Annotated in this window: 53 protein-coding genes (2 of these 53 running past the window's edge); 26 read left to right on the top strand and 27 right to left on the bottom strand. The window is 67.2% G+C overall.

Features of this window, described 5'->3' with window-relative positions:
- Nucleotides 1–449, bottom strand: the 5' portion of a protein-coding gene (gene ahpC, locus L1Z78_RS07875; RefSeq protein ID WP_234640977.1) for an alkyl hydroperoxide reductase subunit C. It extends 115 nt beyond the left edge of the window; the window shows 449 of its 564 coding nt (coding positions 1–449); the start codon lies at nucleotides 447–449; its stop codon lies beyond the left edge, outside the window.
- Between the two features lie 362 nt (nucleotides 450–811).
- On the opposite strand from ahpC, the gene bfr reads away from it, so the two are divergent.
- On the top strand, nucleotides 812–1,288 hold the full coding sequence (bfr, locus tag L1Z78_RS07870; RefSeq protein WP_234640976.1) for a bacterioferritin: 477 nt from the start codon (nucleotides 812–814) through the stop codon (nucleotides 1,286–1,288).
- Nucleotides 1,289–1,354: 66 nt separating this feature from the next.
- Here bfr and L1Z78_RS07865 read toward each other — a convergent pair whose 3' ends face one another.
- Nucleotides 1,355–2,071 carry a FadR/GntR family transcriptional regulator gene (locus L1Z78_RS07865; protein WP_234640975.1) on the bottom strand — a complete coding sequence of 239 codons (717 nt, stop codon included), beginning with the start codon at nucleotides 2,069–2,071 and terminating at the stop codon, nucleotides 1,355–1,357.
- Nucleotides 2,072–2,146: 75 nt separating this feature from the next.
- Entirely contained in the window at nucleotides 2,147–3,481 is a 1,335-nt protein-coding gene (locus tag L1Z78_RS07860; RefSeq protein WP_234640974.1) for an MFS transporter, read from the bottom strand.
- 207 nt (nucleotides 3,482–3,688) lie between these two features.
- Between L1Z78_RS07860 and L1Z78_RS07855 the strand changes: the two genes are divergently transcribed.
- Nucleotides 3,689–4,213: an ureidoglycolate lyase gene (locus tag L1Z78_RS07855; protein WP_234640973.1), complete on the top strand. Its 525-nt coding sequence runs from the start codon at nucleotides 3,689–3,691 to the stop codon at nucleotides 4,211–4,213.
- Between the two features lie 73 nt (nucleotides 4,214–4,286).
- Here L1Z78_RS07855 and L1Z78_RS07850 read toward each other — a convergent pair whose 3' ends face one another.
- From L1Z78_RS07850 to L1Z78_RS07840, 3 genes are all read right to left on the bottom strand, one after another.
- On the bottom strand, nucleotides 4,287–5,255 hold the full coding sequence (locus L1Z78_RS07850; protein ID WP_234640972.1) for an alpha-E domain-containing protein: 969 nt from the start codon (nucleotides 5,253–5,255) through the stop codon (nucleotides 4,287–4,289).
- Complete coding sequence (locus L1Z78_RS07845) at nucleotides 5,256–6,725, bottom strand: circularly permuted type 2 ATP-grasp protein (RefSeq protein WP_234640971.1); 1,470 nt, start codon at nucleotides 6,723–6,725, stop codon at nucleotides 5,256–5,258.
- 128 nt (nucleotides 6,726–6,853) lie between these two features.
- Nucleotides 6,854–9,391, bottom strand: a complete 2,538-nt coding sequence (locus L1Z78_RS07840; protein WP_234640970.1) for a DNA internalization-related competence protein ComEC/Rec2 — start codon at nucleotides 9,389–9,391, stop codon at nucleotides 6,854–6,856.
- Nucleotides 9,392–9,583: 192 nt separating this feature from the next.
- On the opposite strand from L1Z78_RS07840, the gene L1Z78_RS07835 reads away from it, so the two are divergent.
- A complete protein-coding gene (locus L1Z78_RS07835; protein ID WP_234640969.1) occupies nucleotides 9,584–10,042 on the top strand; it encodes a RidA family protein in 459 nt (152 codons plus the stop codon).
- 19 nt (nucleotides 10,043–10,061) lie between these two features.
- On the opposite strand, the gene L1Z78_RS07830 is transcribed toward L1Z78_RS07835, so the two are convergent.
- The 4 genes from L1Z78_RS07830 to L1Z78_RS07815 form a co-directional block, all read right to left on the bottom strand.
- Nucleotides 10,062–11,810 (bottom strand): methyl-accepting chemotaxis protein, encoded by a 1,749-nt coding sequence (locus tag L1Z78_RS07830; protein ID WP_234640968.1) that lies wholly within the window; start codon nucleotides 11,808–11,810, stop codon nucleotides 10,062–10,064.
- 121 nt (nucleotides 11,811–11,931) lie between these two features.
- Nucleotides 11,932–14,319, bottom strand: coding sequence for a DNA topoisomerase IV subunit A (gene parC / locus L1Z78_RS07825; RefSeq protein ID WP_234640967.1), 2,388 nt, complete (start codon nucleotides 14,317–14,319; stop codon nucleotides 11,932–11,934).
- 40 nt (nucleotides 14,320–14,359) lie between these two features.
- The gene (locus L1Z78_RS07820) at nucleotides 14,360–15,208 is read right to left on the bottom strand and encodes a lytic transglycosylase domain-containing protein (protein WP_234640966.1); all 849 of its coding nucleotides are present in this window, start codon (nucleotides 15,206–15,208) and stop codon (nucleotides 14,360–14,362) included.
- 3 nt (nucleotides 15,209–15,211) lie between these two features.
- Nucleotides 15,212–17,194 (bottom strand): DNA topoisomerase IV subunit B, encoded by a 1,983-nt coding sequence (locus L1Z78_RS07815; RefSeq protein ID WP_234640965.1) that lies wholly within the window; start codon nucleotides 17,192–17,194, stop codon nucleotides 15,212–15,214.
- 144 nt (nucleotides 17,195–17,338) lie between these two features.
- Between L1Z78_RS07815 and L1Z78_RS07810 the strand changes: the two genes are divergently transcribed.
- From L1Z78_RS07810 to bamC, 5 genes are all read left to right on the top strand, one after another.
- Nucleotides 17,339–18,565, top strand: a complete 1,227-nt coding sequence (locus L1Z78_RS07810; protein ID WP_418921678.1) for an MFS transporter — start codon at nucleotides 17,339–17,341, stop codon at nucleotides 18,563–18,565.
- 1 nt (nucleotide 18,566) lies between these two features.
- Complete coding sequence (locus tag L1Z78_RS07805) at nucleotides 18,567–18,713, top strand: hypothetical protein (protein ID WP_234640964.1); 147 nt, start codon at nucleotides 18,567–18,569, stop codon at nucleotides 18,711–18,713.
- Nucleotides 18,714–18,780: 67 nt separating this feature from the next.
- A complete protein-coding gene (locus L1Z78_RS07800; RefSeq protein ID WP_234640963.1) occupies nucleotides 18,781–19,350 on the top strand; it encodes a class I SAM-dependent methyltransferase in 570 nt (189 codons plus the stop codon).
- A 75-nt stretch (nucleotides 19,351–19,425) separates the two neighbouring features.
- Nucleotides 19,426–20,322 carry a 4-hydroxy-tetrahydrodipicolinate synthase gene (dapA, locus tag L1Z78_RS07795; RefSeq protein ID WP_234640962.1) on the top strand — a complete coding sequence of 299 codons (897 nt, stop codon included), beginning with the start codon at nucleotides 19,426–19,428 and terminating at the stop codon, nucleotides 20,320–20,322.
- 40 nt (nucleotides 20,323–20,362) lie between these two features.
- A complete protein-coding gene (gene bamC / locus L1Z78_RS07790; protein ID WP_234640961.1) occupies nucleotides 20,363–21,475 on the top strand; it encodes an outer membrane protein assembly factor BamC in 1,113 nt (370 codons plus the stop codon).
- A gap of 199 nt (nucleotides 21,476–21,674) precedes the next feature.
- Here bamC and L1Z78_RS07785 read toward each other — a convergent pair whose 3' ends face one another.
- From L1Z78_RS07785 to L1Z78_RS07775, 3 genes are all read right to left on the bottom strand, one after another.
- On the bottom strand, nucleotides 21,675–21,962 hold the full coding sequence (locus L1Z78_RS07785) for a hypothetical protein (RefSeq protein WP_234640960.1): 288 nt from the start codon (nucleotides 21,960–21,962) through the stop codon (nucleotides 21,675–21,677).
- Between the two features lie 386 nt (nucleotides 21,963–22,348).
- On the bottom strand, nucleotides 22,349–23,479 hold the full coding sequence (locus L1Z78_RS07780; protein ID WP_234640959.1) for a cupin domain-containing protein: 1,131 nt from the start codon (nucleotides 23,477–23,479) through the stop codon (nucleotides 22,349–22,351).
- Between the two features lie 95 nt (nucleotides 23,480–23,574).
- A complete protein-coding gene (locus L1Z78_RS07775) occupies nucleotides 23,575–24,531 on the bottom strand; it encodes a helix-turn-helix domain-containing protein (protein ID WP_234640958.1) in 957 nt (318 codons plus the stop codon).
- A 245-nt stretch (nucleotides 24,532–24,776) separates the two neighbouring features.
- On the opposite strand from L1Z78_RS07775, the gene L1Z78_RS07770 reads away from it, so the two are divergent.
- Both L1Z78_RS07770 and L1Z78_RS07765 read left to right on the top strand, forming a co-directional pair.
- Entirely contained in the window at nucleotides 24,777–26,228 is a 1,452-nt protein-coding gene (locus L1Z78_RS07770; RefSeq protein ID WP_234640957.1) for an aldehyde dehydrogenase, read from the top strand.
- Nucleotides 26,229–26,394: 166 nt separating this feature from the next.
- Nucleotides 26,395–26,916, top strand: coding sequence for an FKBP-type peptidyl-prolyl cis-trans isomerase (locus L1Z78_RS07765; protein WP_234640956.1), 522 nt, complete (start codon nucleotides 26,395–26,397; stop codon nucleotides 26,914–26,916).
- Nucleotides 26,917–26,977: 61 nt separating this feature from the next.
- Here L1Z78_RS07765 and L1Z78_RS07760 read toward each other — a convergent pair whose 3' ends face one another.
- Nucleotides 26,978–27,529: a glycine zipper 2TM domain-containing protein gene (locus tag L1Z78_RS07760; protein ID WP_234640955.1), complete on the bottom strand. Its 552-nt coding sequence runs from the start codon at nucleotides 27,527–27,529 to the stop codon at nucleotides 26,978–26,980.
- 146 nt (nucleotides 27,530–27,675) lie between these two features.
- Nucleotides 27,676–28,056 (bottom strand): PepSY domain-containing protein, encoded by a 381-nt coding sequence (locus tag L1Z78_RS07755; protein WP_234640954.1) that lies wholly within the window; start codon nucleotides 28,054–28,056, stop codon nucleotides 27,676–27,678.
- A gap of 258 nt (nucleotides 28,057–28,314) precedes the next feature.
- Between L1Z78_RS07755 and L1Z78_RS07750 the strand changes: the two genes are divergently transcribed.
- The 3 genes from L1Z78_RS07750 to L1Z78_RS07740 are packed head-to-tail and all read left to right on the top strand — an operon-like array spanning nucleotide 28,315 to nucleotide 30,729.
- Nucleotides 28,315–28,620, top strand: a complete 306-nt coding sequence (locus tag L1Z78_RS07750) for a PepSY domain-containing protein (protein WP_234640953.1) — start codon at nucleotides 28,315–28,317, stop codon at nucleotides 28,618–28,620.
- Nucleotides 28,621–28,624: 4 nt separating this feature from the next.
- On the top strand, nucleotides 28,625–29,299 hold the full coding sequence (locus tag L1Z78_RS07745; protein ID WP_234640952.1) for a response regulator transcription factor: 675 nt from the start codon (nucleotides 28,625–28,627) through the stop codon (nucleotides 29,297–29,299).
- On the top strand, nucleotides 29,296–30,729 hold the full coding sequence (locus tag L1Z78_RS07740; RefSeq protein ID WP_234640951.1) for a sensor histidine kinase: 1,434 nt from the start codon (nucleotides 29,296–29,298) through the stop codon (nucleotides 30,727–30,729). Before L1Z78_RS07745 ends, L1Z78_RS07740 begins: the two co-directional genes overlap by 4 nt.
- Before the next feature lie 36 nt (nucleotides 30,730–30,765).
- On the opposite strand, the gene L1Z78_RS07735 is transcribed toward L1Z78_RS07740, so the two are convergent.
- The 4 genes from L1Z78_RS07735 to coaBC form a co-directional block, all read right to left on the bottom strand.
- A complete protein-coding gene (locus L1Z78_RS07735) occupies nucleotides 30,766–31,584 on the bottom strand; it encodes a hypothetical protein (protein WP_234640950.1) in 819 nt (272 codons plus the stop codon).
- A gap of 47 nt (nucleotides 31,585–31,631) precedes the next feature.
- Nucleotides 31,632–32,081 carry a dUTP diphosphatase gene (gene dut / locus L1Z78_RS07730; RefSeq protein WP_234640949.1) on the bottom strand — a complete coding sequence of 150 codons (450 nt, stop codon included), beginning with the start codon at nucleotides 32,079–32,081 and terminating at the stop codon, nucleotides 31,632–31,634.
- An 81-nt stretch (nucleotides 32,082–32,162) separates the two neighbouring features.
- Nucleotides 32,163–32,681, bottom strand: a complete 519-nt coding sequence (locus L1Z78_RS07725) for a hypothetical protein (protein ID WP_234640948.1) — start codon at nucleotides 32,679–32,681, stop codon at nucleotides 32,163–32,165.
- Between the two features lie 16 nt (nucleotides 32,682–32,697).
- A complete protein-coding gene (gene coaBC / locus L1Z78_RS07720) occupies nucleotides 32,698–33,921 on the bottom strand; it encodes a bifunctional phosphopantothenoylcysteine decarboxylase/phosphopantothenate--cysteine ligase CoaBC (RefSeq protein ID WP_234640947.1) in 1,224 nt (407 codons plus the stop codon).
- A 102-nt stretch (nucleotides 33,922–34,023) separates the two neighbouring features.
- Here coaBC and L1Z78_RS07715 point away from each other — a divergent pair, with 102 nt between their 5' ends.
- From L1Z78_RS07715 to L1Z78_RS07685, 7 genes are all read left to right on the top strand, one after another.
- Nucleotides 34,024–35,682: a CTP synthase gene (locus L1Z78_RS07715; RefSeq protein WP_234640946.1), complete on the top strand. Its 1,659-nt coding sequence runs from the start codon at nucleotides 34,024–34,026 to the stop codon at nucleotides 35,680–35,682.
- 38 nt (nucleotides 35,683–35,720) lie between these two features.
- A complete protein-coding gene (gene kdsA, locus L1Z78_RS07710; protein WP_234640945.1) occupies nucleotides 35,721–36,578 on the top strand; it encodes a 3-deoxy-8-phosphooctulonate synthase in 858 nt (285 codons plus the stop codon).
- 3 nt (nucleotides 36,579–36,581) lie between these two features.
- Nucleotides 36,582–36,872, top strand: coding sequence for a DUF1330 domain-containing protein (locus tag L1Z78_RS07705; protein WP_234640944.1), 291 nt, complete (start codon nucleotides 36,582–36,584; stop codon nucleotides 36,870–36,872).
- A gap of 234 nt (nucleotides 36,873–37,106) precedes the next feature.
- Complete coding sequence (gene eno / locus L1Z78_RS07700; RefSeq protein ID WP_234640943.1) at nucleotides 37,107–38,393, top strand: phosphopyruvate hydratase; 1,287 nt, start codon at nucleotides 37,107–37,109, stop codon at nucleotides 38,391–38,393.
- Between the two features lie 65 nt (nucleotides 38,394–38,458).
- Complete coding sequence (ftsB, locus tag L1Z78_RS07695) at nucleotides 38,459–38,737, top strand: cell division protein FtsB (protein WP_012206908.1); 279 nt, start codon at nucleotides 38,459–38,461, stop codon at nucleotides 38,735–38,737.
- 176 nt (nucleotides 38,738–38,913) lie between these two features.
- Complete coding sequence (locus L1Z78_RS07690) at nucleotides 38,914–39,636, top strand: hypothetical protein (RefSeq protein WP_234640942.1); 723 nt, start codon at nucleotides 38,914–38,916, stop codon at nucleotides 39,634–39,636.
- Between the two features lie 118 nt (nucleotides 39,637–39,754).
- A complete protein-coding gene (locus tag L1Z78_RS07685; RefSeq protein ID WP_234640941.1) occupies nucleotides 39,755–40,162 on the top strand; it encodes a hypothetical protein in 408 nt (135 codons plus the stop codon).
- Nucleotides 40,163–40,177: 15 nt separating this feature from the next.
- On the opposite strand, the gene L1Z78_RS07680 is transcribed toward L1Z78_RS07685, so the two are convergent.
- Both L1Z78_RS07680 and L1Z78_RS07675 read right to left on the bottom strand, forming a co-directional pair.
- Nucleotides 40,178–41,170 (bottom strand): Hsp33 family molecular chaperone HslO, encoded by a 993-nt coding sequence (locus L1Z78_RS07680; RefSeq protein WP_234640940.1) that lies wholly within the window; start codon nucleotides 41,168–41,170, stop codon nucleotides 40,178–40,180.
- A 34-nt stretch (nucleotides 41,171–41,204) separates the two neighbouring features.
- Nucleotides 41,205–41,729, bottom strand: a complete 525-nt coding sequence (locus L1Z78_RS07675; protein ID WP_234640939.1) for a gamma carbonic anhydrase family protein — start codon at nucleotides 41,727–41,729, stop codon at nucleotides 41,205–41,207.
- Between the two features lie 54 nt (nucleotides 41,730–41,783).
- On the opposite strand from L1Z78_RS07675, the gene L1Z78_RS07670 reads away from it, so the two are divergent.
- From L1Z78_RS07670 to L1Z78_RS07660, 3 genes are all read left to right on the top strand, one after another.
- On the top strand, nucleotides 41,784–42,590 hold the full coding sequence (locus L1Z78_RS07670; RefSeq protein ID WP_234640938.1) for a ferritin-like domain-containing protein: 807 nt from the start codon (nucleotides 41,784–41,786) through the stop codon (nucleotides 42,588–42,590).
- 175 nt (nucleotides 42,591–42,765) lie between these two features.
- Nucleotides 42,766–44,043, top strand: a complete 1,278-nt coding sequence (locus tag L1Z78_RS07665) for an EAL and HDOD domain-containing protein (RefSeq protein ID WP_234640937.1) — start codon at nucleotides 42,766–42,768, stop codon at nucleotides 44,041–44,043.
- Between the two features lie 57 nt (nucleotides 44,044–44,100).
- Complete coding sequence (locus L1Z78_RS07660) at nucleotides 44,101–45,387, top strand: EAL and HDOD domain-containing protein (RefSeq protein WP_234640936.1); 1,287 nt, start codon at nucleotides 44,101–44,103, stop codon at nucleotides 45,385–45,387.
- Between the two features lie 83 nt (nucleotides 45,388–45,470).
- On the opposite strand, the gene L1Z78_RS07655 is transcribed toward L1Z78_RS07660, so the two are convergent.
- The 3 genes from L1Z78_RS07655 to L1Z78_RS07645 all read right to left on the bottom strand — a co-directional run bounded on the left by L1Z78_RS07655 (nucleotide 45,471) and on the right by L1Z78_RS07645 (nucleotide 48,610).
- Nucleotides 45,471–46,469, bottom strand: coding sequence for a Bug family tripartite tricarboxylate transporter substrate binding protein (locus L1Z78_RS07655; protein WP_234640935.1), 999 nt, complete (start codon nucleotides 46,467–46,469; stop codon nucleotides 45,471–45,473).
- 131 nt (nucleotides 46,470–46,600) lie between these two features.
- Entirely contained in the window at nucleotides 46,601–47,572 is a 972-nt protein-coding gene (gene xerD / locus L1Z78_RS07650) for a site-specific tyrosine recombinase XerD (RefSeq protein ID WP_234640934.1), read from the bottom strand.
- A 75-nt stretch (nucleotides 47,573–47,647) separates the two neighbouring features.
- Nucleotides 47,648–48,610 carry a tripartite tricarboxylate transporter substrate binding protein BugE gene (locus L1Z78_RS07645; protein ID WP_234640933.1) on the bottom strand — a complete coding sequence of 321 codons (963 nt, stop codon included), beginning with the start codon at nucleotides 48,608–48,610 and terminating at the stop codon, nucleotides 47,648–47,650.
- A gap of 325 nt (nucleotides 48,611–48,935) precedes the next feature.
- Here L1Z78_RS07645 and L1Z78_RS07640 point away from each other — a divergent pair, with 325 nt between their 5' ends.
- Nucleotides 48,936–49,844 carry an AEC family transporter gene (locus L1Z78_RS07640; RefSeq protein WP_234640932.1) on the top strand — a complete coding sequence of 303 codons (909 nt, stop codon included), beginning with the start codon at nucleotides 48,936–48,938 and terminating at the stop codon, nucleotides 49,842–49,844.
- A 13-nt stretch (nucleotides 49,845–49,857) separates the two neighbouring features.
- Here the strand turns inward: L1Z78_RS07640 and L1Z78_RS07635 are convergent, their stop codons facing one another.
- A complete protein-coding gene (locus L1Z78_RS07635) occupies nucleotides 49,858–50,751 on the bottom strand; it encodes a LysR family transcriptional regulator (RefSeq protein ID WP_234640931.1) in 894 nt (297 codons plus the stop codon).
- Between the two features lie 235 nt (nucleotides 50,752–50,986).
- Between L1Z78_RS07635 and L1Z78_RS07630 the strand changes: the two genes are divergently transcribed.
- Both L1Z78_RS07630 and speB read left to right on the top strand, forming a co-directional pair.
- The gene (locus tag L1Z78_RS07630) at nucleotides 50,987–52,390 is read left to right on the top strand and encodes a sodium:solute symporter (RefSeq protein ID WP_234640930.1); all 1,404 of its coding nucleotides are present in this window, start codon (nucleotides 50,987–50,989) and stop codon (nucleotides 52,388–52,390) included.
- Nucleotides 52,387–53,442 (top strand): agmatinase, encoded by a 1,056-nt coding sequence (gene speB / locus L1Z78_RS07625; protein ID WP_234640929.1) that lies wholly within the window; start codon nucleotides 52,387–52,389, stop codon nucleotides 53,440–53,442. Before L1Z78_RS07630 ends, speB begins: the two co-directional genes overlap by 4 nt.
- Here speB and L1Z78_RS07620 read toward each other — a convergent pair.
- Together L1Z78_RS07620 and L1Z78_RS07615 are read right to left on the bottom strand one after the other, a co-directional pair.
- Nucleotides 53,439–54,455 (bottom strand): helix-turn-helix transcriptional regulator, encoded by a 1,017-nt coding sequence (locus tag L1Z78_RS07620; protein WP_234640928.1) that lies wholly within the window; start codon nucleotides 54,453–54,455, stop codon nucleotides 53,439–53,441. The genes speB and L1Z78_RS07620 overlap by 4 nt on opposite strands.
- A gap of 225 nt (nucleotides 54,456–54,680) precedes the next feature.
- On the bottom strand, nucleotides 54,681–55,267 hold the 3' portion of the coding sequence (locus L1Z78_RS07615; RefSeq protein ID WP_234640927.1) for a diguanylate cyclase. It continues 2,440 nt past the right edge of the window; the window shows 587 of its 3,027 coding nt (coding positions 2,441–3,027); the start codon falls outside the window, past its right edge; it ends in the stop codon at nucleotides 54,681–54,683.

Below are 55,267 nucleotides of genomic sequence, written 5' to 3'. Positions count from 1 at the left end.
CGCAGCAGGTCGACGGCGTTGCGGCCGATGCCTTCGGCGGTGATTTCCACGGCCTGGATCACGCCGTCGGGATCGACGATGAAGGTGCCGCGGTCAGCCAGGCCCTGGCCGGGACGCAGGACTTCGAAGTTGTTGCTGATTTCCCAGGTCGGGTCGCCCAGCATCGTGTACTTGATCTTGCGGATGGTGTCGGAGGCGTCGTGCCATGCCTTGTGCACGAAGTGGGTGTCGGTGGACACGGAGTAGACCTCCACGCCCAGCTTTTGCAGTTCGTCGTAGTGGTCGGCCACGTCGCCCAGCTCGGTGGGGCACACGAAGGTGAAGTCAGCGGGGTAGAAGAAGAACACGGCCCACTTGCCCAGGACGTCCTTTTCGGTGACTTCGACGAACTTGCCGTTCTTGAAGGCCTGCGTCTTGAAGGGCTTGATTTGGGTGTTGATCACGGACATTGCTGTTTCCTTTGTGGTTGGTGAGTGAACACAGGACGAAGTTTAGGCCTTGGCAAATGATTGATCCAATTAATTGATTGAATTCATTCGATTGCCAAAAGCTATATCGCATCCTTGTCTCCAGACCCATGGACTGCGCAGCCCATGACCGGCCTGAAGCGTCTATTTTGGGCCGAAACAAGGCAGTGCAATGCAGCAACCCCGCCGGGCCACCGGCATGTCATGCGGGCGCAAACGAGAACGCGCCTCATAAGCAGCCAATGCACGGCAGCAGGGGTTTGCTTGATCTGGCGCAGAAACCCTAGACAATCTGTCCCCATAGCGGTCCCCCGCGACCCCCACGCACAACGAAGGAGCCCTCCATGCAAGGCGACGCACAAGTCATTTCCTGGCTGCAAGCCCAGCTCAAGAACGAGCTGACAGCCATCAACCAGTACTTCCTGCACTACCGCATGTACAAGCACTGGGGCTTCGACAGGCTGGCCAAGAAGGAATACAAGGAGTCCATCGGCGAGATGAAGCACGCCGACTGGCTCATGGACCGCATCTTCGTGCTCGACGGCCTGCCCAACCTGCAGGACCTGGGCAAGCTGCAGATCGGCGAGGACGTGCCCGAGGCGCTGGCCTGCGACCTGCGCAGCGAAAAGACCGCGCAGCAGACCATCAAGGACGGCATCGCCCATTGCGAGAGCGTGCGCGACTATGTCTCGCGCGACCTGCTGCAAAAGATCCTGGACGATACCGAGGAGCACATCGACTACCTCGAGACCCAGCTGGACCTGATCGACAAGGTCGGCATTCAGAACTACCTGCAGTCGCAGATGGACGAAGAGTCCTGATGGAGCCAGGCGGCATGCTGGCCGCCCATGCGAAAGAGAAACGGGCCCGGGCGCCCGTTTTTTTCGTCAGAACCCCGTGGGAAAGTGCACGCCCGCGCGCTGGGCGGCCTGCACGATATGGGTGGCCATGGCCTGCTGGGCCAGCTCGGGCCGGCCCTGGGACAGGGCGTCGATGATGGCGGCATGCTCTTCGCTGGTGGCATGGCGCGCCCCACGCTTGTAGAACGGCAGGCGCTGGCTTTCCTGCATGACCTCGCCACTGCCGCGCAGCACGTCGGCGATCGCATGGTTGCCCGAGATGGTGGCGATCAGCAGGTGGAACTCGAAGTCCAGCCGGCTGGCCTGCGCGAAGTCGGCCAGCTCGATGCTCTGCTGCATGGTCTGCAGGTTGGCCTCGAGCGCCGCCACATCCTCGGGCTGCACCACCAGGGCCGCCAGACGGGCCGCAAAGCCCTCCAGCGCATAGCGCAGCTGATACACATCGGTGAGCGCATGCGAGTCGGCGAAGCGCCACGCCTCGCCGGCGGGCGGGGCTTCCGGGGCCTCGGTGACATACATGCCCTTGCCGGGCCGGGCCACGACCAGGCCCAGCCCCTGCAGCGTGGACAGCGCCTCGCGCAGCGAGGTCCGGCTGATGCCCAGCTGCTCCGAGAGATCGCGCTGTGAAGGCAGCAGCGAGCCCACGGGATACACGCCACTGTCTATCCAACCGCGGATCACGCGGGCGGCATTGCCGGCCACGGCGGTGCTGGCGGAGGGACTGAGGGCGGTACGGGGTTCCATGCGTGGGCGGGGATCGTGGTCAGGGGCGTTGCGCCGATCTTAGCGACTGCGCGCGGCCGCTCGCCCCTTGCCTGGCTACTTGTTGACCAGCCTGGCCGGCACCGTGTAGGTCAGGAAAGCGCCGAACAGCAGCACGCCCGCCAGCACGAACATGGCGGCATTGGTGCTCTGGGTCGCATCCTTGATCAGGCCGATCATGTAGGGGCTGATGAAGCCCGCCAGATTGGCGAAGGAATTGATCAGCGCAATGCCCGCCGCCGCGCCCGCGCTCGACAGGATGGCCGTGGGCAGGCTCCAGAACAGCGGCGATGTCGCCAGGCTGCCGCCCGCGGCCAGCGCCAGCGCGGCCAGCGAAAGATAGACATTGCCGCTGAACACGGCCGACAGCACCAGCCCCGCCGCACCCACGCAAAACGGCACGATCAGATGCCAGCGGCGCTCGCGCATGCGGTCGGAGCTGCGGCTGACCAGGTTCATGGAGATCACGGCCACGGTGAACGGCACGGCCGTCAGCAGCCCGATGTGGAACGCGCCCTCCACACCCGACTGGCGGATCAGCGAGGGCAGCCAGAAGGTCAGGCCGTACTGGCCCATGACGGTGCAAAAGCAGATCAGGGCCATCTTGAGGATGCGCGGGTCGGAGAACAACGCGCGCAGCGTCATGTGGCTGTCGCTCTTGCTCGCGTTCTCGCGGGCGATGTTGCGCTCCAGCAAGGTCTTTTCGGCCTCGGTCAGCCAGCGTGCGCTGCGGATGCCATTGTCCAGGTACCAGAGCACGGCCAGGCCCAGCAGCAGCGAGGGAACGGCCTCGATCAGGAACAGCCATTGCCAGCCGCGCAGGCCCGCCACGCCCTGCATCAGATCCATGATGCCGCCCGACAGCGGGCCGCCGAGGATGCCCGAGACCGGTATCGCGCACATGAACAGCGCCACCATGCGGGCGCGCCGGTAGGACGGGAACCAGTAGGTCATGTACAGGATCATGCCGGGGTAGAAGCCCGCCTCGGCCGCGCCCAGCAGAAAGCGCAGCACGTAGAACTGCGTGGGCGTGGTCACGAACATCATGGCTGCCGAGATCAGACTCCACATGATCATGATGCGCGAGATCGTGGCCTTGGCCCCGATGCGGTGCATCAGCATGTTGCTGGGCACCTCGAAGAAGAAGTAGCCGATGAAGAACAGGCCTGCCCCCAAGCCGTACATGGCCTCGCTGAACTGCAGGTCGGCCAGCATGTGCAGCTTGGCGAAGCCTACGTTCACCCGGTCCAGGTAGGCGGCGACATAGCAGGCCATGATGAAGGGCAGCAGGCGCCAGGCCACCTTGCGGTAGACGGCGGCCTCGGCCGGCGTTTCGCTGGCCAGGGCCGGTGCCGCGCCGGCGGCCTCGGCGGATGCGGAAAGAGACGACATCAGGAAGTCCTTGGTTGAGAGGTGGGAATCAACTGGTATTACCGGTCTTAAATCACAGCGTGAACGGTATCCCCCTATCGTTGGCATGCATACTCGCATTTACCCCAGGCAAAGAAGCAATCCTTCCCACAAGAAGAAGGGTTTGACAAACGTCCGGTTCGCCCACAAACTGGTATTACCAGTATGAAAACAAAAGGCACAGATTCCGTGACCACCTTGCAAGAGACCCCCCCGGCCGTGCTGCGCCTGCGCGCCCTGCCCCTGACCGCCGAGGCCTTTGCCGAATTCGGCGACGTGATCGACAGCACGGGCCACACACCACTGCTGATCAACGATGGCATGACCGAGCGCTTCCACGCGCTGGCCCGCGTGGAGACCGGCGCCGAAGGCCATGCGCTGATCAACCTGTTCCATGCCCGGCCCTATGCCCTGCCCCTGCGGCTGTCGAGCATGGAGCGCCATCCGCTGGGCAGCCAGGCCTTCATGCCGCTGGACGCCCAGCCCTTCATCGTGGTGGTCGCCCCGGTCGGCGAACAGGTGCGGGCCGCAGACCTGCGCGCCTTCGTCACCGACGGACGCCAGGGTGTGAACTACCGGCGCGGCGTCTGGCACCACTCGCTGATCGCCCTGGATGCGCCTGCACGCTTTCTCGTCGTCGATCGCGGCGGCCCTGGCGACAACTGCGACGTGCTGCCGATCGGCGATGGCTCGGGCGTGGCGCTGGAGCTTTGACCGGATCCGCCGCATTCCCATGAACAAGGCCGCCCGAGGGCGGCCTTGTTCATGGCGGCATCGGCCGGCGCCCTCAGGTCGGCACCAGGAAATCCCGGCTGATGCCCTGGCCCAGGTCGTGCACGCGGTCCAGGAACTGCGTGAGATAGGCGTGCAGGCCCGTGGCCAGGATCTCGTCGATGCGCGCATAGCGCAGGTCGGCCAGCAGGCGCCCGGCCTTGCGCTGCGTCTCGCGCGACTGGGCATTGGCCACGCTCTCCAGGTTGGACACCACCTCCAGCATGCTGGCCAGCAGCGAGCGAGGCATGTCGCTGCGCAGCATCAGCAGCTCGGCCACGCGCTCCGGTGTGATCACGTCGCGGTAGACCTTGCGGTAGACCTCGAAGGCCGAGACGCTGCGCAGCAGCGCGCTCCAATGGTAGAAGTCGAACGGCGTGGCCGCCTTGGATGGCGCGCCGTTGCGCGTGCTGCCGTGGTAGTCGCGCTCGAGGGCATGAAACTTCACATCCAGCAGGCGAGCCGTGTTGTCGGCCCGCTCGATGAAGGTGCCCAGGCGCAGGAAGTGGAAGGCCTCGTCCTGCAGCATGGTGCCCAGCGTCACGCCGCGCGACAGGTGCGAGCGGTGCTTGACCCATTCGAAGAACTGGCCGGGGTCACGCTCCCAGTCGCCTTCGGCGAGCAGGCGCTTGAGTTCCAGCCAGGTCTGGTTCTGGGTCTCCCAGGCCTCGGTGGTCAGCGCGCCGCGCACGGCGCGGGCATTCTCGCGCGCGGCGCGCAGGCAGGAGGCGATGGACGAGGGGTTGCTCTCGTCACGCACCATGAAGTGCAGCACGGCCTCGCGCTGGATCTCGCCATGGCGGTGGGCATAGGCGGGAATCAGCTCGCTGATGGACAGCACGCCCTGCCAGGCCTTGCGCGCGGCCTGCGGCGCCTGGGGCAGCATGGAGGTGTCATAGGAGACGTTGAGCATGCGGGCGGTGTTTTCCGCACGCTCGGTGTAGCGGGACATCCAGTACAGATGGTCGGCGGTACGGCTGAGCATTCAATGACCTCCCTCGGTTGCGGCGCCGGCTTCGAGCACCCAGGTGTCCTTGGTGCCACCACCCTGCGAAGAGTTGACCACGAGCGAGCCTTCCTTGAGCGCCACGCGGGTGAGCCCGCCGGCGACCATGCGCACCTGGTTGCCGCTGAGCACGAAGGGCCGCAGGTCGATGTGCCGTGGCGCGATGCCCTGCTCCACCAGGGTGGGACAGGTGGACAGCGCCAGCGTGGGCTGGGCGATGTAGCCGCCCGGGTTGGCGATCAGGGCACGGCGGAAGTCCTCGATCTCGGCACGCGAGGCCGCGGGCCCGATCAGCATGCCGTAGCCACCCGCGCCGTGAACCTCCTTGACCACCAGCTCCTCCAGATGGTCGAGCACGTAGCGCAGGTCGTCCGGCTTGCGGCACAGCCAGGTGGGCACGTTCTGCAGGATGGGCTCCTCGCCCAGGTAGAAGCGGATCATCTCGGGCACGTAGGGGTAGACCGATTTGTCATCGGCGACGCCCGTGCCAGCGGCATTGCAGATGCTCACATTGCCCGCCCGATAGGCGCGCATGAGGCCGGGGCAGCCCAGCGTGGATCCGGGGCGAAAGACTTCGGGGTCGAGGAAGTCGTCGTCCACGCGGCGGTAGATCACGTCCACGCGCTGCAGGCCGCGCGTGGTGCGCATGTAGACCACGTCCTTGTCCACCACCAGGTCCTGGCCCTCGACCAGCTCCACCCCCATCTGCTGGGCGAGGAAGGCGTGCTCGAAGTAGGCGCTGTTGTACATGCCCGGCGTCAGCACCACCACCGTGGGCTCGGGCGTTCCGGCCGGCGCGCTGGCGCGCAGGGTCTCCAGCAGCATGTCGGGGTAGTGGGCCACGGGCTCCACGGCATGGCGCGAGAACAGGTCGGGGAACAGGCGCATCATCATGCGCCGGTTCTCCAGCATGTATGACACGCCCGAAGGCACGCGCAGGTTGTCCTCCAGCACGTAGTACACGCCCTCGCCCTGCGCATTGGCGGCGCGCACGATGTCGATGCCGGCGATGTGGGCGTAGATGCCGCCCTGCACGGCCAGGCCCTGCATCTCGGGCCGGTACTGGCTGTTATGGAGCACCAGCTCGCGCGGCAGCAGGCCGGCGCGCAGTATCTCCTGGCCATGGTAGACGTCGTGCAGGAAGCGGTTGAGCGCCGTCACGCGCTGCACCAGCCCGGCCTGCATGCGCTCCCATTCATGGGCCGGGATGACGCGCGGTATCAGGTCGAAGGGGATCAGGCGCTCGGTGCCGGCACCGCTCTCGTCCTTGTCGCCATAGACGGCGAAAGTGATGCCCACGCGCCGGAAGATGATCTCCGCCTCGGCGCTGCGCGCGCGCAGCGCCTGCTCCGGCTGGCGGGCCAGCCACTGGGCGTAATCCTTGTAGTGCAGGCGCACATCGCTGCCGTCGAACGGCGTCATCGTGTACATCTCGTCAAATGGATGCATTCGTCACCTCCTGTCGCTGCATGTATACGGGGTATAGCAAGCCACGGGCCAGCCCTCGTATCGCACCAGTGTAGCGATAGGCAACCTCAATGCACGGAGGCACTGCCAAGGAGGCGTGTCCTTGTCGGCTATCGGGGGGCAGGCCGGGTGCCGGAGGCAGGCTCGCCCGCCACATGCACGTCCCAGTAGCGGCGTTCGCGCACCCTCTCGCAGACCAGCTCTGCCGGGGCCCCGGAACGCCAATGCGCCGCGCCGCAGCGCGACGACTGCACCACCGTGGAGCCCGCGGACTCATAGCGCCGCACCACTTCGGGGACAGGATGTCCGTAGCGGCTGCGATAGCCCGCCTGCACCACGGCCCAGCGCGGCAGCAGGGCCTGCACCAGCGCCGTGCTGGACGAGGTGCGGCTGCCGTGGTGCGGCACCAGCAGCCAGTCCACCGGCGGCAGCGTCCCGGCCTGCGCGAGGACGCGCTCCTGCGCTGCCTCGATATCGCCCGCCAGCAGGGCCGCCGCGCCGGAGGACGACCGCACCAGCAGCACGCAGCTGCCGGCATTGGCCCGAGCCAGCGCCTCCTGGGCGGGCGGCACCCGCGTTGCGGGCGGATGCAGGACCTCCAGTTGCACACCGTCCCACTCCCAGCGCTGCCCGGCCTGGCATCGGTGCACCGGCCCCAGGCCCGCCAAGGCCTCGTCCAGGATCACGGAATCGGAACCCCAGACTCCGGCCTGGGGCTGCGCGGCATGCACGGACAAGGCGCCTCCCGTATGGTCGCTGTCGCGGTGGCTGAGCCACAGCGCATCCAGCCGCAGGCCCAGGGACTGCAGCAGTGGCACCAGCACCCGGCCGCCGGCATCGCTGTCAGGACCATACGGCGGCCCTGTGTCGTAGAGCAGGCTGTGCCGTGCCGTACGCAGCAGCACCGCGTGGCCCTGGCCTATGTCCACGGCCAGGAGCTCGAATTCGCCATGCGCGGGAGCCGGCGACGGCCACCACAGGGCGGGTAGGCACATGGCCAGCCCCCAGGCCCGCCAGCCGGACGGCAGCGGTGCCACCAGGGCCAGGCCACCGGCCAGCGCGGCCAGCCCCGCCCACAGTGGGGGCTGGGGCAGTTGCAGCACGGCCCAGTCCCACTGCTGGAGCCATTGCAAAAAGGCCATCAGCGGGGCCAGCGCCCATGCCGCTGCGGTCCACAACGGGGCCCACAGCACACCCAGCAAGGCCAGCGGCGTGATGACGAAAGTGACCCAGGGGATGGCCAGCAGGTTGGCGGCCAGCCCCGCCAGCGACAACTGCCCGAACAGCATCAGGCCCAGCGGCGCCAGCGCCAGCGAAATCCGCCATTGCTCACCCCACGATGCCAGGGCCCTCGCGGGCAGCGAAGGCCGCGGCCGGTCGCGCCTTCGCGCATCGGTGGCCAGCAACACACCGACGGCCACGAAGCTCAGCCAGAAGCCGGCCTGCCACAGGGCCCAGGGATCGATCACCACCACCACGGCCAGTGCCAGGCACCACACGGCGGGCCAGGGCCAGCGCAGGCCCGCTGCACGCAATGTGGCCACCGCCGCCAGCATGCAGACCGTGCGCTGCGCCGGCAGCCCCCAGCCGCTGAACAGGGCATAACCACCCGCCAGCAGCACGCCGGCGACCAGGGCCGCATGGGGCGCCGGGCACCAGAGGCAGGCCCTGGCGCTGCAACGCCACAAGCGCCCCACCGCCAGGGCCGCCAGCCAGGAGAACAAGGTGATGTGCAGGCCGGAGATGCTCATCAGATGGGCCACACCCGTGTGGCGAAACAGCGTCCAGTCGTCACGCGCGATGGCCTGCTGGTCACCCATGGCCAGGGCGGCCACCACGCCCCGCATGCGCTCCAGTTGCCCGGGGTCCGCAGCGGGCCATCGCGGGGCAGGCGCGGCCTGCGGGTCCGGGCCGACGATGGCGTCGCGCATCTGCTGGCGCCAGCGCTGCAGGCCGTAGGATGCGGTCTCGCCCAGAAAGCGGGCCGAGGCCTGTGCGCGAACATGGCCCGTGGCCTGCACGCCCTGCTCCCATTGCCACAGCTCATAGTCGAAGCCGTGCGGGTTGCGTGCGCCATGGGGACGCTTGAGTCGTACCGTCATTTCCCAGCGCTGGCCTGGGCGCAGGTCCGCAGGCTGTGCCCAGGCCTCGGCCCTGCGGCCCCCGGTTGCGGTGGCATACCAGGACAGCTCGATCAACACGGGAAAAGGGGCCAGGCCTTCTTCGCTGCCTGCCAGACTGGCGCGTTCCACCGCCATGCGCCAGCGCGTCCCCTGGGCCTGGCGCTGGGGCAGCGAGGCCACGACACCCACGATGCGCAGATCGCGCCCCTCCAGCGGCTGCGCCAGCGCCCGGCCCGAAAACTCCTGTGCACGCCAGCCGGTAAGGCCGGCCACCAGCAGAGCCGCGCAGGCCGCCCCCCACAGCTGCGGGGCCAGGCCCTGAGCCCGGCCCCGGCCCCGGCCCCGGCCGATCCGCAGTCCCCAGGCACAGCTCAGCCCTCCCAGGGCCAGCAGGACCAGGTAGCTCCAGAGCGCCCACAGCTGTGGCTGCGTGACCTGCCAGGCCGCACCCGCCACACACCCGAGCAGCAGGGGCGTCCAGGAGTGAGGATGGCGGCCAGACCCGCCTGGTGACGCGGCATGCATCCGCACATGCTAGGGGTGGCCAGGCGACGGCCTGCATGCGGCAGCGCAGATTCAGACAAAAATCAGACTCCCCCCGGCGCGCCGCGTGCGGCCCACCGCACCCCTGCCGGCACGGCGCCGTCTGCGCTGTGTCACACTGTCCGCCACCCCGGCGCTGGCGCCGGATTTTTTCTTGTTTCGAAGGAATCACCGATGAGCGTTTACGAACAGCTGAAAGCCCTGAACATCGAACTGCCGTCGCCTGCCATCCCGGCGGCCGCCTACGTGCCCTATGTGCAGACGGGCAATCTGGTGTTCCTGAGCGGCCATATCGCGCGCAAGGACGGCAAGGTCTGGGCGGGCCAACTGGGCCGCGACCTGCAGACCGCCGACGGCCAGCAGGCCGCGCGCGCTATCGCCATCGACCTGCTGGGCACGCTGCAGCACGCCGCAGGCGGCGACCTGAGCCGCGTACGCCGCATCGTCAAGCTGATGTGCCTGGTCAATTCCACGGGTGACTACACCGAGCAGCACCTGGTGGCCAACGGCTGCAGCGAACTGCTGGGCCAGGTGTTCGGCGATGCCGGCACGCATGCCCGCAGCGCCTTCGGCGTGGCCCAGATTCCGTTGGGCTCCTGCGTGGAGATCGAGCTCATCGCCGAGCTGGCCTGAGCGGCAGGGCAACGCGCCCCTAGAAGCTCTCCCACTGCCCTTCCCCGGCCGCTGGCGTGGCGGGCCGGGAAGCCGTGGCAAGCCTGGGTGCCGCCTCTGCCCTGGCAGAGGCGGCAGGCCGCTTGCCCAGGGGCATGGACACAGCTGCAGGCGGCCTGGGCGAGCCCGCCGCGCCGGCCGAGCGCACCAGCGGCGCTGCCTTGGCGGCCGGCGAAGCTGCGTTGTGCGCCACCTTGAACACCGCCACGGTGCGCGACAGCTGCTCGGCCTGTTCGCGCAGGCTCTGCGCGGCCGCCGCGCTTTCCTCGACCAGGGCCGCATTCTGCTGGGTCATCTGGTCCAGATGCCCCACGGCCTGGTTGACCTGGGCCACGCCCGCGCTTTGCTCGGTGGAGGCGGCCGTGATCTCGCCGATGGTGTCGGCCACGCGCTGCACCGACTGCACGATGCCTTCCATGGCGCTGCCCGCGTCGGCCACCAGCCGGGCACCATCCTCCACCCGCTCGACCGAAGCGCCGATGAGCCCGCGGATTTCCCTGGCCGCCGCCGCGCTGCGCTGGGCCAGCGTGCGGACTTCGCTCGCCACGACGGCGAACCCCCGGCCCTGCTCTCCCGCGCGCGCCGCCTCGACCGCCGCGTTCAGGGCGAGGATATTGGTCTGGAAGGCGATGGAGTCGATGACGCCCACGATGTCCGCGATCTGGCGACTGCTGTCATTGATGCCCTTCATGGTGTCCACCACGCGGGCCACGACCTCGCCCCCGCGCCGCGCCACCTGGGATGCGTCCGCCGCCAGGCGGCTGGCCTCCTGCGCGCTGCCCGCGCTTTGCGCCAGCGTGCTGGTGAACTGCTCCATGGCGGCTGCCGTCTCCTGCAGATTGCTCGACGTCTGCTCGGTGCGGGTGGACAGGTCCTGGTTGCCCGTGGCGATCTCGGCGCTGGCGATGGCGATGCTGTCCGTACTCTGGCGCACCTGCTGCACCATGCCCGACAGGGCGTCGCCCATCGTCCCCAGCGAACGCAACAGGTCCCCGAACTCATCGCCGCGCTGCGGCAGCGCCTGCCCACCCCCGCTCAGGTCGCCGGCGGCGATGCGCTCGGCCAGCGCGCTGGCCTGGGCCAGTGGCCGCCGGATGCTGGCGATCAGGAAATGGGCCCCCACGACGATGCACAGCAGCAGCAATCCCACAGCCGTCGCCGCGAATCCCACGGTGAGCATGCGCGAGGCGGCCATCTCCTGCTGGCTGGCACGCGCGGCCTGCTGCTGCATCTGGACGAAATCCCGCAATGTCTGCAGATAGGCCGCCACGGAAGGGTTGTAGGACTGCTTGACCAGGGCCACGGCCTGTTCCTGCCGGCCCTCGGCCTTGAGCTGGCGCGCCTGGGCGCGCAGTTCGGTCATGGCCTTGCGGGCCGCAGCGATCCTGGCCATCTGCGCCCGATCGACCTCAGCCAGCGGCATGGCTTCCAGCGACTTCTGCACCTCGGTGATCTGGGCCGAGGTGGCGGCGATCACGTCCTTGAACTCGGCCTCCACGGCCGCATCGCCGCTGACCACCAGCGCCTGGGTGCGGGCCGCGTTGGTCTCGGTCAAGCCCATCCAGCGCACGGCAGCCTGCACGCGCGCATCCATGTCCCTGGCCACGGCATCGGACTGTGCCTGAACGCGTGCCGAGCGGTAGCCTGACAGGCCCACGACGGCCACCAGGGCCACAACGATGGCGGCCACGGCAAGCCACAGCTTGTGGGCCATGCGAAGTCGCAGCATCTTCGGTCTCCCTCATGATTTGGAAGACTCCATGTTGAGGCCTGGACAAGGGTCTGAAGGCCGGAAAAACCCCAGGACAAACCCCTGAATCGGCCTGACCTGGGGCAGTCCCCGCGCGGGCCTACTCCACGCGCGTCACGCTCTGCGGCTTGAAGCCCAGGTCCGCCGCCTTGCCCTTGCGCCCACGCGCGCCGCGTGCATTGTTCAGGCTGCGGATCTCCAGCGTCTCGCTACGTGCCTTGCCGCCACGGCCCACACCGTCGAGACGGATGCTGCGCGTATAGGCGGCCGCTCCGGCCAGCGTATCCTTGTCCTCCAGATCCAGCAGCATCAGGCCGCGGCCGCCCTTGGCCATGTGCTTGAGGCTGGCGATCTCGAAGGTCAGGATGCGGCCACCGGTGGAAGCGCAGACCACATGCGTGGCCGGCGCCAGCAGGCCCGCGCCCTGCTCGCCTTCCTGCGGCTCGGCACGCGCGCCCATGGGGATTCCGTAGGCCGTGGAGGGTGCGCACAGCGTCTCGCCCTCGGCCAGCGCCACGAAGGCCTTGCCGGCCTTCTGGCGCGAGACCATGTCGCCGACCATGGCCACGAAGCCATAGCCGCCGGAGCCGGACAGCAGCAGCGCCGTGCCTTCGGCGCCCGCGAAGTAGTAGAGAATCTGCGTGCCCGCCTCCAGCTCGATCAGCGTGGTCACGGGCTGGCCGTCGCCCCGCCCGCCGGGCAGTTGGGATACGGGCACGGAGTAGACACGGCCGTTGCTGCCGAAGGCCAGCAACTGGTCCACCGTGCGGCATTCGAAGGTGCCGTAGAGGCTGTCGCCGGCCTTGAAGCTCAACGTTCCCGCATCGACGCCATGGCCTTGGCGCGTGCGCACCCAACCCTTGTCGGAAATGATGACGGTGGTCGGCTCGTCCACCACCTTGACTTCCGCAACAACCTTCTTTTCTTCCTGGATCAGCGTGCGGCGCGCATCGGCGAACTGCCTGGCGTCGGCCTCGATCTCCTTGCAGATCAGGCGGCGCATGGCGCTTTCGCTGCCCAGGATGTCCTCCAGCTTGCCCTGTTCGGCACGCAGTTCCTTGAGCTCCTGCTCGATCTTGATGGCCTCCAGGCGCGCGAGCTGGCGCAGGCGGATCTCGAGAATGTCCTCGGCCTGGCGCTCGGACAGCGAGAAGGCCTCGATCAGCGCCTGCTTGGGCTCGTCGCTGGCCCGGATGATGGCGATGACCTTGTCGATGTTCAGCAGAACCGCCTGGCGGCCTTCAAGGATATGGATGCGGTCCAGCACCTTGGCCAGGCGGTGCTCGCTGCGCCGCGTGACCGTGGTCTGGCGGAAAGCGATCCACTCCTGCAGCATCTGGCGCAGGCTTTTCTGCACCGGGCGGCCATCCAGGCCGATCATGGTCAGGTTGATCGAGCTGGAAGATTCCAGGCTGGTGTGGGCCAGCAGGGCGGTGATCAGCTCCTGCTGCGGGACCTTGCCGGTCTTGGGCTCGAACACCAGGCGCACGGGCGCGTCCTTGCTGGACTCGTCGCGCACGCCATCGAGCACGGCCAGCATGCTGGCCTTGAGCTGGGTCTGCTCCTGGCTCAGCGCCTTCTTGCCGGTCTTGACCTTGGGGTTGGTGATGTCCTCGATCTCCTCGAGCACCTTCTGGGACGAGACACCCGGCGGCAGCTCGGTGACCACCATCTGCCACTGGCCGCGCGCCAGCTCCTCGATCTTCCAGCGTGCGCGCAGCTTGAGGCTGCCGCGCCCCGTGCGGTAGGCATCGTGGATGTCGGACGCACTGCTGATGATCTGGCCCCCGCCCGGGTAGTCGGGACCGGGGAGGATCTGGAACAGTTCCTCGTCGGAGAGCTGGGGCTTCTTGATCAGCGCCACGCAGGCATCGGCCACCTCGCGCAGGTTGTGGCTGGGGATCTCCGTGGCCAGGCCCACGGCAATGCCACTGGCGCCGTTGAGCAGGGCGAACGGCAGGCGCGCGGGCAGTTGCTGCGGCTCCTGCGTGCTGCCGTCGTAGTTGGGCACGAAGTCCACCGTGCCCATGTCGATCTCGTCGAGCAAAAGGCCGGTGATCCTGGACAGGCGTGCCTCGGTATAGCGCATGGCAGCCGCACCATCGCCGTCGCGGCTGCCGAAGTTGCCCTGGCCATCGACCAGCGGATAGCGCTGGTTGAAGTCCTGCGCCATGCGCACCAGTGCGTCATAGGCGGACTGATCGCCATGCGGATGGAAGCGGCCCAGTACATCGCCGACCACGCGCGCGCTCTTGACAGGCTTGGCGGCCGTGTTGTTGTTGGTGCCGCCATAGCTCAGACCCATGCGGTCCATGGAGTACAGGATGCGCCGCTGCACGGGCTTCAGGCCGTCGGTCACATCGGGCAGGGCACGGCCCTTGACCACTGACAACGCGTACTCGAGATAGGCGCGCTGTGCGTACTGGCCCAGGTCCAGTGCATCGCCGGCCGCCTGTTGTGCCAGATCCAGGGAGGTTTGGTCGCTCATGAAGGAATTCGTGATCTCAAAAGAATGCAATGAAGGCCGCTTACTGCGGCGTGGGCAAGCCCGTGGGCAGTGTCATGCGCAGCCGGGGCGTGGCACCGGGTGGCACCGCCACCGCAGGCACGGCCATGCCGGCGCGCTGACGGCCGCCCTGCAGCTGCTCGTAGATGCCGAGCACGGCCTTCACGTAGTTGCGGGTTTCCTGAAAAGGAGGAATGGCCTGTCCCGCGCGCCGCACGGCGCCCTCGCCCGCGTTGTAGGCGGCCAGCACGAGGTCCAGCCGCCCCGGGAACAGGCCCATCAGGTGGTTCAGGTAGCGCGCGCCGGCCGGCACGTTGACGGCAGGGTCGGCCAGTTGCTGCTGCACGCTGCGCTGGCGGCTGGCCTCCACGCCGAAGCGCTGGGCCGTGGCCGGCATCAGTTGCATCAGGCCCACCGCACCCTTGGGCGAGACGGCCTGGGCGTCGAAGCCCGACTCGACGGCGATCACGGCCTTGAGCAGGTCGTAGTCCACGCCCGTATGCTCCGAGGCCTTGCGCAGATGGACGCGCACGCTCTTGTAGCGCGGCGAGATGTCGAAGAAGCTTTGCAGCCGCGTATGCGCCTGCAGCCTGCGCCCGGCATCGCCGCTGCCGGCATCGTCCGCAGCCGCCTCGGCCGCGACCATGGGAGGCCTGAGCCCCTGCTCGCTGCTGTCATACACCGCCCCGCGGAAGTACAGGCGGTAGCGCTCATCGAGCGCCTCGGCGGCAAAGTGGGTGATGCCGCGCTCGTCCACGAAGGCCCAGAGATCGGCATGCGCCGGCCGCCCCAGTGCGCACAGCACACCAGCCACGGCCAGCGCGGCAAGCACGCCTGGGCGGCGGATCGTGGCGGCGCGGTACGGCTGCATGGCTCAGATGTCGACGTCGATGGCGTCGCCGTGCAGCTCCATCAGCTCGCGGCGCGCGGCGGCCTCGCCCTTGCCCATGAGCCTGGTGACGACCTGCTCGGCCGCCGCGAAGTCGAGGTTCATGAACTGCACGGGCAGCAGGCGGCGCGTGTCCGGGTTCAGCGTGGTCTCCCACAGCTGCTCGGCATTCATCTCGCCCAGGCCCTTGAAGCGGCTGATCTGGCATTTTTCGCGCGGCACGCCGTCCTTGGCGCACTTGTCGAGGATGGCCGTCAGTTCGCCCTCGTCCAGTGCATAGAGCTTGGCTGCGGGCTTCTTGCCACGCGCGGGCACGTCGACGCGGAACAGCGGCGGCAGCGCCACATGGATGTGGCCGGCCTCGATCAGCTTGGGAAAGTGGCGGAAGAACAGCGTCAGCAGCAGCACCTGGATATGGGAGCCATCCACGTCGGCATCCGACAGGATGCAGATCTTGCCGTAGCGCAGGCCCGAGAGGTCGGGCGTGTCCTGGGGGCCATGCGGGTCCACGCCGATGGCCACCGAGATGTCATGGATCTCGTTGTTGGCGAACAGCCGGTCGCGGTCCACCTCCCAGGTGTTGAGCACCTTGCCGCGCAGCGGCAGCACGGCCTGGATCTCCTTGTCGCGCCCCATCTTGGCACTGCCGCCGGCCGAGTCGCCCTCGACCAGGAAGACCTCGTTGAGGCTGGTGTCACGGCTTTCGCAATCGGTGAGCTTGCCGGGCAGCACGGCCACGCCCGAGCCCTTGCGCTTTTCGACCTTCTGGCCGGCCTTCTGGCGGGTCTGCGCGGCCTTGATCGCGATCTCGGCCAGCTTGCGGCCCCATTCCACATGCTCGTTGAGCCACAACTCCAGCGCGGGGCGCACGTAGCCGCTGACCAGGCGCACGGCATCGCGCGAGTTCAGGCGCTCCTTGATCTGGCCCTGGAACTGCGGGTCCAGCACCTTGGCGTTGAGCACGTAGCTGGCGCGTGCGAACACGTCGTCCGGCATGAGCTTGACCCCCTTGGGCAGCAACGAGTGCATTTCGATGAAGGCCTTGACCGCCTGGAACAATCCCTCGCGCAAGCCGCTGTCATGCGTGCCGCCAGCCGTGGTGGGAATCAGGTTGACATAGCTTTCGCGCAGGGGCGCCCCTTCTTCTGTGAAGGCCACGCACCAGGCGGCACCCTCGCCTTCGGCGAAGCTGTCATGGTGGCGGTCGGCAAAGCCCTCGCCCTCGAACAGCGGGATCACCGGCTCGCCATGCAGGCTTTGCTGCAGGTAGTCGCGCAGGCCGCCCTTGAACTGCCAGGTCTGGGTGTCGCGCGTCTTTTCATTGACCAGGGTCACCGAAACGCCCGGCATGAGCACGGCCTTGCTGCGCAGCAGGTGCATCAGTTCGCCCATGGGCAGCTGGGCGGACTCGAAATAGCGGGCATCAGGCCAGACACGCACGGTCGTCCCCTGCTTGCGCTCGCCAGCGGCCAGCGCGCGGGTCTTCAGGGGCTCGACCACATCGCCACCGGAGAAGGCGATGGTCGCGACCTTGCCGTCGCGGTGGATGCAGGCCTCCAGCCGCGTGGCCAGCGCGTTCGTGACCGAGACGCCCACGCCGTGCAGGCCGCCCGAGAAGCTGTAGGCACCGCCCTTGCCCTTGTCGAACTTGCCGCCCGCGTGCAGCCGCGTGAAGACCAGCTCGACCACGGGGGCCTTCTCCTCGGGGTGCAGGCCGAAGGGAATGCCCCGGCCGTCGTCCTCGACGCTGAAGGAGCCGTCGGAATGCAGGATGAAGCGGATTTTCTTGCCGAAGCCGGCCAGCGCCTCGTCGGCCGCGTTGTCGATCACCTCCTGCAGGACATGCAGAGGATTGTCGGTGCGCGTGTACATGCCGGGGCGCTGCTTGACGGGCTCCAGACCCTTGAGCACGCGTATCGAGCCTTCGGAGTAGTCGCTCGCGGAAGTGGAAGATGGTTTGACTGCCATGGGGGCGGATTGTAGTGTGCGCTCCGGCAGACTGCTGGATGCATTCACAGTTATTGACAGGAATTGCGGAGGTACCCGGCTCGACAGGCGCATGGGCGACGGTGTGTCCAGCGCAAAACCCGGAGTTTCGCTAAAGTTTGCCGCATGCACAAAAACAACCAACCCATGTCCATGGTGCAGATACTGCTGTGCGGGGGCGCAGTCGTCACGCTGTCCATGGGAATCCGCCACGGCTTCGGACTGTGGCTGCAGCCCATCACCCAGGAGATGGGGTGGACGCGCGAATCCTTCGCCCTGGCCATCGCCATCCAGAACCTGTCCTGGGGCGTGCTGGGCATCTTCGGCGGGATGCTCGCCGATCGCTTCGGGGCCTTTCGCGTTCTCATTGGCGGAGCCCTGCTCTATGCGGCAGGCCTGGCGGGCATGGCCGTCGCACCCACGACCGCCTGGTTCGCGCTGACCGCCGGCGTGGTGATCGGGGCCGCCCAGGCCGGCACCACCTATGCCGTCATCTATGGCGTGCTGGGCCGCCAGATCCCGGTGGCTCGGCGCAGCTGGGCCATGGGTGTGACGGCGGCGGCAGGCTCCTTCGGCCAGTTCTTCATGGTGCCCGTGGAGGGAGGCCTGATCGCCCACTTCGGCTGGTCCAACGCCCTTTTGCTGTTGTCGCTGTGCGCGCTGATGGTCATCCCGCTGGCTTTCGGATTGCGCGAGCCGGGATTCTCCGGCGGTGCAAGCAAGCCCGTTCGCGACCAGAGCGCAGGCCAGGCCGTGGCCGAGGCGCTGCGCACGCCCAGCTTCGTGCTGCTGACGGCCGGCTACTTCGTCTGCGGCTTCCAGGTGATGTTCATCGGCGTGCACATGCCCAGCTATCTCAAGGACTACGGCCTGGCGCCGCAGGTGGCCAGCATCTCGCTGGCGCTGGTCGGCCTGTTCAACATCGCCGGCACCTACGTGGCCGGCAACCTGGGCCAGCGCCTGCCCAAGCGCTACCTGCTGTCCACCATCTATTTCACGCGCTCGGTGGTCATCGTGCTGTTCCTGCTGGCGCCGCTGACACCCTGGTCGGTCTACATCTTCTCGGCCGCCATGGGTCTGCTGTGGCTGTCCACCGTACCGCTGACCAACGCCACCGTGGCCCAGATCTTCGGCGTGCAACACCTGTCCATGCTCAGCGGCATGGTGTTCTTCAGCCACCAGGTCGGCAGCTTCCTGGGGGTCTGGCTGGGCGGCTATCTCTACGACCATACGGGCAGCTACCAGGTGGTCTGGTACCTGGCCATCGCCCTGGGCGTGGCCGCGGGCCTGCTGAACCTGCCGATCCGCGAGGCGCCCGTGGCCAGGCTGCGCCCGGGCGGCGCCACGGCCTGAGATGATGGCCACCAGGTACCGCCCCGGGCTTCTGGGCAGGCTGGTGCTGTGGGCCGCCGTGCTGGCGGCCCTGGGCCTGGTCTTCATGCTCTACCTGCAACCGCAATTCATGCTGAGCATGGCCGATCAACTCTGGGCCTGCTTCTGAAGCGGCTGCGGCATCAACGGGGCGGAGGCACAATGGCGCCGCCTTCCATTGATTTCCCCTGCTCCACATGCATGCAGCCACACCGCCCTCCTCCTGGATCCAGCGCTGGTCCCACCTGCTGGCGCCGCAAGCGACCGTGCTCGACGTGGCCTGCGGCCCCGGCCGCCACATGCGCTGGTTCCATGCGCGCGGCCATGCCGTCACGGGCGTGGACCGCGATGCCCAGGCCCTCGCGGGCCTGCAGGGCGTGGGCGAGCAACTGTGCGCCGACATCGAGAACGGCCCCTGGCCCCTGGCCGGCCGGCAGTTCGGTGCCGTGATCGTGACCAACTACCTTTGGCGCCCCCTTTGGCCCGGACTGCTGGACAGCGTGGCGCCTGGCGGCGTGCTGCTGTATGAAACCTTTGCACAGGGCAACGAAGCCTTCGGCAAGCCGTCCCGGCCGGACTTCCTGCTGGCGCCCGGCGAGTTGCTGCAGGCCTGCGCGGGCTGGCACATCGTCGCCTACGAGCACGGCCTGCTGCACGGGCCCGACCGCATGATCCAGCGCATCGCCGCGCTGCGCCCCGATGGCAGAGGCCGGGAACCCGTGGCGCAGTTGGCGCATCAGAAGGCAGCGGACCCCGCAATCGCCTGAATCCCTACGGGCAGGCGCCTTGGGCCTGCCTTCGACACTCGTTAGAATGGTCCTTTCCCGTTTTTTCTTGCGGACATGACATCCTCCTCCGTCGCCCTCACTGGCAGCATCGTTGCCCTCATCACGCCCATGCACGAGGACGGTAGCGTCGACTACCCGGCGCTGCGAAAACTGATCGACTGGCATGTGGCCGAGGGCACGGACTGCATCGGCGTCGTGGGAACGACAGGCGAATCCCCCACCGTCAACGTGGAGGAACACTGCGAAATCATCCGCGTGTCCGTCGAGCAGGCGGCAGGCCGCGTGCCGGTCATGGCCGGCTGCGGCGCCAACAGCACGCACGAAGCCATCGAGCTGGCCCGCTACGCCAAGAAGGTCGGCGCCGACAGCCAGCTGCAGGTCGTGCCCTACTACAACAAGCCCACGCAGGAGGGCCAGTACCAGCACTTCAAGGCCATCGCCGAGGCCGTGGGCGACCTGCCCATCGTGCTGTACAACGTGCCCGGCCGCTCCGTGGCGGACATGCAGCATGACACCGTGCTGCGCCTGGCGCAGATCCCCGCCATCATCGGCATCAAGGAGGCCACGGGCAACATCGAGCGCGCCCAGTGGCTGATCCGCGAAGTGCCCCAGGGCTTCGGCGTGTATTCCGGCGATGATCCGACTGCCGTCGCGCTGATGCTGTGCGGCGGCCATGGCAACATCAGCGTCACCGCCAACGTGGCGCCGCGCCTGATGAGCGAGCTGTGCAAGGCTGCCCTGGCCGGTGACGTGCGCACCGCGATGGATCTGCAGATGCGCCTGATGCCCGTGCACAAGAACCTCTTCGTCGAGGCCAACCCCATTCCCGTCAAGTGGGCCGCAGCCCGCCTGGGCCTGTGCGGCCCGGCCATGCGCCTGCCCATGACACCCCTGAGCAAGAACCTGGAAGCCACCGTGGAAGCCGCACTGCGCTCCGCGGGTCTTCTGTGAGGCTGCAGCCCCACCGACCGAACGCACCAAGGATATTCGCGTGAAACAGCCCATTGCACGTCTGAGCCTGCTGAGCCTGGCCATCGGCCTGACCGCCTGCACGACCACGTTCCAAGAGAGCAAGATCGACTACAAGAGCGCCGGCAAGCAGCAGGCGCCCACGCTGGAGGTCCCGCCGGACCTGACCCAGCTGTCCACCGACTCGCGCTATGCCGTGCCCGGCGGCGTCGTCTCGGCCGCTGCCATGGAGGCCAACTCCAAGGCGCAAAAGCCTTCTGAGGGCCGCACGGCCGCAGCCACGCTGGGCGACGTGCGCATCGAGCGCAACGGCGAACAGCGCTGGCTGGTGATCAAGCGCCCCGCTGATCAGCTGTGGGAGCCCGTGCGCGACTTCTGGCTGGAAAACGGATTCATCTTCACCACCGAGGACCGCCAGCTCGGCATCATCGAGACCGACTGGGCCGAGAACCGCGCCAAGATCCCGCAGGACGTGATCCGCAAGACGCTGGGCAAGGTCTTCGACGGCCTGTACTCCACCAGCGAGCGCGACAGGTTCCGCACCCGCCTGGAACGCGGCGCCGATGGCACGACGGAGGTCTACATCACCCACCGCGGCATGCAGGAGGTCTACACCAGTGCCCAGAAGGACCAGACCATCTGGCAGCCGCGTCCTTCCGATCCGGAACTGGAAACCGAATTCCTGCGCCGCCTGATGGTCAAGCTCGGCGTCAGCCAGGAGCAGGCCGATGCCGTTGCCAAGGCCGACACCACCGCGGCCACCGCCACAGGCAGCGTACGCATGGACACCGTCAATGGACAGCCCGTGCTGCAGATCGATGAAGGCTTCGACCGCGCATGGCGCCGCGTGGGCGTGGCGCTGGACCGCACGGGCTTCACCGTCGAGGACCGCGACCGCAGCCGCGGCATCTACTTCGTGCGCTATGTCGCCCCCGATGCCAAGGTGGAGCCCAAGGGATTCTTCGGCAAGCTGTTCAGCCGCTCGCCCGATGCGGCCCCTCCGGTCAAATACCAGATCCAGGTGCGCAGCGAAGGCAGCAAATCCACGGTCAGCGTGCTCAACACGCAGGGCCAGCCCGAGACCTCGGCCAACGCCCAGCGCATCGTGCGCGTCATCACCGACGACATGAAGTAAGCGAGACCATCCTCTTGGGGGGGTGTGGCGGCAGCGCCCGCCCTCGCTTGCAGCCACCGCGCAGCCTGCTGCCGGTGGCTTTTTTGCGCCTTGTCCATGGACGCAGGACCGCCGTGCACAGGCGAAAAAAAAACCGCATCCGAAAGATGCGGTTCTTGGCGGCAGGCAACCCAGGGCCCTGCCATCGGCGAAGGCCGGATTACTGCTTGGTGGCTTCCTTGGCGGCAGCGTCGGCAGCAGCCTTGGCAGCGTCGGCGGCGGCATCCGCAGCGGGAGCTGCAGGAGCGGCAGCGTCGGCGGCGGGCGCTGCGGGAGCAGCTGCGTCGGCGGCGGGAGCGGCAGGAGCGGCTTCTGCGGGAGCGGGAGCGGCCGGTGCGGGAGCTTCAGCAGCAGGTGCGGGAGCGGGGGCCGGAGCCTCTTCCTTCTTGCCGCAAGCGGCCAGAGCTGCAGCAGCGATCACGGTAGCCAGGATCAGAGAGTTCTTCATCACAGTTTCCTAGAGAGTAGGTTAGAAGACAGTAAACAGGGCAGGCCCCGCCAGAGCGCGCAGGATGCCAGCAACCAGCGCGCTACGGCCAAGCCGTGTCAAACACATTCATTCGACTTGGAGCGGATTATAGGGAGGTTTTCAAGAGGCTGACTGAAACTGACAACCCATGAACAATTCCGCACAAATCCCCTTGTCAAAACCGGATGGGGCAGCAGCCAAGCTGCCTTGGCGTCCACTGTGTAACAAAACCAGGTTGCTGTCAAATTACTGACGGACTTCAGACAATTCTTTACAAATCCATCAGAGTCCGCCCCCGGCCAGCAGAACACTGTCAACAGTGAATGCCCGAACTTAGCATGCCTGCGCCACAGCGTCCAGCCGGTTCACGACAGGCTGCCTGCACGGACCCACCCGGCATCGAACCAGGAGGACAGCAGCTCCAGCGCATCGTCGCTGGCCTTGGCCAGATCGGCGCGGGACAGGCTGCGGGTATCGGCCAGCTTGCGCATCAGCGTGGCATCGCGGCCACCGGCCAGGTAGCTTTCGCCGTTGATGAAGACGTGCCGGGCGTCATACATCATGCGCGTGCGCCGGTCGAGCACCACGCTCTCGAACATGCCGTTCTCCTCGCCATGCTCGAACCAGACGTTGGCCTTGGGCTCGGTCATGTATTCGCCCAGGGCACGCTCCAGCGCCAGCGGCTCGGCCAGGGCGCGCTCCAGCGCCTTGCGCGCGAAGTCATGCAGGCTGGCGGGGATCTCGCCCGGGGCCTCGACGGCCGGCTGGTCGGGATCGCGGTAGACGACGGGGACTTCGGGCTCGTCCGGCTCGTCGGACATGCGCAGCAGCAGCTCGCGGGCCAGCTCTTCGCGGGCGGGCGAGCGAAAGCCGATGGAGTAGGTCATGCACTCGCCTTCGGCAATGCCGTCGTGGGCCCACTTGGGCGGCAGGTAGAGCATGTCGCCGGGCTCGAGCACGAACTCCTCCTCGGGCTCGAAATGCGAGAGGACCTTGAGCGGCACGTCGGGTTGCAGCGACAGGTCCTTCTGGCGGCCGATGCGCCAGCGGCGGCGGCCGTGGGCCTGCAGCAGGAATACATCGTAACTGTCGAAGTGCGGGCCCACGCCGCCCTGGTCGGTGGCGAAGCTGATCATCAGGTCATCCAGCCGCGCCTCGGGCACGAAACGGAACTGCTGCATGAGCTGGTGCACGCCGTCGTCGTGCAGATCCACCCCCTGCACCAGCACGGTCCAGCCGGGCTTTTGCAGCGAAGGCAGGCTGCGCCGCGACAGTGGGCCGTGGCTGAGCTTCCAGGCCCCGCCATCGAGCTGCTGGATCAGGCGCGACTCCACCCCGTCCTCGCCGGCCATGGCCAGCAGGCGCGCGCGCGGGATCAGGGGCTTGAAGCCCGGGATCGCCTGGCGCACCAGCAGCGGCTTCTTGTGCCAGTGGCGACGCATGAATTGAGAAGCGGTAAGCCCGCCCAGCAGGGCAAGCGGGGTGTTCGTGTCCATGAAAAGGTCCGGAAAGAGCAGAGAGACAGGGCGGCATTGTCCTATGCGGCCCCTTGCCCTGTCCTGGCGCCAGCGCAAGCAGGCGCCCGATCGCTTCATGCCGGCACGCGCATGGCACGGAAATCCGAGGGCGACAAGCCCGTATAGGCCTTGAAGGCACGGCTGAAATGCGCGCTGCTGCCAAAGCCGCAGTCCATGGCCACCTCGGTGATGGTGCGCTGCGCGTGCGCAGGCAGCAACAGCTCGCGCATGCACAGCTCCAGCCGGCTGTGCTGGATGAAGGCCCCCAGGCTGGTCTGGCTGTCGGCGAAGGCATTGTGCAGATGGCGCTTGCTGCAGTTGAGTGCCACGGCCACCGTCTCCACGGACAGCGCGGGATCGCGCAGATGGGCCGCAACATGCGCGCGGATGCGGTCCTGCAACGCCATCTGCTGCGTGCCTGCCGTACCCTGCCCCGCCAGCTCCTGCAGCGACAGGTGCACCATGTCCAGCAGCAGCTCGCCGGCGCGGCGCGCCAGATGCGGCGCCATGCCGGGCAGTTCCTGGTAGGTGCTGCGCATGGTCTCCAGCGCGATGCGGGCGATGCCGGAGCTGCCCCCCACATTGCGCCCCATCAGGCCTTCCAGCCGGATGCCGCGGTCGATGATGGCCTGGCGTGGCAGCATGACGATCAGGTGCTCGGACCACTCGGGATTGGAGACCTCGTACTCCTGCGCGGTGTCGTAGATCACCCAGCTGCCGCTGCGCACGCTGGTCTCGCGGCTGTGCTGGCGCACGCTGGCCACGCCCTCCCAAGGCGCGACGATCTTCAGGTAGGGCGACTCATGGGCACGCAGCCCCTGCATGCTGCGGATCACACGGTGGCGACCGGCTTCCAGCTTGGTCAGCACCACGTCGCCGGCGTTGGCCACTCGCACATGGCCTTCAAACAGGCTGTCGCCATAGAGGTCCGTATGCAGGCCTGCGAACAGCCGCGCCATCCAGGCATGCCAGGCCGGTGCCGCCTCGTCGGGCGGCAGTCCGTCGGTGCTCAATACCATGGCATCGGTCATATGCGCTCTCTCCTCTTCGCCGCGCACGGACAGGGAGGGTCGCGCGGCCATGGAGCGATTATCGAAAGCGCGGCGCCACCGGGCCCCGAGGCTTTCCCCTCATGCCCACTGGACAAGGGAAAACCCCAAACCCTCTGCACGATCCGTCATGCGCTTTGTGCACGCGAGGCCGCGCCCCGCGCAGGCCACCTGCCTACGATGCATGGACTGCCCCGCGCACGGAATTCCCACTTCAGGAGACACACATGATCGAACAAACCATGCTCATCGCCGGCCAGGCTGTGCAGGCCGGCAACGGCGCCACCTTCGAGCGCAGGAATCCGCTGGACGGCTCGGTGGCCACGCGCGCCCCGGCCGCCACGCCCGAGGACGCCGTGCGCGCCGTCGAGGCCGCGCACAAGGCCTTTCCCGCCTGGGCCGCCCTGGGCCCGACCGAGCGCCGCCAGATGCTGATGAAGGCTTCGCAGGCGCTGGAGGCCAAGACCGAGGCCTTTGCCGCCGCCATGGCCGCCGAGACCGGTGCATCGGGCATCTGGGCCGGCTTCAACGTGCACCTGGCCGCCAGCATGTTCCTGGAGGCCGCCTCGCTGACCACCCAGATCAGCGGCCAGATCATCCCCTCCGACGTGCCCGGCAGCCTTGCCATGGCCGTGCGCCAGCCTGCTGGCGTGGTGCTGGGCATCGCCCCCTGGAACGCGCCCGTCATCCTGGCCGTGCGCGCCATCGCCACGCCGCTGGCCTGCGGCAACACCGTGGTGCTCAAGGGCTCGGAGCTGTGTCCCGCCACCCATGGGCTGATCATCGAGGCGCTGCAGGAAGGCGGCCTGCCGCCTGGCGTGGTCAACTTCGTGACCAACGCACCCGAGGATGCAGGCGCCGTGGTCGAAGCCATGGTGGCCCACCCGGCCGTGCGCCGCGTGAACTTCACGGGCTCCACGCGCGTGGGCCGCATCATCGGCCAGACCTGCGCAAGGTACCTCAAGCCCGCCATCCTGGAGCTCGGCGGCAAGGCGCCCTTCGTGGTGCTGGACGATGCCGACATCGACGCCGCCGTGGCCGGCTGCACCTTCGGTGCCTTCGCCAATTCGGGCCAGATCTGCATGTCCACCGAGCGAATCATCGTGGACGAGGCCGTCGCCGAAGAGTTCCTGGCCAAGCTCACGGCACGCGCCAGCACGCTGCCGCTGGGCGACCCGCGCAAGGGCCCCGTGGTACTGGGCTCCGTGGTGGACATGGCCACCGTGGAGCGCGCCAACCGCCTGATCGACGACGCGCTGGCCAAGGGCGCGAAGCTGCTGTGCGGCGGCAAGGCCACCGATACGCTGATGGCCGCCACGCTGATCGACGGCGTGACGCCCGAGATGGACATCTTCCGCGAGGAAACCTTCGCCCCCGTGAAGGCCATCGTGCGCGTGCGCGGAGAAGAGCAGGCCATCGCCATGGCGAACGACAACGAGTTCGGCCTGTCCTCTTCCGTCTACACCCGCGACACGGCGCGTGGCTGGCGCGTGGCCGCCCGCATCGAGGCCGGTATCTGCCACGTCAACGGTCCCACAGTGCACGACGAGGCGCAGATGCCCTTCGGCGGCGTGAAGAACTCGGGCTACGGCCACTTCGGCGGTCAGGCCGGCATCGACGCCTTCACCGAGACGCGCTGGATCACCCTGCAGACCACGCCGCGCCACTATCCGTTCTGAGCACCCGCCCCGCACAGGGGCTACCGGCCGGTGCCGCAACGCCGCCGGGCAGGCATGGGAAAATCGCTGCAACGTGGCCGCCAGACCGACCCGCCATCAACGGGCAGGGCTGGCGGCCTTTTCACCGTCCCCACGGCGCGGCAGTGCCCGCGCAAGCCTGAACATCATGGAAATCACCGAACAATGCGTGGTCGCACTGACCTGGACCCTCAAGGACACCCTGGGCGAGGAACTGGACGTGCTCGACGAGCCCGTGGAATTCCTGGTCGGCGGCGATGACCTGCTCAAGCGCATCGAGGAGGCCCTGCAGGGCCACGGCCAGGGCAAGGTCCTGGACCTGCACCTGGAGCCCGAGGAAGCCTTTGGCGACTATGACGAAAGCCTGATCTTCCTGGAGCCGCGCGCCCTGTTCCCGGCAGAGCTGGAAGAAGGCATGAGCTTCGAGGCCAGCGCCCTGCCCAAGGGCTGCAGCGCCGTGCAGCCCGACCTGCTCTACACCGTCACCGAGATCTATCCCGAGCACGTGGTGCTGGACGGCAACCACCCGCTGGCCGGCATCGCGCTGCGCCTGCACCTGAAGGTCGAGCACGTGCGCGAAGCCACCGAGGAGGAAATCGGCCGCGGCTCGGCCGGCACGGGCTTTTTCCGCGTGCAGCCCATGGCGCCAGGCAGCGATACGCTGCATTGATGAAGCCGCGCGCTCCCATGACAAAGGGCTCCAGCGGGAGCCCTTTGTCCATCCCGAACGCTCAGCGATACAGCTGGTTGCCATCCACGCGCACCACCTCGCCGATGCGCATCTGCGGATTGTTCTGGTAGTCGAACACGCGCGTGCTGCCGTCGTTCAGTTGCACGGTGACGCGGTAGACATCGCGCAGGTCGCCGGGCCCCGTGTTCTTTTCGATGGCATTGCCCGCCATGGCACCTCCGACCACGCCCGCGATGGTGGCGATGTCACGGCCGCTGCCCTTGCCGACCTGCCGGCCCAGCACGCCACCGACCACGCCGCCGACCACGGCCCCCGCGCCTATGCCGGATCCTCCGATGCCGCTGGGCTGCTGCACCTGCACCAGCTGCACATTGGAGACGCGCCCCTGCTGCACATAGCTGCCGCCTTGCCCCCCACCGGGATAGCCGTTGCCGGGATAACCACCGCTGGGATAGCCGCTGGTCGGATAGCCCCCGGCGGGGTAGCCCCCGGCAGGATAGCCGCCCTGTTGCGGATAGCCCGCGCAGGCGCTCAGCAGCAGTGCGGCCATGCAGCTGGCACCGATGGCGCTCAGGCGATGAATGGAAGGCATGGAAAATCTCCTGTGTACTGTCCGTGGATCGATCAAGGGCAGCCACGGGTATCGCCCGCGACTGCATGCCATTTCAACGCCACAGGCCGCGCCTGCGCCGACCGGACGGAACACTTGCTGACAATAATCAGCCTTCCCATGCCGCCTCAATGCCTTGCGCGCACGCTGAGCACGTTGCCGTTGTTGCCATCGACGTAGAGTTTCACGGAGCGCCCGTCGCCGGTCAGTCCCTTGACTTCGTAGAGTCCGCCCTCCCACTCGATCTCGCTGAGGCTGCGGTAGCCCAGCCCTTCCATGCGCTCGGAGATCTCGCGGATGCTCAGGCCGGGCCCCTGGAAAGTGCCGCGCACGGAGGCGGCCGTCGTGGCCATGGCCTGGCTCGCTTGCGCGGTCACCGAGGGCTCGCCCGTTGCGGCGGCCTCGGCCTGCACCTGGGCCACGAGGGCGACGCCGGCGATGAGGGCAATGCCCAGGCCGGTCAGGCCATGGCTGGCGATACGGGAAATGAGGGATTGCTTGGCGGTCATGCGGTTCTCCTTGGCGTATGAACAAGGGCTGAAAGCCAGCCCGGGCACCTGTCGCCGACGGCATCGAGGGATGGCATCTGCGACGGCATGGCGCCATTGTTCGGGGCCTGCCATGAACGCAGGCTGAAGCATCCGTTCATGCACGGTTCATCCGCGCTGCGCTATAAGTCCTGCAAAGACTGCCGGGGCCTTGCGCCCCATCCCCAGACCATGGCCATGCAAAGAAATCCCTCTCCATCTCCCCACCGACACTCCTTGATGGTGATCGCCGCGCTCGTGCTGATGGCGGCCGCCCTGGCATCCTGGACCACGCCCAGCGATGCCGGCGACAGCGACCACGAACTGGCCCGCCGGGCCTTGCAGCAAGGCCAGGTGCTGCCGCTGCGCACCGTGCTCGACCAGGTCGAACGCGAATACCAGGGCCAGGTCATCAAGGTCGAGTTCGAGCATGACGATGGCCGCTTCATCTACGAGATCCGGCTGTTGCAGTCCGGCGGCCGTGTGGCCAAGCTCAAGATCGATGCCCGCGACGGCAAGGTGCTGAGCTTCAAGCGCAAGGACTAGAGCGATGCGCATACTCGTGGTGGAAGATGAACCCACGCTCCGCGGCCAGCTCGTTCAGGCACTGCAGGAGGCTGGCCATACGGTGGAGACCGCCGGCGACGGCGCAACGGCCCAATACCTGGGCGAGGTCGAGGCATTCGACGCCGCCGTGCTGGACCTGGGTCTGCCCGTGCGCGACGGACTGACCGTGCTGCGGGCCTGGCGCGCGCAAGGTCGCAGCATGCCCGTGATGATCCTCACTGCGCGCGGTGCCTGGCACGAGAAGGTGGCCGGCATGGATGCCGGCGCGGACGACTACCTGTCCAAGCCGTTCCATATGGAGGAGCTCATGGCAAGGCTGCGCGCCCTGCTGCGCCGGCTCAGCCCGCATGCCAGCGCCCAGTGGCAGTGCGGGGCCATCGTGCTCGATTCGCGCCAGGCCCGCGTGAGCGTGGCCGGCCAGGCACTCAGCCTGACCAGCCACGAATTCAAGGTCCTGGCGCTGCTGATGCAGCGCGTGGGCGAGGTGATCTCGCGCACCGAGCTGTCCGAGCACATCTATCCGCAGGACAGCGACCGCGACTCCAACACCATCGAGGTCTTCGTGGGCCGCCTGCGCAAGAAGCTGCCCCCCGGCAGCATAGAGACCGTGCGCGGCCTGGGCTACCGGCTGGTCGATTGCAGCGCCCCCCCGGCATGACAGCGCGACCAGGCACATCGGGCTGGCGTCTCGGCGATTCGCTGCGCCTGCGCCTGCTGGCCGGAACGCTGGCCTGGGTGCTGGCAGCCGTGCTGGTGGCCGGCTGGGGATTGCGCGGACTGTTCCGCGACCACATCGCCCAGCAGTTGCAGGCCCAACTGGTGCTTCAGCTCGACCAGTTGAGCGCTGCCGTCAACAGCCTGCCCGGCGGACGCATCGAAGTCGGCATGGCGGTGGGTGATCCCCGCCTGTCGCAGCCGCTGTCGGGCCTGTACTGGCAGATCGACCGGCTGGCTGGCGAGGCGGGCACCACCGCTGCCGCCGGCCAATTGCGCTCCCGCTCCCTCTGGGACCAGACACTGGACTGGCGCCAGTTCCGAGCCGACACCGGCAGCCCCGGCGCGCACCACGAAGACACGGCCCTGCGTACCGGCACGCTGCCCGACGGACAAGGCCACCAGCTGGTGGCCGTGGCGCGTCCGCTGCAGCTGCCCGAGTCCGACGCGCCGCCGCTGCGCCTGATCGTCGCGGCCGACAGCGTGCTGCTGGCCGAGCCCATGCAGCGCTTCACCACCATGCTGATCGCCGCTCTCGGCACGCTGGCAGCCGGCCTTGCGCTGGCCGTGGTCCTGCAGCTTCGTCTTGCGCTGCGGCCGCTGCAATGGCTGCGCAAGGGCCTGTCCGATGTGCGCACGGGCGCCACGCCGCGGCTGGAAGGCCATTTCCCCCGCGAGCTCCAGCCCCTGGTGCAGGAGTTCAACCATGTGCTCGGCGTCAATGCCGACATGGTGCAGCGCGCGCGCACCCAGGCCGGCAACCTGGCCCATGCCGTCAACACACCGCTGACCATCCTGGGCAATGCCGCCGAGCAGGCCGATGGCCCTCTGGCCGACCTGGTGCGCGAGCAGGTGGCCAGCGCCGGCCGCCAGGTGGAGCACCACTTGGCCCGTGCGCGCGCGGCTGCGCGCCAGGCCACGGGCCTGCGCACTCCGGTGCGGACTCCGCTGGAGTCCCTGGTGCGCACCATGGCCCGGCTGCATGCGGGGCGCGGCATCCGCTTCACGCTGGAGGGAGAACCCGCGCACTGGGACTTCCTGGGCGATGCCCAGGACCTGATGGAGATGCTGGGCAACCTGCTGGACAACGCAGGCAAATGGGCCGGGCAGGCCGTCAGGCTCGATGTCCAGGGCCACGATGCACAGCTGCTGCTGACCGTGGACGACGACGGCCCCGGCATTGCACCGGACGCGCAGCAGCGCATCTTCGAGCGCGGCGAGCGCCTTGACGAGCGCCGCCCCGGCGCGGGACTGGGCCTGGACATCGTGCGCGACCTGGTGCAGACCTACGGCGGCGGCATCGAGGCCAGCCGCTCGCCGATGGGCGGGTTGCGCATGCAGCTGCGCCTGCCGGGTGCCAGAAGGGACGGGTGAGGGCGCGGGCGCGCGCGATGGCAGCCTGGCGGCGGCTCAGTGCCCGCGCAGGGCACGCAGGACCTGCACCAGCGTATCGGCTTGGGGAAACAGCCAGTCGGCCAGGGCCCCGAGCGCCACGGCCGCCACCAGCGCACCCAGCACCGGCTTCCAGCTCAGGCGCAGCGCGGCCAGCAGCCAGCCCTCGCGCTCCACCACATAGAGCGTGCGCGCCATCAGCAGCGCAAAGGCCACCTCCACCGCCACGGCCAGGAACAGATCGGCGCCAAAGACCAGCCACAGCAGCGACCCCGCCCCCGTGACCGCCACCAGCAAGGCGGCGAACACCAGCAGCACCGGCACCAGGACCACGGCGCCCTCGTCGAGCCCGTCGATGCCGGGCAGGTCCACTCCCGGCAGGTCGATGCCCTGCGATGCGGAGGATGCGACCTCCGGCAGGGCCCCTGCGTCATCCCAACTGCCGCTGGCCCCGCCGCCACCATAGGAGCCCCCCTGCCCGCTCTCGAAACCGCCCGGCTCCGGGCCGCGGGAAGGCGAGCCTCCGCCGGAAGTGGCATCCGGCACGTCCCAGTCGCGGCGCAGCATGCACTCGGCCCACAGGCGCACCAGCAGCAGATACAGCAGATAGCCGCTGGCCAGGGCGACGCCATAGCGCAGCGCCATGCTGTGCATGCCCGCATGCAGCAGGGCCAGGCTCAGCAGCGCCATGCCGGCCAGGCTGAGGCCGCCGGTCAGCGCTGCGTGCAGGCGCAGCCAGTGGCGCTGCTGCAGGCGGCGGCGCATGCGGTCTTCCTCGGTCAGCAGCACGCGCGTCCACGATGCGGAGCGGCGCCTGCGCGCAGATGGCCTTGCCATGCGGACCTCCCTCGCGCCGGGCCCCTGGCAACGGGCCCGGCCTGGTGTTACTGCTTGCCGGTCGAGCCGTAGCCGCCAGCGCCTCGCTCGGAAGCCGCCTCGAACTCCTCGACGATGTTGAAGCGCGGCTGCACCACGGGCACGATGATCAACTGGGCCAGACGGTCCATGGGCTGCAGCGTGAAGCCCGTGGCCGAACGGTTCCAGGCACTGACCATGAGCTGGCCCTGGTAGTCGCTGTCGATCAGGCCGACGAGATTGCCCAGCACGATGCCGTGCTTGTGGCCCAGGCCCGAGCGCGGCAGGATCATGGCCGCGTAGCCGGGATCCTTCAGATACATGGCCATGCCCGTGGGCACGAGCTGCCACTGGCCGGGTTCGAGCGTCAGCGGCGCATCGATGCAGGCACGCAGGTCCAGGCCCGCGCTGCCCGGCGTGGCATAGGCGGGCATGTTCTCGCGCAGGCGCGCGTCAAGGATCTTGATGTCAACGTTCATGAAAACAGGCTGGGGAGGGCCTCAGGAGGATCCGGAGGGCGGCTCCCGCAAAAAGCAAAGCGCGCATTGTGCCCCGTGCCATCAACGGGGTGATCGCAGCCCGGCGCGAAAACCTTTGAAAAGGGCATTGATGACGGTCAGCAGCAAGATGATGGGGCCCATGCCGGGAATCGCCACAGCGAGGATCAGCCCGATCACCAGGGCCAGCCATTGGCCCGGCCCCAGCTTGAAGCCCGTCTTGCCGCCTGCCTTGGCTGTCGTCGCTGCCCGGACCTGGGCACGCGCCGCCTGGCGGCCACGATCGGCCTTGCCGCCATGCCGGTCCCCGGCAGGCGCCTGCCGGTCGGCAGCGGCCTGCCCTGACGCCTGCTGCGCCGCGGCGCGCGCCTTCTCGGCGGCCGCCTGCACCTGCTCACGCACGCGCTCGGCCACGGAACGGGCCTGCGCGCCGGGGGTGGCCACCGCATCGGTGAAATCGCTGCGTCCCTGGGCCAGCCAGCCCTGGGCTGCCGAGCGGTACAAGGGGCTGGAGCGCAGCAGTTCATCCACATAGCGCACATAGTCGCCGTGGCGTGGGCCTTCGTAGGAGGTCTGTGGCATGCGGGCTTTCCGTGGTTCAGCGCAGGGGGGGCAGGCGCCGTGCGATCTCGGCGACGAGCTGGCGCGCCAGCAGCGCCTTGGAGGCGTGCGGCAACTCCTTCGTACCGGCCTCATCGATCAGCAGCAGGGCATTGTCATCGCGCCCGAAGGTCGCCGGACCGATGTTGCCCACCAGCAGCGGCACCTGCTTGCGCTGGCGCTTGGCGCTGGCGTGCTGCAGCAGGTCATGGCTCTCGGCCGCGAAGCCCACGCAATACAGCTGGCCGCTGCGCGCGCGCTCGGACTGCGCCGCGGCGGCGAGGATGTCGGGGTTCTCGACGAAGGCCAGCGTGGGCACCCGGCCCGAGCCGTCCTTCTTGATCTTCTGATCGGCCGCGCTGGCCGGACGCCAGTCGGCCACGGCCGCAGTGGCGACGAAGACGCCGGTCTGGGGCAGTTGCTGCTGCACGGCGTCGAACATCTGCTGCGCCGACTGCACGTCGATGCGCTGCACGCCACGCGGGGTGGCCAGATGCACGGGGCCGGCCACCAGGGTCACCTGGGCGCCAGCCTCGCGCGCGGCCCGCGCGATGGCAAAGCCCATCTTGCCGCTGGAATGGTTGGTGATGCCGCGCACCGGGTCGATGGCCTCGAAGGTCGGCCCGGCCGTGACCAGCAGCCTGCGGCCCTGCAGCAGCTTGGGGGTGAAGAGTGCGGCCAATTCCTCCATGATCTCCTCGGGCTCCAGCATGCGGCCGTCGCCGGTCTCGCCGCAGGCCTGGTCGCCCGTGCCCACGCCCAGCACCTGCGCACCGTCGGCGGCGACCTGCGCCAGGTTGCGCTGCGTGGCCGGATGGGCCCACATCTCGCGGTTCATGGCGGGCGCCAGCAGCAGCGGCACGCGGTCCATGGGCCGCGCCAGGCACATCAGGCTCAGCAGCTCGTCGGAGCGCCCCTGCACCAGGCGTGCGATGAAATCCGCGCTGCACGGTGCGATCAGCATGGCATCGGCCTCGCGGCTGAGGTTGATGTGGGGCATGTTGTTGGGCTCGCGCGCATCCCACTGCGAGCCATAGACCGGGCGCCCGGACAAGGCCTGCATGGTCACGGGCGTGATGAACTGCTCGGCCGCCTCGGTCATCACCACCTGGACCGTGGCGCCGGCCTGCACCAGCAGCCGCACCAATTGCGCCGATTTGTAACAAGCCACGCCTCCGGAGAGGCCGAGCACCAGATGTTTGCCTGCGAACACTTCAGTCATGGCGCGCAATTTAGCAGACGGCGCGCGATCCCAGAGCCCCGCTCGGCGCGGCGAATTCGGCGGCGCATCTATAATCCTGCTTTACCACCACCAAAAAAAGACATGACCAAATTTGTCTTCGTCACAGGCGGTGTGGTGTCTTCCCTGGGCAAGGGAATCGCCTCAGCCTCCCTTGCTGCGATCCTCGAATCGCGCGGCCTCAAAGTCACCCTCATCAAGCTGGACCCCTACATCAACGTAGATCCGGGCACCATGTCGCCCTTCCAGCACGGCGAAGTGTTCGTGACCGACGATGGCGCCGAGACCGATCTGGACCTGGGCCACTATGAGCGTTTCATCGAGACGCGCATGAAGCAGTCCAACAATTTCACCACCGGGCGCATCTACCAGAGCGTGCTCGAGAAGGAGCGCCGCGGCGACTACCTGGGCAAGACCGTGCAGGTGATTCCGCACGTGACCAACGAGATCCAGGAATACATCAAGCGCGGCGCCGGCGTCGGCACGCCCGATGCGGTGGACGTGGCCATCTGCGAGGTCGGCGGGACGGTGGGCGACATCGAGTCCCTGCCCTTCCTGGAGGCCGTGCGCCAGCTGGCCCTCAAGCAAGGCCCCAACAACACGGCCTTCGTGCACCTGACCTACCTGCCCTGGATCGCCACGGCCGGCGAGCTCAAGACCAAGCCCACGCAGCACACGGTGCAGAAGCTGCGCGAGATCGGCATCCAGCCCGACGCCCTGCTGTGCCGCGCCCAGCACCGCGTGCCGGACGAGGAAAAGGAAAAGATCTCGCTGTTCACCAACGTGCCCGAGTGGGGCGTGATCTCCATGTGGGACGTGGACACCATCTACAAGGTGCCGCGCATGCTGCACGAGCAGGGCCTGGACGGCCTGATCTGCGACAAGCTGCGCCTGAACACGCCGCCCACCAACCTCAAGCGCTGGGACGACCTGGTCCATGAGACCGAGCATCCGCAAGGCGAGGTCAAGATCGCCATGGTCGGCAAGTACGTCGAACTGTCGGATGCCTACAAGTCGGTCAACGAAGCGCTCAAGCACGCCGGCATGCAAAGCCACGTGCGCGTGAAGATCACCCACGTCGACTCCGAGACCATCAGCGACGCCAATGCGCGCGACAAGCTCTCTCAGTACGACGCCATCCTCGTGCCCGGCGGCTTCGGCTCGCGCGGCGTGGAAGGCAAGATCTCCACGGCGCGCTTCGCCCGCGAGAACAAGGTCCCCTACCTGGGCATCTGCCTGGGCATGCAGGTGGCCACCATCGAATACGCCCGCCACGTGGCGGGCCTGGAAGGCGCCAACTCCACCGAGTTCGACGCCAAGGCCGCCCACCCCGTGATCGCGCTGATCACCGAGTGGAAGGACGCCGACGGCACCGTGAAGACGCGCGACGAGAACTCCGACCTGGGCGGCACCATGCGCCTGGGCGCCCAGTCCTCGGACGTGCAGCCCGGCACGCTGGCACACGGCATCTACGGCGACGTGGTCACCGAACGCCATCGCCACCGCTACGAGGCCAACGTCCAGTACCTGGACCAGTTGCGCGAAGCCGGCCTGGTGATCTCGGCGCTGACCCAGCGTGAGCAACTGACGGAAATCGTCGAGCTGCCCAGGCAGGTCCACCCCTGGTACATCGGCGTGCAATTCCACCCCGAGTTCAAGTCCACGCCCTGGAGCGGCCACCCGCTGTTCAACGCCTTCGTCAAGGCCGCGATCGAGCGCCAGAAGGCGCCTCGCAAGCCCTGAGCCCGCCGCCGCCCACCATTTCCCAAGGAATCCCCACCATGAAACTCTGCGGCTTCGATGTCGGCCTCGACCGACGCTTCTTTCTCATTGCAGGCCCCTGCGTCGTCGAGTCCGAGCAACTGCAGATGGACGTGGCGGGGCAACTCAAGGAAATCACGGCGGCCCTGGGCATTCCCTTCATCTTCAAGAGCAGCTACGACAAGGCCAACCGCAGCTCGGGCGCGAGCTTTCGCGGCCCGGGCATGGACAAGGGCCTGGAGATCCTCGCCAAGGTGAAGAAGGAACTGCAGGTGCCCATCCTCACCGATGTGCACACCGAGTCCGAGATCCCGGCCGTGGCCCAGGTGGTCGATGTGCTGCAGACACCGGCCTTCCTGTGCCGCCAGACCGACTTCATCCGTGCCGTGGCCCAGTCGGGCCGGCCGGTGAACATCAAGAAGGGCCAGTTCCTCGCACCGCATGACATGAAGAACGTCATCGACAAGGCCCGCGCCGCCGCCCGGGAGGCCGGCCTGCCCGAGGACAGCTTCATGGCCTGCGAACGCGGCGCCAGCTTCGGCTACAACAACCTGGTCTCCGACATGCGCAGCCTGTCCATCATGCGCGAGACCGGCGCCCCCGTGGTGTTCGACGCCACGCACAGCGTGCAGCTGCCCGGCGGCAACGGCACCAGCAGCGGCGGCATGCGCGAGATGGTGCCCGTGCTCTCGCGCGCAGCCGTGGCCGTGGGCGTGGCCGGCCTGTTCATGGAAACCCATCCCAACCCGCCCTGCGCGCTCAGCGACGGCCCCAACGCCGTGCCGCTCAAGCACATGAAGGCCCTGCTCGAAACCCTGGTCGCGCTCGACGACGTGACCAAGCGAAACGGCTTCCTCGAAAACGACTTTGGAGTCTGACCCATGGCCAGCGGCTACATCATCGCTTCCGTTACCGTCACCCGCCCCGAGCAGTACGAGGAGTACCGCAAGTGGAGCACCGAGGCCATGCGCGTGCATGGCGCCGAGGTCTGCGTGCGCGGCGGCAAGGTCGAAGTGCTCGAGGGCGACTGGAACCCGGGCCGCACCGTGGTCCTCAAGTTCCCCAGCTTCGAGGCCGCCAAGGCCTTCCATGACACCCCCGAGTACCGCCGTGCACGCGAGGCCCGCGAAGGCGCGGCCATCATGCGCATGGTCTGCGTGGAAGGCGTCTGACGCCAGCACGGATCCGGGCGTCAAGAGTGCAGCGTATTCAAATCTATCCACCCAATTTGTGCACAATGGCCGCCGCCCGATCGCAGATACTGCGCCGCGGAGCACGGCAGTGCCCGCCAGCGCGGCGCCTCGCCATGCTGGCCCGAGCCGACACCGCTTGCCCGGCAAGCACCAGGGCGCAACCTCACCGGAAACCGCCTGCACACCGCTTTCAAAAACCGCAAAGGAAATGCCATGAGTGCAATCGTTGACATCGTAGGCCGCGAAGTGCTGGACAGCCGCGGCAACCCCACCGTCGAATGCGACGTGCTGCTGGAGTCGGGCGTGATGGGCCGCGCCGCCGTGCCCTCGGGCGCCTCGACCGGCTCGCGCGAAGCCATCGAGCTGCGCGACGGCGACAAGAGCCGCTACCTGGGCAAGGGCGTGCTCAAGGCCGTCGAGCACATCAACACCGAGATCTCCGAAGCCGTGCTGGGCCTGGATGCCTCCGAACAGGCTTTCCTGGACAAGACCCTGATCGACCTGGACGGTACCGACAACAAGGGCCGCCTGGGCGCCAACGCCATGCTGGCCGTCTCCATGGCCGTGGCCCGTGCCGCCGCCGAGGAAGCCGGCCTGCCGCTGTACCGCTACCTGGGCGGCATGGGCGGCATGCAGCTGCCCGTGCCGATGATGAACGTCATCAACGGTGGCGCGCACGCCAACAACAGCCTGGACCTGCAGGAATTCATGATCATCCCCGTGGGCGCGCCTTCGTTCCGCGAAGCCGTGCGCTGGGGCGCCGAAGTCTTCCACGCGCTCAAGAAGATCATCCACGACAAGGGCATGAGCACGGCCGTGGGCGACGAAGGCGGTTTCGCGCCTTCCGTGGAAAACCACGAAGCCGCCATCCAGCTGATCCTGCAGGCCATCGAGAACGCGGGCTACAAGGCCGGCGAACAGATCGCCCTGGGCCTGGACTGCGCTGCCAGCGAGTTCTACAAGGACGGCATGTACGTGCTGGCCGGTGAAGGCAACCTGACGCTGACCGCCACCCAGTGGACCGACATGCTGGCCGGCTGGTGCGACAAGTACCCCATCATCTCCATCGAGGACGGCATGGCCGAGGGCGACTGGGAGGGCTGGAAGATCCTGACCGACCGCCTGGCCGCCAAGGTCCAGCTGGTGGGCGACGACCTGTTCGTCACCAACACCAAGATCCTGAAGGAAGGCATCGACAAGAAGATCGCCAACTCCATCCTGATCAAGATCAACCAGATCGGCACCCTGACCGAGACTTTCGCCGCCATCGAAATGGCCAAGCGCGCCGGCTACACGGCCGTGATCTCGCACCGCTCGGGCGAAACCGAGGACTCGACGATCGCCGACATCTCGGTGGGCACCAATGCCGGCCAGATCAAGACCGGCTCGCTGAGCCGCTCGGACCGCATCGCCAAGTACAACCAGCTGCTGCGCATCGAGGAAGACCTGGGCGACATCGCCCACTACCCTGGCCGCGAGGCGTTCTACAACCTGCGCTGAAAAAGCGTTAGGCTTGCAAGCCATCTGGCCGGCAAGCCTTTTTCCTTTCAGCCACGCCCGCTCCCATGGTCAATCGCGTCGTACCTCTCGTCCTGCTCGCCCTGCTCGCTGCCGTGCATGCACAGCTGTGGCTGGGCCATGGCAGCGTGGCCTATGTCAAGGAACTGCAGCAGCAGATCCATGACCAGAATGTGGCCAACGCACTGGAGAAGGCCGAGAACGACCGGCTGGCCTCCGAGGTCAACGACCTCAAGGACGGCCTGGCCATGGTCGAGGAAAAGGCCCGCAGCGAACTGGGCATGGTCAAGCCCAATGAGATCTTCGTGCAGATCGTGCGGCGCTGAACCCGCCGTGCGTTGCAACGATGTTCGGGGCCGGCTTCACGCCGGCCCTTTGTTTTTGAGATGACGCATTGGAGTACCTTGTCTCCGCACTATTGGAACGTCCGGATGGACTCTTATCAACATGGGTTATGTGGTTACACTGCACTCAGCATCCACCCCATCAATAAGGAAAATCCATGACATCGACTCAAACCATTGCCACCGCATCCATTACACTGGGAATATCCTTGCTGCTCACCGCCTGTGGTGGCGGAGATAAAATGACGCAGACTGCAGAGCACTGCTTTGATGACAAAAAATACCAGAGTGGCAATAGTTTTTTGCAGGAGGACCATTCACCAGCCTTCAATCGCAACTATTCCATCACCTATAACAACTACAACTCCCAAAGCTTCAACGGCCACGACAACTTGATCATGCACACGAGGGTCAGCCGGGAAATTCTGCCGAGCGGCCAGATGTCCACCAGCCATGTGGAGACGGAGACCTATCTCGCCCCAGTCTCGCCACTTGTCTATGCGGAATACGGCTCCAATATCACCTCATTCTCCGGCAGCATGCCAAGGCTCCAGCAATATACCTATTCTCCGCCCGTGATAGACCGGAGCGCGACGCTGGAGCCTGGTCAAACCCAGCGCCTTGAAGTCACAGGCACCTTGCGGATGTTGCCTCCTGGCACCATTGCGCCCCACACACTCACCAGAAACTCCAGCTACCTGGAGGATGCCACCCTGACCATTGGCAACCGCACCGTCACAGCCTGCAAATTCAAGACTGGCAGCGGCAGCAGCACAGGCTATGAGTGGATATACAAAGGCTTTACCATTCAAAGCAGCGGCGATGGCACAAACATCGACATGGTGACCACCAAACTCACACGCAACGGCCAAGACTACTAGCCGCTTGCACACAGCAGGCCATGGCCTTGGAAAAGAATCCGGAATCCACTTGTCGCCCCCCTCCCCCTCTCAACCCTGCATTGCCCTGGTCGGAGCAGTGCCCTTGCAGGCCCACTCCATGGCAGAGGCACTGCACCAGGCCTGGCAGCAATATGGAAGAAAATCCGAATGGAAATGCCTCACACCTGGGCAAGGACAACCCTTGCCCAGAGACACGGCCATCTATCTATTGGGGCGGGATTGGCGCTGCACCGATCTGGACGCTGCGGCGCAACATCATCACTGGCGAGAACGGCTGCATGCCGAAGCCCGGGACTATGTGGTGCTCCATGGAGACACGGCACGGCAATGGCAACAGTTGACACAATCACTGCGGTCGCTGGCGCCTGCTGCGGACTGGTCCTGGCTCCCCCAGGAGCCTGTTGTTCGCCAGGCCGCCCGGCTGCGCCCCTTCGGCTGCGAGCAATGCAGCGACCCCGACTGCGAGCGGCGGCTGTTCGACGCGCTGCGCAGCGGGAAAGACTGACGCCGGCAGGGCGCTCTACTGCACGTTCGTGGAGGTGGGCGGCTGCTTGCCGGCCTCGGTGAACAGCTGGGCTGCGTCGATGGGATCGAACTCGTACTGCTGGCCACAGAAATCGCAGCCGACCTCGATGCTGCCGCGCTCCTCCAGGATGCTTTCGACCTCGTCCGAGCCCAGCGAAACCAGCATGGAGGCCACGCGCTCGCGGCTGCAGGTGCAGGCAAAGCGCGGGTGCTCCTCGTCGGGCTGGGGCACGAAGCGCATCAGCTTCTCTTCCCAGAACAGGCGCCGCAGGATGGTCTCCACGTCCAGCGTGAGCAACTCGTCGCGTGTCAGGCTGGCGGCCAGCGTCGCGATGCGGTTGTAGTCCTCGTTCAGGCCGATGGCGTCCTGGCCCGATTGCTCGCTTTCGGTGGCGGCGGCCAGGTTGGCCTCGCCCTTGACCGGCATGCGCTGGATCAGCAGGCCCGCGGCCACCTGATCGTCGGCGGCCAGCACCAGCACGGTGTCCAGCTGCTCGGATTGCAGCATGTAGTGCTGCAGCGCATCCGACACCTTGGCGAAGCGCCGGCCCTGCGCGTCCTGCAGAGGGACCACGCCCTGGTAGGGCTGCTGGCCCGGCTGGCGGCCCTTGGGGTCCAGCGTGATGACGCAGCGGCCGCCGCCTTGCACATTGAGCAACTGCTCCAGCGTGGCACCATCGGCGGCCTCGCCCACCAGCGTGGCCGTGGCGCGCAGGCCCAGGTCCGACTGCACCTCGGCCACGGCCAGCTTGACAGGGCCGTCACCCATGACCTGGAAGACCAGGGCCCCGTTGAACTTGATGTTGGACTGCATCAGCACGCCGGCGGCCACCATCTCCCCGAGCAGCTCACGCACGGCGGCCGGATAGGCACCGGTCTCGGCATTGCCGGCGCGCCGCTGCAGGATCTCCTGCCAGGCATCGGTGAGACGGACGATGGCGCCGCGCACGGGCTGGCCTTCGAAGATAAATTTGTGCAGTTCAGACACGCTGATGGTTTCCGTAAAAAATGCCGGGCCTTGTTCAGCCCAGCTTGCGCAAGCCGGTCTTGAAGCGGCGCGCATTGTCGACATAGTGTTGGGCGCTGCGGCGCAGCCCCTCGATCTGCTCGGGCGTCAGCTGGCGCACGGCCTTGGCCGGGCTGCCGATGATCATCGAGCCGTCGGGAAATTCCTTGCCCTCGGTGACCAGGGCGCCGGCGCCGACCAGGCAGTTCCTGCCGATGCGTGCGCCGTTGAGTACCACGGCACCGATCCCGATCAGCGATTCGTCGCCGATGGTGCAGCCGTGCAGCATGACCTGATGGCCTACCGTCACATGGCGCCCCACGACCAGCGGCTTGCCCAGGTCGGCGTGCAGCACGCTGGCATCCTGGATGTTGCTGCCCTCGCCGATGGAGATGCTCTCGCAGTCGCCGCGCACCACGGCGCCGAACCAGATGCTGGCGTCCTCGGCCAGCCGCACATTACCCATCACCTCGGCGCTGTCGGCCACCCAGGCCGACGCCGCCACTTCAGGGGCCACTCCATCCAGTTCGTAAATCGCCATGGGGTTTTGTCTCCGTCAATCATTGGTTATGGCAGGAAACCTAGAATTGTAGGGATGGAGTTACGCTACCGCGCCCTTGAGGTCTTGTGCCTCCCGGATCCCGAGGAAAAGGCTGCCGCCACGCTGGACATGTATGCACGGCAGGCTCTTTATTCAATAGCAGCGCAGGCACCGGCCCTGCCCTGCCCCGCACCAGACCTGCCGGGCCGCCCGCAGCGGCCCGAGCTGCGCCACCACACTGCCGTGGCCCGGCGCTCGCCGGCCACGCCCGAAGGCCGCGCCGTGCTGATCCACGCCATCGCCCACATCGAGTTCAACGCCATCAACCTGGCGCTGGACGCGGTCTGGCGCTTCGATGGCATGCCCGAGCAGTACTACCGCGACTGGCTGCTGGTGGCTGCCGAGGAAGCCCGGCACTTCCGCCTGCTGCGCACGCACCTGCGCGAGCACCTGGGCCATGACTACGGCGACTTCCCGGCCCACCAGGGCCTCTGGACCATGTGCGAGAAAACCGCCCATGACGTGGTGGCGCGCATGGCCCTGGTGCCACGCACGCTGGAGGCGCGCGGCCTGGACGCCACCCCCCAGATCCAGCACAAGCTGCGCAACACCGGCGCGCCGGACGCGCTGGCGGCCGTGGATATCCTGGACATCATCCTGCGCGAGGAAGTGGGCCACGTGGCCATAGGCAACCACTGGTACCGCTGGCTGTGCGAACGCGAAGGACTGGAGCCCGAGTCCCACTACCTGCTGCTGACGCAGCGCTACGAGGCGCCGCGCCTGAAGCCGCCCTTCAACGAACGGGCCCGGCGCGCCGCGGGCTTCAGCGATACCGAGCTGGCTTGGCTCCAGCAGGTCTGACCATCGGAGAGGCCGACCGACGGAGCACGGCGTCTCATACAAAGGTTTACAAACTAGGACGAGTCCGAGTTTGTAATCAGACTTTTCCCAGCCGACACTGCCAATCAGCCTATTTATTCAGAACATTCCTACAATCAGAACTGCTTTCCCCCGTGTCCCCTCGACCCTGCACTCCATGACCGAACTGCCAGTCCATCCCTTGAACGATGTCCCCGTGTCCGCCCCTGGTCCCACGGACCGTGGAATGATTGCACGCCAGGCCATCGTCAACGGAATGCAGCAGATCATCGGCTATGAGCTGTTCAATCGCTCGCGCGCCTATCCGGACCACACGGCGGCCTCGGACGTCTCCCTGGTATTCACCGCCCTCTCCCATGCGGGCGAGGAAGATCTGGTCGGCACCAAATTGATGTTCGTCAATTGCACGCATGAGAGCCTGGCCGGAGGGCACCTGGAATTGCTCAATCCCGACAAGGTGGTGCTGGAGATCCCCCCGCTGGGCCTGGCTGCCCAGCAGGAGGTGCAGGCCCGCCTGCCCATTCTCAGCAACCTGCGTGCACGCGGCTTTCACCTGGCCTTCAACCACACGGTGCTGGAGTCTGCCTATGCGGCCTGGCTGCCGCTGGCCGACTACATCAAGTTCGACCTGTCGGTGCTGGCCCCGGACCAGCTGGCCGTGCTGGTCAATTTCGCGGGCCGCCATACACGCGCCGAACTGATCGCGGAAAAGGTGGAGAGCGCCCAGCAGCACGAACAGGTGGGGCGTCTGGGCATACAGCTGTTCCAGGGCTTCTGGTTCGCGCGACCCACGGTGGTGCGCACCAAGCTGCTGACGCCCACGCAGCAAAGCATCGTCCAGCTGCTGAACCTGGTGCGCCAGCAGGCCAGCACGGACGCCATCGAGGACGTGCTCAAGAAGGATGCGGGCCTGGCGTTCAACCTGATGCGCCTGATCAACTCGGTGGGCTTCGGCGTGCAGCGCGAGATCACCTCGTTCCGCCAGGCCGTGATGCTCATGGGCCTCAAGAAGCTGTTTCGCTGGGCAGCCATGCTGTTGACGGCATCCCGCAATGGCGGTCCGCCGCCGTCCATCGGCCAGACCGCCGTGATCCGGGGACGGTTGATGGAGCTGCTGGCCCAGGAATCGCTGACCGAGGAGGACGCGGACCAGGCCTTCGTCGTCGGCATCTTCTCCCTGCTGGGCAGCATGCTGGAGCTGCCCCAGGAAGTGGCCATGGGCCTGATTCCCGTGCCGGACGCCGTGTCCGCCGCCGTGCTGCGCCACGAAGGCGTGCTGGGAGAGCTGCTGATCCTGGCCCAGGCCTGCGAAGCCAGCGACGACGAAGCCTTCCACCGCAGCGCCGGCGCCCTGCGCCTGAGCAGCCAGCAGATCAACTGGGCCCATCTGCAGGCCCTGGCCTGGACCGACCAGTTGGTGGACCACTCGCTCTAGTCCTGGCATGACCCTGAATACAGCGCAGCCACCCCCTTCCTTCCATTTCGCATCTCCATGACTACCAACGACAACTCCTCCGCTCCGCCGCCCCCCCTGCCAGAAGGGGTGGAAGACGGGCAGGTGGCCGTCATTGCGCGCCAGGCCATCGTCAACGAAGCGCGCGATGTCTTCGGCTACGAGCTTTTCGACCGCTCCACGGCCCAGCACGCGCACACGGCGGCCTCCGATGCGGCGCTGCTGTTCAATGCGCTGTCGTATGCGGGCGCCGAAGCGCTGGTGGGCAAGAAGACCGTCTTCATCAACTGCACGCATGACAGCCTGGCCGGCGGCCATCTGGAACTGATCCACCCGGACAAGGTGGTGCTGGAAGTGCCCACGCTGGGCGAAAGCGCCACGGCCGCCGATATCGAGGAGCGCCTGCCCACGTTCCAGGCGCTGCGCCAGCGCGGCTTTCGCCTGGCCTTCAACCAGCACCTGCTGCGCCGAGCCTATGCCAGCTGGCTGCCTGCGGCCTCGTTCATCAAGCTGGACATGCAGACCTTCGCGCTGACGGACGCGGAGACGCTGGTGAAGTTCGCCCGCGCCCACACCAATGCCCAGATCGTGGCCGAGAAGGTCGAGACGGCCGAGCAGTTCGAGCGCATGCGCGACCTCGGCGTGCGGCTGTTCCAGGGCTTCTGGTTCGCCCAGCCGCAGCTGGTCCAGGCCCGCACCATACGCCCCACCCAGGCAACCATCATCCAACTGATCAACCTGGTGCGCCAGCAGGCCGGCACGGACGAGATCGAGGCCTTGCTCAAGAAGGATCCCACGCTGTCCTTCAACCTGCTGCGCTTCATCAACTCCTCGGGCTTCGGCCTGTCCTGCGAGATCACCTCGTTCCGCCACGCGGTGATGATCCTCGGACTCAAGAAGCTGTTCCGCTGGGCCGCGCTGCTGCTGACCACCTCGCGCGCGGGCGGCACGCCCCCGGCCGTGGGGCAGACCGCCGTGGTGCGCGGACGCCTGATGGAGCTGCTGACGGCCGAGCTGCTGCCGCCCGAGGAATGCGACAACGCCTTTGTCGTGGGCGTGTTCTCGCTGCTGGACGTGATGCTGGGCCAGCCCATGGAAAAGGCGCTGGAATCCATCGCCCTGCCCCAGCCCGTGATCGACGCGCTGGTGCACAACAAGGGGGTGTTCGCCCCCTTCCTGGAACTGACGCGTGCCTGCGAGAGCGGCGATGACGAAGGCTTTGCGCGCGCCGCCAATGCCTTGCAGCTGTCCAACCACCAGGTCAACTGGGCACACCTGCAGGCCCTGGCCTGGGCGGACAACCTCACGGCCGACGAACCCGCCTGAGCGCGGTGGATGCCTGCAAAAAAGGGCTTGCGGCCATGAAGGCCGCAAGCCCTTTTCACTTGCGCGGCATGTCCTGGGCGCGATCAGTTCAGCTGGATGCCCGCCGCCTGGATGATGCGCGCATTGGCCTGGGACTCGGCCTCGATCTGGCGGGCGAAGTCCTCGGCCTTGCCCCCCATGGCCACGTTATCGGTGGCCTCCAGCTTGGCGCGCATGTCGGGCTGGGACAGCACCTGGTTGATCTCGGCATTGAGCCTCTGGAGCACGGGCGCGGGCGTGCCGGCGGGCGCGAAGATGCCGAACACCGAAGTCATGTTGGCGCTCTTGTAGCCCAGTTCGGCCAGCGTGGGCACGCCGGGCAGCGAATCCAGGCGCCTGGGAGCGCCCACGGCCAGGGCCTTGAACTTGCCGGCCTTGATGTGCTGAAGGACGGCCGGGCCGGCATTGGTGGAAAGGATTTCGAACTGTGCGCTCAGGCCGTCGTTGAGCTGCTGGCCGCCGCCCTTGTAGGGAATGTGCGTGATCTTCGCCTGCGAGGCATGCATGATCTGCTCCAGCATGATGTGGCCCAGCGATGCCAGCCCGGCCGTGGCCCAGCGCACCTCGCCGGGATGGGCCTTGGCCTGGGCGACCAGGGCCTTGAAGTCCGGCGCCGTGGAACGCGCCGTACCCAGCAGCAGCACGGGCGAATACATCACGCTGCTCACGGGCGCAAGATCGCGCTGCGGATCGAACAGGGGCTTGCCCAGGTGCGGGCTCAGCGTCAGCGGGCTGATCGAGGAAAAGCCCAGCGTATAGCCATCGGGCGCGGCCTTGGCCACCAGGTCCAGGCCGATGGCGCCACCGGCACCCGCCTTGTTGTCCACCACCACGGGCTGGCCCAGGCGGGCAGCGAGCTTCTCGCCCAGGGCGCGCGCCACCACATCGCTGACGCCACCGGCCGGATAGGAAACCACCACGCGGATCGGCCGGGCGGGCCAGGCGGCATCGGCAGCCGCCGCCGACAGCGGCAAGGCAGCAGCGGCCAGGGACGCGGCCAGCATGGAGGTCACCAGCACATGCCGGCGCAGGAAATCGGTCATCACAAACTCCGCAGAAACACATCGAACACGGCGGCGATTGTTCTACAAAGCGCAAATCCCCAAGGCGGGGTTCGCCACTTCGACGAACTCAATGCGCTGAAAAATCAATCCGTCGAAATCATCCAATCAAATCAACCACGGGGATGATGCAAAGCGTGCAATGCCTTGAGCCGCTCGCGCGCCACATGGGTATAGATGGTGGTCGTGGAGATGTCCGCATGGCCCAGCAGCATCTGCACCACGCGCAGGTCCGCGCCATGGTTGAGCAGATGGGTGGCGAAGGCGTGGCGCAACGTGTGCGGCGACAGCGGCGCCGTGACGCCCGCGATCTGTGCGCAGCGCTTGACGATGACCCAGAACATCACGCGGCTCATCGCCGCCCCGCGCTGCGTGACGAAGACCGCATCGCTGCGCTGGCCACCCAGGATGGCAGAGCGCGCGGTGGCCAGGTAGCGCTCCAGCCACCATTGCGCCTCCTGGCCGAAGGGCACCAGCCTCTCCTTTTGCCCTTTGCCGGTCACGCGCAGCACGCCCGCGCGCAGATCGATGCCGTGCAGCGGCAGACCGACCAGCTCGCTCACGCGCAGGCCGCTGGCATACATCAGCTCCAGCATCGCGCGGTCGCGCAGCCCCAGCGGCGTATCGATGTCGGGAGCCTTGAGCAAGGCCTCGACCTGGTCCTGGGTCAAGGTGTGCGGCACGCGCGCAGGCTGCCGGGCCGCCAGCATGCGCACCGTGGGATCGGCCGCGATGCGCTGCTCGCGCAGCGCCCAGTGGTAGTAGCGGCGCAGCACCGTCAACCGCCGGTTCGACGAACTGGCCTTGGTCTGGTCCACCCGCACCGCGAAATACCCCTGCAACTCCACCTCGCCCGCCTCATCCAGCGCCATCGGTGGCTGCTGGTGCGCCAGCCACCGCCCCCAGGCCGTCATATCACGGCGATAGGCTGCCAGCGTATTGCGCGACAGCCCGTCCTCCAGCAGCAGCGCATCCATGAACAGATCCAGCGCATCCAGGCTGGCCGGCAGCAGCGCCGGCCAGGACGCAGGATCGGCTTCGGCAATGGTTTGGGACACGGTGGAAACTGCAGGCACTGGGGACATCCCGCCAAGCCTACAACGAAAAAACCCGAGGTCCGCAAGCACCTCGGGTTCTGAGCCGGCCACTCGAAGCGGTACTTACTCCAGCGTCAATTTCTGCTGAGCCACCACCTTCTTGTAGGTCTCGTATTCGTCCTTGATCTGCTTGGCGAATTCCTCAGGCGAGTTGCCCACGACCAGGGAGCCCGTGTCCTCGATGCGCTTGCGCACGGCCGGATCCTGCAGCACCTTGCGCACGGCGGCGTTGAGCTTGTCCACGACATCCTTGGGCATGTTCTTGGGGCCCAGGATGCCGTAGTAGGCCATGCGGTTCACAGGCTCCAGGCCCACCTCCTTGAAGGTGGGCACATTGGGCAGCACGGCCAGGCGCTGGGGAGCGGCCACCACGATGGGCACCAGGCGGTTGTCCTTGATGAAGGGCAGGGCCGAGGGCAGGTTGTCCAGCACCATGGGCACCTGGCCCGCGACCACGTCGTTCAGGGCCGGGCCCGCGCCGCGGTAGGGGATATGGGTCACGAAGGTGTTCGTCAGGCTCTTGTACAGCTCCATCAGCATGTGCTGGATGCCGCCCGTGCCGGACGAGGCATAGGAGTACTTGCCCTGGGATTTCTTGAGCTCGGCCTCGAAGCTCTTGTAGTCCTTGGCGGGGAACTTGGGATTCACCGCGATCACGTTGGGCGTGGCCGCCACGTTGATGATGGGCGTGAAGTCGGTCAGCGTGTTGTACGAGATCTTGGGATTGATGGCGGGGTTGGTCGCCGTGGTCGAGACCGTGGCGATGCCCAGGCTGTAGCCATCGGGCTGCGAGCGCGCGGTTTCCATGGCGCCGATGACGCCGCCGCCACCGCCGCGGTTGTCCACCACCACGGGCTGGCCCAGTTCCTTGGTCAGGGGTTCGGCGATCACGCGGGCGATGATGTCGGTCGTGCCACCGGGGGCGAAGGGCACCACCAGCTTGATCGGCTTGGTGGGATAGGCCTGCGCCAGGGCACCAGTGCTTGCGAGGACCAGGGTCAGGCCCATCCAGCTGCGACGATTCATACAAGATCTCCTTTTGGGGGTCGTGTCGGGAAAAAGGTTTCATGGACATCCGCAAGGCGACGCCTGCGGACGGATGGCCTGCGCAATCGCAAGCGCAGGCACCGCCACGGAACAGCCATGGTGGGGCTTTATGCCCTCGGCGCGCTTGACGGTCATCAGGACCTGCGCTGTCGCATCGGCTGTGTGGACCCAGCGATGCTAAGGCCCGGTACCTGCGCGACACACTTTGTCGCAGCGCTGATTTCCCAGTGTTTACCCCTATTCCATCCCGTCCACTCGCCTGACGAACCGGGCGATCGAGGGTATGCGCTTATGCTTTGCCACCGTGAACTACGCCCAGCTGCTCTTTCCCGACTTCTCCCTCATCGTGCTCGGCTATGTGCTGTGCCGTTTCACACAGCTCAACCGCACGGTCTGGCAGGCGGTGGAAGCCCTGGTGTACTACCTTTTGTTCCCGGTGTTGCTGTTCCACTCCATCGTCAAGAGCCCGGTGGACTGGGGTGCCACCTCCCACCTGCTGGCGGCGGGCGTGAGCGCGGCCCTGGTCGGCATCGCCCTGGCCTACAGCCTGCCCTGGTGGCCCGGCCTGCGCGGGCGCATCGATGCACGCGAACATGCGGGCGCCGTGCAGGTGGCCTTTCGCTTCAACTCCTTCATCGGCCTGGCCCTGGCCAGCCGCCTGGCGGGACCCGAGGGCCTGCTGTTCATCTCGGTGTTGATCGGCGTGAGCGTTCCACTGTGCAACATCGCGGCCGTCTGGCCCATGGCGCGTGGCAGCAACCAGCATTTCCTGGGCCAGCTGGTACGCAACCCGCTGATCGTGGCCACGCTGTCGGGCCTGGTATTCAGCGCGCTGGGACTGAAGCTGCCGGCGCTGATCGAGCCATCGGTCTCGCGCATCGGCGCGGCCTCCATCGCGCTGGGCCTGATGTCGGCCGGCGCCGGGATGCAGTTCGGTGCGCTGGCCGCGGGCAAGCGGCTGGCCGTGGCCCTGCTGGCCGTGCGGCACCTGGTACAGCCACTGATCGCCTACGCCATGGTCCGCGCCTTCGGCCTGACAGGCGCCCAGGCGCTGATCCTCATGGCCTTCTCGGCCCTGCCCACGGCATCGTCGTGCTACGTGCTGGCCGCGCGCATGGGCTACAACGGCTCGTACGTGGCGGGCCTGGTCACGCTGTCCACGCTGCTGGGCGTGGCGAGCCTGCCCTTTGCACTGAGTCTGCTGTCATCGTGATGCACCAGGGCCCCTACAGCACGGCACGCATGTCGTCCACGAAAGCGGCGGTGATCTCGTCCAGCCGTGTGTGCTTTCTCGCCACCATGGTGATGTCCACGTCATAGCTGAAGGTGGACGCATCCAGCGCATGGAGCAGGCCGGCGGCCACATAGGGCGCCGCATGGTGCTCGGGCAGATAGCCCAGGTGGGCGCCTGACAGGATGAGGATGGCGGCGGCCTCCATGTTGTCGGCCTCCGAGGTGACATGGCGCGGGCGCCCCGTCAGTGGCGCCTGTGGCAGCGGATAGGTGCGCCAGGTCCAGTCGGCCTCGGCGGCCTCCTGCACACCGATGCGGCCCGCGCGCGCGGCGAACGGATGGGCCGCGCTGCAATAGGCCACCTGCCGCTCTCGAAACAGCACCGTGTACTCCAGCATGGGCGAGCGGTGCAGGAAATAGCCCACCGCCACCTGGAGTTCGTCGCGCAGCAGCATCTCCTCGAGTTCGCGCGGCCCGCGCACCAGCAGAGACAGGCGCACGGCCTCGTCGCGCCGGCGAAATCGCTCGATGGCCCGGCCCATCAGCGTGTGGTACTCCATGGGTGCATTGCCGATCAGGCCGATGGCCAGGCTGCCCACCAGCTGGCGGTGCATGTTGCGCGCCTGGGCGCTGAAGCCCTCCAGCCCCAGCAGGGCCGCCCTGGCCATGTCGGCAAAGCGCCGGCCCTTGGCCGTCAGGCGAAAGCCGCCGCGCCCGCGCTCGCACAGGCCGAAGCCCAGGCGGGTCTCCAGCGTGGCGAGCTGGCTGCTGAGGGTGGACTGTCCCACGCCCAGTGCCGCCTGGGCAGCCGATACCCCACCGGCATCGACGATGGCCAGAAAGACGCGCAGCAGCCGCAGATCCAGATCGGAAACGGTGTGAAGCATGGGGTTTCCACTCAATAAACATCGATATGAATCGATGTTTGTAGATGGAACTTGAAATGGATGCAATCAGGCCATCTGCCTAGCATTCATGGGAGTTGCACCCCTGGACCCAGCGGTGCACGTGGCCGGATGGCGGCGCGAACGGTCTCCATCCACTGCATTCACTTCAATGAATACCGCTGATTCGGGTGGCGCCAGCAAGCGCGGCCCGGCAAAGAACACAGGGAGACAGACCATGATCCTCGACATCTCGGTGGTGCTGATCTATGCGGCAGCCATGCTGTTGCTGGGCTGGTACGGCATGCGCCGTGCCAGGACGCAGGAGGATTTCCTCGTCGCGGGCCGCGACCTGGGGCCCGGGCTGTACATGGGCACCATGGCCGCCACCGTGATCGGCGGGGCCAGCACGGTGGGCACGGTGCGCCTGGGCTATGTGTACGGCATCTCGGGGCTGTGGTTGTGCGCGGCGCTGGGGGCGGGTCTGCTGGTGCTGAACCTGTTCCTGGCCAGGCCGCTTTTGAGGTTGCGCATCTTCACCGTGACCCAGGTGCTGCAACGGCGCTACAGCGCGCGCACCCAGCAGGCCAGCGCCCTGGTGATGCTGGCCTACGCGCTGATGCTGGCCGCCACCTCGGTGATCGCCATCGGCACCGTGTTGCAGGTGATGTTCGATCTGCCGCTGTGGGTATCGATCGCCCTGGGCGGCGGCATCGTGGTCGTCTATTCGGCCGTGGGCGGCATGTGGTCGCTGACGCTGACGGACATCGTGCAGTTCGTGATCAAGACCGTGGGCCTGATGCTGGTCCTGCTGCCCATCTGCCTGTACCGGGTCGGCGGCTGGGACCAGCTGGTGGCACGGCTGCCGGCCTCCAGCTTCGACGTCACGCACATCGGCTGGGACACCATTGCCACCTACTTCGTCATCTACTTCTTCGGCATCATGATCGGCCAGGATGTCTGGCAGCGCGTGTTCACGGCGCGCAGCGAGCGGGTGGCCGCAGTGGCGGGCAGCCTGGCGGGCCTGTACTGCGTGGCCTATGGATTGGTGGGCGCCCTGGTGGGCATGGCGGCGCGGGTGCTGCTGCCGGACCTGGACAACGCCAACAATGCCTTTGCCGCCATCGTGCAGGCCAGCCTGCCCGACGGCATCCGCGGACTGGTCATCGCCGCGGCGCTGGCGGCCATGATGTCCACGGCCAGCGCCGCCATGCTCGCCGGCTCCACCGTGCTGGCCGAAGACCTGGTGCCCCTGCTGCGGCGCGGCCGCCCGCTGACGGACGTGCGCTGGCACCGCCTGCTGACCCTGCTGGTGGGCGTCGCCGTGCTGGGCATCGCCCTCGTGGTGGACGACGTGCTCGATGCCCTGACCACGGCCTACAACCTGCTCGTGGGCGGCATGCTGGTGCCGCTGATCGGTGCCATCTACTGGCGCCGGGCCACCACGGCCGGTGCCATCGCCAGCATGTTGCTGGGCTGCGCAACGGCCATCGCCTTCATGCTCAGGGACGGGCTGGCGGCCAACACCCCCATCTATGCCAGCCTGGCCGCGAGCGCGGCCAGCTTTCTTCTCATCAGCCTGGCGCAGCGCGCCCCCCGGCGTGGCCTGTCCGGCACCATCCCCGAAACGGAGACCCCATGACCTCATTCGACGCAGGCAGGCTGGAGACGCTGCGCGCGCGCTTCGGCGGCGCCAACGAAGCCGTGATCCACGATCCGCATTTCCGTGCCGTGGCCGCGAACATCATCGATGCCAGCGGCACGCGCAGCGCGCCCTACGCGGGCGTTCCCACGCTGCTGGATGCACCCATGCGCCAGATCGACTGGAGCCGCCCGGACTTCGGCGACCTCCAGGCCGCGCTGATCGGCGTGCCCATGGACCTGGGCATCAGCAACCGCAGCGGCTGTCGCTTCGGTCCGCGCGCGCTGCGCGCCATCGAGCGCGTGGGGCCCTACAACCATGTGCTCCGGTGCACTCCCACACGCGAGCTGCGGGTGGCCGACATCGGCGACGTACCCCTGTCCAGCCGCTACAGCCTGGAGCAGTCCCACAGGGACATCGAGGCGGCTTTCACCAAGATCAAGGCCGCGGGCGTGATCCCCCTGGCCGCGGGCGGCGATCATTCCATCACCCTGCCCATACTGCGCGCGTTGGGCCGCGACCGGCCGCTGGCCCTGGTGCACTTCGATGCGCACTGCGACACGGGCGGCCCCTTCGATGGCAGCCGCTTCCACCATGGCGGCCCCTTCCGCCAGGCCGTGCTCGACGGGGTGCTGGATCCCACACGGACCATACAGATAGGCATACGTGGCGCGGCCGGCTATCTCTGGGAGTTCTCCCATGCCTCGGGCATGACCGTGATCCACGCCGAGGAGATTGCCGGCCTGGGCGTGGACGGCGTCATCGCCCGCGCGCGGCAAGTGGTGGGCGATGCCCCGGTCTATGTCTCCTTCGACATCGACTGCCTGGACCCGGCCTTCGCTCCGGGCACCGGCACGCCGGAGATCGGCGGTGTGACGGCACGCGAGGCCCAGGCCATGCTGCGGGGCCTGGCAGGGCTGCCTGTCGTTGGCGGAGATCTTGTCGAGGTGTCTCCCGCCTATGACGCCACCACCAACACCGCCCACGCGGGCGCCCAGATGATGTTCGAGATCCTGAGCCTGATCTGCGTGCACCGGCAGGCGCGGGCCTAGACCCTCTGGGCGTATGCCGCCGGCAACGATGCGCCTTGCGGGCCTCGCAGCAAGCCTGTGGGCGTGCTGCCGAAGCGCTCGCTGAAGCGGCGGGAGAAATGGGCCGGCGAGCTGAATCCGCAGCGCTGCGAGACCTCCTTGATGCTCGGCTTCCCGGGTCCCGCGCCACGCAGCAGGGAATGCGCCCGCTCCAGCCGATAGGCCATGAGCTCGGCACTGAGACTGGTACCTTCGCGGGCCAGCTGGGACTGCAGCGTGCGCACGGAAATGCCCAGCCGCTTGGCGATGCGCCGTGGATCCAGCGCCGGATCCGGGTACTGGCGCGCGATCAGCTGGCGCACCCGCCTGAGCAGTATGTGCATGGGCACGCGGGGCTGGGCATGCATGGCCTCGGAGCCGGCCTGCAACACGGCCCTCAGTGTGCCGATGATGAGATCCGACAGCATGCAGGCCTCTGCCTCCGGCAGTTGTGATGGCCAGGCGTCGAGCAACTGCATCTGCTGGATGAACAGTCGCAGCGAAGCACAGTCGGGGACAGGGCTTGCGAGCAGATGCTGCGGCACATGGCCACCGGTGTCGATCAGGGCCAGTGGTACCGCCAGCGCCAGCAGCTCCACAGGCCCTTTCTGCCAGATCCTGTAGCCCTGCTGCTCATCGAGCATGACCAGTTGGCCCGGTGCCACCCGCAGCCCGTCCCGTGTGGTCCCCGTGCTGCCAGGGCCGGCCGGCACGAACACCTGGGCCTGGCCCTTCAGGTACAGCAAGGCCAGCAGGCAGGGCGCACCGGTGCTCGCCGTGTCCGAATGCAGGCTCTCCATGCCATGGTCCATGTCCGTCTGGATGCGGTTGAGCACCAGTGCATCGACGCCGCGCGAGGTCAGCACGGCCTCGAAGTGCTCGGGCCTGGCGATGAGCGGCCTCAATGGCATCTGGGCATCGTAGGTGGCATCGCACCAGAACTGCTCACGCAGATGGTGTGCGATATGTATCGTGGACCAGCGGTTGTACGTCATACACTCCTCGCCCGGCGCGCAGCGCGCGGCATTTGCCTGTACGGACTGCCGGATGCACCGCTCGCCGCCGCCCTGGGTTCGCCAGGCAAGGCAGGGACGGGATGCCGGATGGCAGCTTGATCCCCGGATTCTCGGGATTGCAGTCCTATTCGGACATGAGAAGATTCTGATAATTCAGCGAGGCATAGGACCAGTCCTAGTCCAGGTCCTGGAGCGCGGTACGCGCTAGACCCTGGCAATGGCAGGCAACCGCTCGCTCCACAACGTGGACTGGTTGCGGCCATGGCGCTTGGAGAAGTACAGCGCGGCATCGGCCCTTTCCAGGCAGGCCTGGGCCGACAGGTCGCTGCATTGCAGCGCATACACACCCAGGCTGATGGTGATGCGCAGCTCCCCGGCCTTGCCCGCGTCGACGGTACGCGATGCGATGGCCTGGCGCAGTGCTTCCGCACGCCGCAGTCCCACTTCGGCATCGGTGTCCGACAGCAGGACGGCAAACTCCTCGCCACCCAGCCGGCCCACCATGTCTTCCTTGCGCATCTCCTGCACGACCGAGACCAGCAATTCCTTGAGCACGATGTCGCCGACCGCATGGCCGTATCCGTCGTTCACCTGCTTGAAGTGGTCTATGTCCAGCATGATCAGCGTGGAATGCTCCACCATGCCGCTGCGCAGGTGGACCAGCTCCATCTCCAGGCGCTCGATGAAGGCCCGGCGGTTCGGAATACCGGTCAGCGCATCGGTCAGCGCCAGGGTCTCGAGCTGGGACTCGCGCTGCTGCCGCTCGGTCGTGTCATGGAAGACCCAGCAAT

It is taken from the genome of Delftia tsuruhatensis (assembly GCF_903815225.1).
Lineage (GTDB): Bacteria > Pseudomonadota > Gammaproteobacteria > Burkholderiales > Burkholderiaceae_C > Comamonas > Comamonas tsuruhatensis_A.
This window is presented reverse-complemented; position numbering and strand designations above follow the sequence as displayed.

Excerpts from the sequence above, each read along its gene's own strand:
- L1Z78_RS07705 (WP_234640944.1), top strand. The coding sequence starts at position 36,582 with ATGGCCAGCGGCTACATCATCGCTTCCGTTACCGTCACCCGCCCCGAG.
- L1Z78_RS07805 (WP_234640964.1), top strand. The coding sequence starts at position 18,567 with ATGATGGCCACCAGGTACCGCCCCGGGCTTCTGGGCAGGCTGGTGCTG.
- L1Z78_RS07725 (WP_234640948.1), bottom strand. The coding sequence starts at position 32,681 with ATGCCACAGACCTCCTACGAAGGCCCACGCCACGGCGACTATGTGCGC.
- L1Z78_RS07740 (WP_234640951.1), top strand. The coding sequence starts at position 29,296 with ATGACAGCGCGACCAGGCACATCGGGCTGGCGTCTCGGCGATTCGCTG.
- L1Z78_RS07670 (WP_234640938.1), top strand. The coding sequence starts at position 41,784 with ATGGAGTTACGCTACCGCGCCCTTGAGGTCTTGTGCCTCCCGGATCCC.
- dut (WP_234640949.1), bottom strand. The coding sequence starts at position 32,081 with ATGAACGTTGACATCAAGATCCTTGACGCGCGCCTGCGCGAGAACATG.
- L1Z78_RS07745 (WP_234640952.1), top strand. The coding sequence starts at position 28,625 with ATGCGCATACTCGTGGTGGAAGATGAACCCACGCTCCGCGGCCAGCTC.
- L1Z78_RS07690 (WP_234640942.1), top strand. The coding sequence starts at position 38,914 with ATGACATCGACTCAAACCATTGCCACCGCATCCATTACACTGGGAATA.
- xerD (WP_234640934.1), bottom strand. The coding sequence starts at position 47,572 with ATGTCCCCAGTGCCTGCAGTTTCCACCGTGTCCCAAACCATTGCCGAA.
- L1Z78_RS07830 (WP_234640968.1), bottom strand. The coding sequence starts at position 11,810 with ATGCTGCGACTTCGCATGGCCCACAAGCTGTGGCTTGCCGTGGCCGCC.
- L1Z78_RS07820 (WP_234640966.1), bottom strand. The coding sequence starts at position 15,208 with ATGCAGCCGTACCGCGCCGCCACGATCCGCCGCCCAGGCGTGCTTGCC.
- L1Z78_RS07755 (WP_234640954.1), bottom strand. The coding sequence starts at position 28,056 with ATGACCGCCAAGCAATCCCTCATTTCCCGTATCGCCAGCCATGGCCTG.
- L1Z78_RS07765 (WP_234640956.1), top strand. The coding sequence starts at position 26,395 with ATGGAAATCACCGAACAATGCGTGGTCGCACTGACCTGGACCCTCAAG.
- eno (WP_234640943.1), top strand. The coding sequence starts at position 37,107 with ATGAGTGCAATCGTTGACATCGTAGGCCGCGAAGTGCTGGACAGCCGC.
- L1Z78_RS07835 (WP_234640969.1), top strand. The coding sequence starts at position 9,584 with ATGAGCGTTTACGAACAGCTGAAAGCCCTGAACATCGAACTGCCGTCG.
- kdsA (WP_234640945.1), top strand. The coding sequence starts at position 35,721 with ATGAAACTCTGCGGCTTCGATGTCGGCCTCGACCGACGCTTCTTTCTC.
- ftsB (WP_012206908.1), top strand. The coding sequence starts at position 38,459 with ATGGTCAATCGCGTCGTACCTCTCGTCCTGCTCGCCCTGCTCGCTGCC.
- L1Z78_RS07800 (WP_234640963.1), top strand. The coding sequence starts at position 18,781 with ATGCATGCAGCCACACCGCCCTCCTCCTGGATCCAGCGCTGGTCCCAC.
- L1Z78_RS07655 (WP_234640935.1), bottom strand. The coding sequence starts at position 46,469 with ATGACCGATTTCCTGCGCCGGCATGTGCTGGTGACCTCCATGCTGGCC.
- L1Z78_RS07860 (WP_234640974.1), bottom strand. The coding sequence starts at position 3,481 with ATGTCGTCTCTTTCCGCATCCGCCGAGGCCGCCGGCGCGGCACCGGCC.
- L1Z78_RS07760 (WP_234640955.1), bottom strand. The coding sequence starts at position 27,529 with ATGCCTTCCATTCATCGCCTGAGCGCCATCGGTGCCAGCTGCATGGCC.
- L1Z78_RS07630 (WP_234640930.1), top strand. The coding sequence starts at position 50,987 with ATGATCCTCGACATCTCGGTGGTGCTGATCTATGCGGCAGCCATGCTG.
- L1Z78_RS07675 (WP_234640939.1), bottom strand. The coding sequence starts at position 41,729 with ATGGCGATTTACGAACTGGATGGAGTGGCCCCTGAAGTGGCGGCGTCG.
- L1Z78_RS07845 (WP_234640971.1), bottom strand. The coding sequence starts at position 6,725 with ATGCATCCATTTGACGAGATGTACACGATGACGCCGTTCGACGGCAGC.
- dapA (WP_234640962.1), top strand. The coding sequence starts at position 19,426 with ATGACATCCTCCTCCGTCGCCCTCACTGGCAGCATCGTTGCCCTCATC.
- coaBC (WP_234640947.1), bottom strand. The coding sequence starts at position 33,921 with ATGACTGAAGTGTTCGCAGGCAAACATCTGGTGCTCGGCCTCTCCGGA.
- L1Z78_RS07850 (WP_234640972.1), bottom strand. The coding sequence starts at position 5,255 with ATGCTCAGCCGTACCGCCGACCATCTGTACTGGATGTCCCGCTACACC.
- L1Z78_RS07865 (WP_234640975.1), bottom strand. The coding sequence starts at position 2,071 with ATGGAACCCCGTACCGCCCTCAGTCCCTCCGCCAGCACCGCCGTGGCC.
- L1Z78_RS07665 (WP_234640937.1), top strand. The coding sequence starts at position 42,766 with ATGACCGAACTGCCAGTCCATCCCTTGAACGATGTCCCCGTGTCCGCC.
- L1Z78_RS07645 (WP_234640933.1), bottom strand. The coding sequence starts at position 48,610 with ATGAATCGTCGCAGCTGGATGGGCCTGACCCTGGTCCTCGCAAGCACT.
- L1Z78_RS07840 (WP_234640970.1), bottom strand. The coding sequence starts at position 9,391 with ATGCATGCCGCGTCACCAGGCGGGTCTGGCCGCCATCCTCACTCCTGG.
- parC (WP_234640967.1), bottom strand. The coding sequence starts at position 14,319 with ATGAGCGACCAAACCTCCCTGGATCTGGCACAACAGGCGGCCGGCGAT.
- speB (WP_234640929.1), top strand. The coding sequence starts at position 52,387 with ATGACCTCATTCGACGCAGGCAGGCTGGAGACGCTGCGCGCGCGCTTC.
- L1Z78_RS07785 (WP_234640960.1), bottom strand. The coding sequence starts at position 21,962 with ATGAAGAACTCTCTGATCCTGGCTACCGTGATCGCTGCTGCAGCTCTG.
- L1Z78_RS07750 (WP_234640953.1), top strand. The coding sequence starts at position 28,315 with ATGGTGATCGCCGCGCTCGTGCTGATGGCGGCCGCCCTGGCATCCTGG.
- L1Z78_RS07775 (WP_234640958.1), bottom strand. The coding sequence starts at position 24,531 with ATGACCGATGCCATGGTATTGAGCACCGACGGACTGCCGCCCGACGAG.
- L1Z78_RS07635 (WP_234640931.1), bottom strand. The coding sequence starts at position 50,751 with ATGCTTCACACCGTTTCCGATCTGGATCTGCGGCTGCTGCGCGTCTTT.
- L1Z78_RS07715 (WP_234640946.1), top strand. The coding sequence starts at position 34,024 with ATGACCAAATTTGTCTTCGTCACAGGCGGTGTGGTGTCTTCCCTGGGC.
- L1Z78_RS07685 (WP_234640941.1), top strand. The coding sequence starts at position 39,755 with ATGGCAGAGGCACTGCACCAGGCCTGGCAGCAATATGGAAGAAAATCC.
- L1Z78_RS07735 (WP_234640950.1), bottom strand. The coding sequence starts at position 31,584 with ATGGCAAGGCCATCTGCGCGCAGGCGCCGCTCCGCATCGTGGACGCGC.
- L1Z78_RS07770 (WP_234640957.1), top strand. The coding sequence starts at position 24,777 with ATGATCGAACAAACCATGCTCATCGCCGGCCAGGCTGTGCAGGCCGGC.
- L1Z78_RS07620 (WP_234640928.1), bottom strand. The coding sequence starts at position 54,455 with ATGACGTACAACCGCTGGTCCACGATACATATCGCACACCATCTGCGT.
- bfr (WP_234640976.1), top strand. The coding sequence starts at position 812 with ATGCAAGGCGACGCACAAGTCATTTCCTGGCTGCAAGCCCAGCTCAAG.
- L1Z78_RS07815 (WP_234640965.1), bottom strand. The coding sequence starts at position 17,194 with ATGGCAGTCAAACCATCTTCCACTTCCGCGAGCGACTACTCCGAAGGC.
- L1Z78_RS07780 (WP_234640959.1), bottom strand. The coding sequence starts at position 23,479 with ATGGACACGAACACCCCGCTTGCCCTGCTGGGCGGGCTTACCGCTTCT.
- L1Z78_RS07810 (WP_418921678.1), top strand. The coding sequence starts at position 17,339 with ATGCACAAAAACAACCAACCCATGTCCATGGTGCAGATACTGCTGTGC.
- L1Z78_RS07660 (WP_234640936.1), top strand. The coding sequence starts at position 44,101 with ATGACTACCAACGACAACTCCTCCGCTCCGCCGCCCCCCCTGCCAGAA.